The 55,416-nt window shown below is 70.9% G+C and carries 51 protein-coding genes, 1 tRNA gene and 7 pseudogenes (1 of these 59 only partly in view); 36 read left to right on the top strand and 23 right to left on the bottom strand.

All coding sequences use genetic code 11. The features are described from left to right. The 8 genes and pseudogenes from ACFV1W_RS21245 to ACFV1W_RS21210 all read left to right on the top strand — a co-directional run. Nucleotides 1–583: the 3' portion of an FAD/NAD(P)-binding protein gene (locus ACFV1W_RS21245; protein WP_380418717.1), read on the top strand. Its footprint begins 224 nt before the window's first position; the window shows 583 of its 807 coding nt (coding positions 225–807); its start codon lies off the left edge, out of view; it ends in the stop codon at nt 581–583. A gap of 1 nt (nt 584) precedes the next feature. Further along, on the top strand, nt 585–1,499 hold the full coding sequence (locus tag ACFV1W_RS21240; protein ID WP_380418716.1) for an oxidoreductase: 915 nt from the start codon (nt 585–587) through the stop codon (nt 1,497–1,499). Continuing rightward, nucleotides 1,496–2,857, top strand: coding sequence for a Ni/Fe hydrogenase subunit alpha (locus tag ACFV1W_RS21235; protein WP_380418714.1), 1,362 nt, complete (start codon nt 1,496–1,498; stop codon nt 2,855–2,857). The genes ACFV1W_RS21240 and ACFV1W_RS21235 overlap by 4 nt, the downstream gene beginning before the upstream one ends. Next, nucleotides 2,854–3,354 (top strand): hydrogenase maturation protease, encoded by a 501-nt coding sequence (locus ACFV1W_RS21230; RefSeq protein WP_380418712.1) that lies wholly within the window; start codon nt 2,854–2,856, stop codon nt 3,352–3,354. The genes ACFV1W_RS21235 and ACFV1W_RS21230 overlap by 4 nt, the downstream gene beginning before the upstream one ends. Nucleotides 3,355–3,446: 92 nt before the next feature. Continuing rightward, nucleotides 3,447–3,758, top strand: a pseudogene (locus ACFV1W_RS21225) (cytochrome c oxidase assembly protein); the annotation flags it as partial. A gap of 183 nt (nt 3,759–3,941) precedes the next feature. Then, nucleotides 3,942–4,688 (top strand): phosphotransferase family protein, encoded by a 747-nt coding sequence (locus ACFV1W_RS21220; RefSeq protein ID WP_380418710.1) that lies wholly within the window; start codon nt 3,942–3,944, stop codon nt 4,686–4,688. Nucleotides 4,689–5,027: 339 nt separating this feature from the next. After that, a pseudogene (locus ACFV1W_RS21215) lies at nt 5,028–5,245 on the top strand (IS5/IS1182 family transposase); the annotation flags it as partial. 117 nt (nt 5,246–5,362) lie between these two features. Next, on the top strand, nt 5,363–6,829 hold the full coding sequence (locus tag ACFV1W_RS21210; RefSeq protein ID WP_380418708.1) for a serine/threonine-protein kinase: 1,467 nt from the start codon (nt 5,363–5,365) through the stop codon (nt 6,827–6,829). Nucleotides 6,830–7,013: 184 nt separating this feature from the next. On the opposite strand, the gene ACFV1W_RS21205 is transcribed toward ACFV1W_RS21210, so the two are convergent. From ACFV1W_RS21205 to ACFV1W_RS21195, 3 genes are all read right to left on the bottom strand, one after another. After that, a complete protein-coding gene (locus ACFV1W_RS21205) occupies nt 7,014–7,172 on the bottom strand; it encodes a hypothetical protein (RefSeq protein WP_380418706.1) in 159 nt (52 codons plus the stop codon). Between the two features lie 76 nt (nt 7,173–7,248). Beyond that, nucleotides 7,249–7,794, bottom strand: coding sequence for a hypothetical protein (locus tag ACFV1W_RS21200; RefSeq protein WP_380418704.1), 546 nt, complete (start codon nt 7,792–7,794; stop codon nt 7,249–7,251). Nucleotides 7,795–8,204: 410 nt separating this feature from the next. After that, nucleotides 8,205–8,675, bottom strand: a complete 471-nt coding sequence (locus ACFV1W_RS21195; protein WP_380418702.1) for an ArsI/CadI family heavy metal resistance metalloenzyme — start codon at nt 8,673–8,675, stop codon at nt 8,205–8,207. A gap of 90 nt (nt 8,676–8,765) precedes the next feature. Between ACFV1W_RS21195 and ACFV1W_RS21190 the strand changes: the two genes are divergently transcribed. The 3 genes from ACFV1W_RS21190 to ACFV1W_RS21180 are packed head-to-tail and all read left to right on the top strand — an operon-like array spanning nt 8,766 to nt 10,349. Then, nucleotides 8,766–9,140, top strand: coding sequence for an ArsR/SmtB family transcription factor (locus tag ACFV1W_RS21190; protein ID WP_380418700.1), 375 nt, complete (start codon nt 8,766–8,768; stop codon nt 9,138–9,140). Next, nucleotides 9,137–9,883, top strand: a complete 747-nt coding sequence (locus ACFV1W_RS21185; protein ID WP_380418698.1) for an aquaporin — start codon at nt 9,137–9,139, stop codon at nt 9,881–9,883. The genes ACFV1W_RS21190 and ACFV1W_RS21185 overlap by 4 nt, the downstream gene beginning before the upstream one ends. A gap of 46 nt (nt 9,884–9,929) precedes the next feature. Next, nucleotides 9,930–10,349 carry an arsenate reductase ArsC gene (locus ACFV1W_RS21180; RefSeq protein WP_380418696.1) on the top strand — a complete coding sequence of 140 codons (420 nt, stop codon included), beginning with the start codon at nt 9,930–9,932 and terminating at the stop codon, nt 10,347–10,349. Between the two features lie 96 nt (nt 10,350–10,445). Here ACFV1W_RS21180 and ACFV1W_RS21175 read toward each other — a convergent pair whose 3' ends face one another. Further along, nucleotides 10,446–10,754 (bottom strand): hypothetical protein, encoded by a 309-nt coding sequence (locus tag ACFV1W_RS21175; protein ID WP_380418694.1) that lies wholly within the window; start codon nt 10,752–10,754, stop codon nt 10,446–10,448. 548 nt (nt 10,755–11,302) lie between these two features. On the opposite strand from ACFV1W_RS21175, the pseudogene ACFV1W_RS21170 reads away from it, so the two are divergent. Further along, nucleotides 11,303–11,453 (top strand): annotated as a pseudogene (locus ACFV1W_RS21170) (IS5/IS1182 family transposase); the annotation flags it as partial. 503 nt (nt 11,454–11,956) lie between these two features. On the opposite strand, the gene ACFV1W_RS21165 reads toward ACFV1W_RS21170, so the two are convergent. Both ACFV1W_RS21165 and ACFV1W_RS21160 read right to left on the bottom strand, forming a co-directional pair. Continuing rightward, a complete protein-coding gene (locus tag ACFV1W_RS21165) occupies nt 11,957–12,166 on the bottom strand; it encodes a hypothetical protein (RefSeq protein ID WP_380418692.1) in 210 nt (69 codons plus the stop codon). Nucleotides 12,167–12,711: 545 nt separating this feature from the next. Beyond that, nucleotides 12,712–13,344: a hypothetical protein gene (locus ACFV1W_RS21160; RefSeq protein WP_380418690.1), complete on the bottom strand. Its 633-nt coding sequence runs from the start codon at nt 13,342–13,344 to the stop codon at nt 12,712–12,714. A gap of 194 nt (nt 13,345–13,538) precedes the next feature. On the opposite strand from ACFV1W_RS21160, the gene ACFV1W_RS21155 reads away from it, so the two are divergent. Further along, nucleotides 13,539–13,700, top strand: a complete 162-nt coding sequence (locus tag ACFV1W_RS21155) for a hypothetical protein (RefSeq protein WP_380418688.1) — start codon at nt 13,539–13,541, stop codon at nt 13,698–13,700. 442 nt (nt 13,701–14,142) lie between these two features. Next, on the top strand, nt 14,143–15,657 hold the full coding sequence (locus ACFV1W_RS21150; protein ID WP_380418686.1) for a DUF1254 domain-containing protein: 1,515 nt from the start codon (nt 14,143–14,145) through the stop codon (nt 15,655–15,657). 360 nt (nt 15,658–16,017) lie between these two features. Here ACFV1W_RS21150 and ACFV1W_RS21145 read toward each other — a convergent pair whose 3' ends face one another. Then, nucleotides 16,018–16,491 carry a DIP1984 family protein gene (locus tag ACFV1W_RS21145; protein ID WP_380418684.1) on the bottom strand — a complete coding sequence of 158 codons (474 nt, stop codon included), beginning with the start codon at nt 16,489–16,491 and terminating at the stop codon, nt 16,018–16,020. 132 nt (nt 16,492–16,623) lie between these two features. On the opposite strand from ACFV1W_RS21145, the gene ACFV1W_RS21140 reads away from it, so the two are divergent. Then, nucleotides 16,624–17,076: a hypothetical protein gene (locus tag ACFV1W_RS21140; RefSeq protein ID WP_380418682.1), complete on the top strand. Its 453-nt coding sequence runs from the start codon at nt 16,624–16,626 to the stop codon at nt 17,074–17,076. Between the two features lie 547 nt (nt 17,077–17,623). On the opposite strand, the gene ACFV1W_RS21135 is transcribed toward ACFV1W_RS21140, so the two are convergent. Further along, nucleotides 17,624–19,075 (bottom strand): amidase, encoded by a 1,452-nt coding sequence (locus ACFV1W_RS21135; RefSeq protein WP_380418680.1) that lies wholly within the window; start codon nt 19,073–19,075, stop codon nt 17,624–17,626. A 124-nt stretch (nt 19,076–19,199) separates the two neighbouring features. On the opposite strand from ACFV1W_RS21135, the gene ACFV1W_RS21130 reads away from it, so the two are divergent. Both ACFV1W_RS21130 and ACFV1W_RS21125 read left to right on the top strand, forming a co-directional pair. Beyond that, nucleotides 19,200–19,802 (top strand): TetR/AcrR family transcriptional regulator, encoded by a 603-nt coding sequence (locus ACFV1W_RS21130; RefSeq protein ID WP_380418749.1) that lies wholly within the window; start codon nt 19,200–19,202, stop codon nt 19,800–19,802. Nucleotides 19,803–20,228: 426 nt separating this feature from the next. Further along, a complete protein-coding gene (locus ACFV1W_RS21125; protein WP_380418678.1) occupies nt 20,229–20,771 on the top strand; it encodes a hypothetical protein in 543 nt (180 codons plus the stop codon). A gap of 796 nt (nt 20,772–21,567) precedes the next feature. Here the strand turns inward: ACFV1W_RS21125 and ACFV1W_RS21120 are convergent. Together ACFV1W_RS21120 and ACFV1W_RS21115 are read right to left on the bottom strand one after the other, a co-directional pair. After that, nucleotides 21,568–22,611 carry a hypothetical protein gene (locus ACFV1W_RS21120; RefSeq protein ID WP_380418676.1) on the bottom strand — a complete coding sequence of 348 codons (1,044 nt, stop codon included), beginning with the start codon at nt 22,609–22,611 and terminating at the stop codon, nt 21,568–21,570. Between the two features lie 507 nt (nt 22,612–23,118). Beyond that, complete coding sequence (locus ACFV1W_RS21115; RefSeq protein WP_380418674.1) at nt 23,119–23,544, bottom strand: organic hydroperoxide resistance protein; 426 nt, start codon at nt 23,542–23,544, stop codon at nt 23,119–23,121. 205 nt (nt 23,545–23,749) lie between these two features. Here ACFV1W_RS21115 and ACFV1W_RS21110 point away from each other — a divergent pair, with 205 nt between their 5' ends. Together ACFV1W_RS21110 and ACFV1W_RS21105 are read left to right on the top strand one after the other, a co-directional pair. Beyond that, the gene (locus ACFV1W_RS21110) at nt 23,750–24,310 is read left to right on the top strand and encodes a hypothetical protein (RefSeq protein ID WP_380418673.1); all 561 of its coding nucleotides are present in this window, start codon (nt 23,750–23,752) and stop codon (nt 24,308–24,310) included. 47 nt (nt 24,311–24,357) lie between these two features. After that, a complete protein-coding gene (locus tag ACFV1W_RS21105; protein ID WP_380418671.1) occupies nt 24,358–27,162 on the top strand; it encodes an AAA family ATPase in 2,805 nt (934 codons plus the stop codon). A 9-nt stretch (nt 27,163–27,171) separates the two neighbouring features. On the opposite strand, the gene ACFV1W_RS21100 is transcribed toward ACFV1W_RS21105, so the two are convergent. Continuing rightward, nucleotides 27,172–27,987: an alpha/beta hydrolase gene (locus ACFV1W_RS21100; RefSeq protein ID WP_380418669.1), complete on the bottom strand. Its 816-nt coding sequence runs from the start codon at nt 27,985–27,987 to the stop codon at nt 27,172–27,174. Nucleotides 27,988–28,218: 231 nt separating this feature from the next. On the opposite strand from ACFV1W_RS21100, the gene ACFV1W_RS21095 reads away from it, so the two are divergent. Beyond that, the gene (locus ACFV1W_RS21095; RefSeq protein WP_380418667.1) at nt 28,219–29,286 is read left to right on the top strand and encodes an alpha/beta fold hydrolase; all 1,068 of its coding nucleotides are present in this window, start codon (nt 28,219–28,221) and stop codon (nt 29,284–29,286) included. Between the two features lie 87 nt (nt 29,287–29,373). Here ACFV1W_RS21095 and ACFV1W_RS21090 read toward each other — a convergent pair whose 3' ends face one another. Then, nucleotides 29,374–32,091 carry an AAA family ATPase gene (locus ACFV1W_RS21090; protein WP_380418665.1) on the bottom strand — a complete coding sequence of 906 codons (2,718 nt, stop codon included), beginning with the start codon at nt 32,089–32,091 and terminating at the stop codon, nt 29,374–29,376. A gap of 80 nt (nt 32,092–32,171) precedes the next feature. On the opposite strand from ACFV1W_RS21090, the pseudogene ACFV1W_RS21085 reads away from it, so the two are divergent. The 4 genes and pseudogenes from ACFV1W_RS21085 to ACFV1W_RS21070 all read left to right on the top strand — a co-directional run. Then, nucleotides 32,172–32,672, top strand: a pseudogene (locus ACFV1W_RS21085) (ATP-binding cassette domain-containing protein); the annotation flags it as partial. 477 nt (nt 32,673–33,149) lie between these two features. Next, nucleotides 33,150–33,989 (top strand): oxidoreductase, encoded by an 840-nt coding sequence (locus ACFV1W_RS21080; protein WP_380418663.1) that lies wholly within the window; start codon nt 33,150–33,152, stop codon nt 33,987–33,989. Between the two features lie 121 nt (nt 33,990–34,110). Further along, nucleotides 34,111–35,286: a hypothetical protein gene (locus tag ACFV1W_RS21075; protein WP_380418661.1), complete on the top strand. Its 1,176-nt coding sequence runs from the start codon at nt 34,111–34,113 to the stop codon at nt 35,284–35,286. Nucleotides 35,287–35,297: 11 nt separating this feature from the next. After that, entirely contained in the window at nt 35,298–36,545 is a 1,248-nt protein-coding gene (locus ACFV1W_RS21070) for an ATP-grasp domain-containing protein (RefSeq protein ID WP_380418659.1), read from the top strand. On the opposite strand, the pseudogene ACFV1W_RS21065 reads toward ACFV1W_RS21070, so the two are convergent. Beyond that, nucleotides 36,497–36,934: pseudogene (locus ACFV1W_RS21065) on the bottom strand (DUF6296 family protein); the annotation flags it as partial. The gene ACFV1W_RS21070 and the pseudogene ACFV1W_RS21065 sit on opposite strands and share 49 nt — an antisense overlap. 56 nt (nt 36,935–36,990) lie before the next feature. Then, entirely contained in the window at nt 36,991–38,229 is a 1,239-nt protein-coding gene (locus ACFV1W_RS21060; protein WP_380418657.1) for a hypothetical protein, read from the bottom strand. Nucleotides 38,230–38,560: 331 nt separating this feature from the next. On the opposite strand from ACFV1W_RS21060, the gene ACFV1W_RS21055 reads away from it, so the two are divergent. Continuing rightward, the gene (locus ACFV1W_RS21055; RefSeq protein WP_380418655.1) at nt 38,561–39,247 is read left to right on the top strand and encodes an ABC transporter ATP-binding protein; all 687 of its coding nucleotides are present in this window, start codon (nt 38,561–38,563) and stop codon (nt 39,245–39,247) included. Nucleotides 39,248–39,515: 268 nt separating this feature from the next. Here the strand turns inward: ACFV1W_RS21055 and ACFV1W_RS21050 are convergent, their stop codons facing one another. Continuing rightward, a complete protein-coding gene (locus ACFV1W_RS21050; protein WP_380418653.1) occupies nt 39,516–40,334 on the bottom strand; it encodes a MurR/RpiR family transcriptional regulator in 819 nt (272 codons plus the stop codon). Nucleotides 40,335–40,996: 662 nt separating this feature from the next. Between ACFV1W_RS21050 and ACFV1W_RS21045 the strand changes: the two genes are divergently transcribed. After that, on the top strand, nt 40,997–41,536 hold the full coding sequence (locus ACFV1W_RS21045; RefSeq protein ID WP_380418651.1) for a GNAT family N-acetyltransferase: 540 nt from the start codon (nt 40,997–40,999) through the stop codon (nt 41,534–41,536). A 22-nt stretch (nt 41,537–41,558) separates the two neighbouring features. Here ACFV1W_RS21045 and ACFV1W_RS21040 read toward each other — a convergent pair. Then, nucleotides 41,559–41,717: pseudogene (locus tag ACFV1W_RS21040) on the bottom strand (IS630 family transposase); the annotation flags it as partial. Nucleotides 41,718–41,985: 268 nt separating this feature from the next. Here ACFV1W_RS21040 and ACFV1W_RS21035 point away from each other — a divergent pair. The 5 genes from ACFV1W_RS21035 (at nt 41,986) to ACFV1W_RS21015 (ending at nt 44,492) form a co-directional block, all read left to right on the top strand. Beyond that, nucleotides 41,986–42,468 (top strand): hypothetical protein, encoded by a 483-nt coding sequence (locus ACFV1W_RS21035; RefSeq protein WP_380418649.1) that lies wholly within the window; start codon nt 41,986–41,988, stop codon nt 42,466–42,468. Next, the gene (locus ACFV1W_RS21030; RefSeq protein ID WP_380418647.1) at nt 42,465–42,836 is read left to right on the top strand and encodes a peptidase inhibitor family I36 protein; all 372 of its coding nucleotides are present in this window, start codon (nt 42,465–42,467) and stop codon (nt 42,834–42,836) included. Before ACFV1W_RS21035 ends, ACFV1W_RS21030 begins: the two co-directional genes overlap by 4 nt. A 195-nt stretch (nt 42,837–43,031) precedes the next feature. Then, complete coding sequence (locus ACFV1W_RS21025; RefSeq protein WP_380418645.1) at nt 43,032–43,193, top strand: hypothetical protein; 162 nt, start codon at nt 43,032–43,034, stop codon at nt 43,191–43,193. Between the two features lie 364 nt (nt 43,194–43,557). Further along, nucleotides 43,558–43,676: transfer RNA gene (locus tag ACFV1W_RS21020), tRNA-Arg, on the top strand. A gap of 162 nt (nt 43,677–43,838) precedes the next feature. Beyond that, entirely contained in the window at nt 43,839–44,492 is a 654-nt protein-coding gene (locus tag ACFV1W_RS21015) for an FtsX-like permease family protein (RefSeq protein WP_380418643.1), read from the top strand. Nucleotides 44,493–44,850: 358 nt separating this feature from the next. On the opposite strand, the gene ACFV1W_RS21010 is transcribed toward ACFV1W_RS21015, so the two are convergent. Next, nucleotides 44,851–46,113: a beta-ketoacyl-[acyl-carrier-protein] synthase family protein gene (locus ACFV1W_RS21010; protein ID WP_380418641.1), complete on the bottom strand. Its 1,263-nt coding sequence runs from the start codon at nt 46,111–46,113 to the stop codon at nt 44,851–44,853. Between the two features lie 65 nt (nt 46,114–46,178). Between ACFV1W_RS21010 and ACFV1W_RS21005 the strand changes: the two genes are divergently transcribed. Continuing rightward, nucleotides 46,179–46,823, top strand: a complete 645-nt coding sequence (locus ACFV1W_RS21005) for a TetR/AcrR family transcriptional regulator C-terminal domain-containing protein (protein WP_380418639.1) — start codon at nt 46,179–46,181, stop codon at nt 46,821–46,823. A gap of 655 nt (nt 46,824–47,478) precedes the next feature. On the opposite strand, the gene ACFV1W_RS21000 is transcribed toward ACFV1W_RS21005, so the two are convergent. Then, a complete protein-coding gene (locus ACFV1W_RS21000; protein WP_380418637.1) occupies nt 47,479–47,802 on the bottom strand; it encodes a hypothetical protein in 324 nt (107 codons plus the stop codon). A gap of 493 nt (nt 47,803–48,295) precedes the next feature. Next, nucleotides 48,296–48,655: a hypothetical protein gene (locus tag ACFV1W_RS20995; RefSeq protein ID WP_380418635.1), complete on the bottom strand. Its 360-nt coding sequence runs from the start codon at nt 48,653–48,655 to the stop codon at nt 48,296–48,298. A gap of 224 nt (nt 48,656–48,879) precedes the next feature. On the opposite strand from ACFV1W_RS20995, the gene ACFV1W_RS20990 reads away from it, so the two are divergent. Next, on the top strand, nt 48,880–49,302 hold the full coding sequence (locus ACFV1W_RS20990; protein WP_380418633.1) for a hypothetical protein: 423 nt from the start codon (nt 48,880–48,882) through the stop codon (nt 49,300–49,302). Nucleotides 49,303–49,449: 147 nt separating this feature from the next. Next, on the top strand, nt 49,450–50,007 hold the full coding sequence (locus ACFV1W_RS20985; RefSeq protein ID WP_380418631.1) for an endonuclease domain-containing protein: 558 nt from the start codon (nt 49,450–49,452) through the stop codon (nt 50,005–50,007). Between the two features lie 248 nt (nt 50,008–50,255). Here ACFV1W_RS20985 and ACFV1W_RS20980 read toward each other — a convergent pair whose 3' ends face one another. The 4 genes and pseudogenes from ACFV1W_RS20980 to ACFV1W_RS20965 all read right to left on the bottom strand — a co-directional run bounded on the left by ACFV1W_RS20980 (nt 50,256) and on the right by ACFV1W_RS20965 (nt 52,670). Beyond that, nucleotides 50,256–50,630, bottom strand: a complete 375-nt coding sequence (locus tag ACFV1W_RS20980) for a hypothetical protein (protein ID WP_380418629.1) — start codon at nt 50,628–50,630, stop codon at nt 50,256–50,258. Nucleotides 50,631–50,800: 170 nt separating this feature from the next. Further along, complete coding sequence (locus ACFV1W_RS20975) at nt 50,801–51,376, bottom strand: hypothetical protein (protein ID WP_380418627.1); 576 nt, start codon at nt 51,374–51,376, stop codon at nt 50,801–50,803. A 775-nt stretch (nt 51,377–52,151) separates the two neighbouring features. Further along, nucleotides 52,152–52,427: pseudogene (locus tag ACFV1W_RS20970) on the bottom strand (GNAT family N-acetyltransferase); the annotation flags it as partial. 81 nt (nt 52,428–52,508) lie between these two features. After that, nucleotides 52,509–52,670: a hypothetical protein gene (locus ACFV1W_RS20965; RefSeq protein ID WP_167346444.1), complete on the bottom strand. Its 162-nt coding sequence runs from the start codon at nt 52,668–52,670 to the stop codon at nt 52,509–52,511. Between the two features lie 285 nt (nt 52,671–52,955). On the opposite strand from ACFV1W_RS20965, the gene ACFV1W_RS20960 reads away from it, so the two are divergent. Together ACFV1W_RS20960 and ACFV1W_RS20955 are read left to right on the top strand one after the other, a co-directional pair. Next, entirely contained in the window at nt 52,956–53,369 is a 414-nt protein-coding gene (locus ACFV1W_RS20960) for an SgcJ/EcaC family oxidoreductase (protein WP_380418625.1), read from the top strand. 362 nt (nt 53,370–53,731) lie between these two features. Then, nucleotides 53,732–54,856 (top strand): IS4 family transposase, encoded by a 1,125-nt coding sequence (locus ACFV1W_RS20955; protein ID WP_380418623.1) that lies wholly within the window; start codon nt 53,732–53,734, stop codon nt 54,854–54,856. The last annotated feature ends 560 nt before the right edge of the window (nt 54,857–55,416 follow it).

Genomic DNA, 55,416 nt, shown 5'->3' with positions numbered 1-55,416 from the left:
CGCGCTGTGCCGGCTCCGGCCCGGTGACGCCGTGGGCCTGCGGGGCCCGTACGGCACCGGCTGGGACCTGGACGCGGCGGCCGACTCCGACCTGCTGGTGGTGGCCGGCGGCCTCGGCCTCGCCCCGCTGCGGCCGGTCGTGCACCAGGCGCTCGACCGCCCCGGCCGCTTCGGCTCACTGGCCGTGCTGGTCGGCGCCCGCAGCCCAGGCGAGCTGCTGTACCGCACGGAACTGCCGCAGTGGCGGACCTCCGCCCAGACCGAGGCGACCGTCGACCAGCCCGACTCGACCTGGCGGGGCACGGTCGGCGTCGTCACCGCCCTGCTGGACCGCATCGACCTGCGCCCCGACCGGACCCGCGCGTTGGTCTGCGGCCCCGAGGCGATGATCCGTCACACCGCGCGAGCACTGCTCGGCCGAGGACTGCCGGCGCACCGCCTCCAGGTATCGCTGGAGCGGAACATGCGCTGCGGCACCGGCCACTGTGGCCACTGCCAGCTCGGCCCGCTGCTGCTCTGCCTGGACGGCCCGGTGATCGGCTACGACCGCGCCGAGCCCCTGCTCGCCGTCAGGGAGTTGTGACATGGACGCCGACACCCGGCCCACCCTGGCGGTGTGGAAGTTCGCCTCCTGCGATGGCTGCCAGCTGACCCTGCTGGACTGCGAGGACGAACTGCTGGGCCTGGCCGACCAGGTGCGGATCTCGCACTTCCTGGAAATGTCCGGTGCGGAGGACGGGCGTGAGCCGGCCACCCTGGACGGGGTCGGGCCGTACGACCTCTCCCTGGTGGAGGGGTCGGTCACCACCGAGGAGGACGTGCGGCGGATCCACCACGTCCGGCGGATCTCCCGCCGCCTGGTGACCATCGGCGCCTGCGCGACCGCCGGCGGCGTCCAGGCGCTGCGCAACTTCGCGGACGTCGAGCAGTTCCGGGCCACCGTCTACGCCAGCCCGCAGTACATCGCCACCCTGGCCACCTCCACCCCGATCTCGGCCCACGTGCCGGTCGACTTCGAGCTGCGCGGCTGCCCGATCGACCGGCGCCAACTACTCGAGGTGATCACCGCGTTCCTGGCCGGACGGAAGCCGAACATCCCGGACCACAGCGTGTGCTTCGAGTGCAAGCGGCGCGGCAACACCTGCGTCACCGTCGCCCACGGGACTCCCTGCCTCGGGCCGGTCACCCATGCCGGATGCGGTGCCCTCTGCCCGACGTACGGCCGCGGCTGCTACGGCTGCTTCGGCCCGGTCGCCAACCCCAACCTGGCGGCGATGGTGCGCCAGCTGCGACAGGACGGCATGACCGGCCGGGACATCGTGAGGATCTTCCGCACCTTCAACGCGGCCTCTCCCGAGTACGCGCCGGTAGCCGAACTCGCCACCCAGGAGCCCCCAGAAGACCCAGAACACCCCGGAGACACCTCAGTGAACGAGCGAACCACCAGAAGGTGCGCGTTCGGCGAAGCCCCCGGCGAGCGCGGCGAGGAGGGCGCATGAGCCATCGCGGACCGCGCGTCCTGCGACTGGACGCGCTCGCCAGGGTGGAGGGTGAAGGCGCGCTGCGCCTGACCGTGAACGACGGTACGGTCGCCGAGGCACGGCTGAAGATCTACGAGCCGCCGCGCTTCTTCGAAGCGTTCCTGGTCGGCCGCGGGCACGACGAACCCCCGGACATCACCGCCCGGATCTGCGGAATCTGCCCGGTCGCCTACCAGATGACCGCCTGCCAGGCGATCGAACGGGCCTGCGGGGTCACCATCGACGACCAACTGGCCGAGCTGCGCCGCCTGCTCTACTACGGCGAGTGGATCGAGAGCCAGTCCCTGCACATCCACCTCCTGCACGCCCCCGACTTCTTCGGATGCCCCAGCGCGGTCGAACTCGCCCGCGAGCAGCGGGAAGCCGTGGAGCGCGGCCTGCGGATCAAGCAGGCCGGCAACGCCGTCATGGAGCAGCTCGGCGGCCGGGCCATCCATCCGGTCAACGTCCGCATCGGCGGCTTCCACCGGGTGCCGGCCAGAGCCGAGCTCGCCCCGCTGGCCGAGCGGCTGCGCCGGATCCAGGAGGACGCCGTGGAGACCGTGCGCTGGGTGGCCGGCTTCGACTTCCCCGAAGCATCGTGCGACTACGACCTGCTGGCGATGCAGGACCCGGGCCGGTACGCCATCGACTCCGGCACCCCGGCCGCCATGGCCGCACCCGACTCCCCGGGTTCGGACCGAGCCGGACCGGTACGGCGCTTCGCGGTCGACGAGTTCGAGCAGCACGTGGTGGAACGCCAGGTCCCGCACTCCACCGCCCTGCAGTCCGAACTGGACGGCCGCCGCTACCTCACCGGGTCGCTGGCCCGGTACGCGATCAGCGGGCGCTGGCTGCACCCTCTGGCCGCCGAGGCCGCCCGAGCGGCGGGACTGGGCGACCCGGCCGCCGGTGCGGTCGTCCGCAACCCGTTCCGCAGCATCGTCGTCCGCGCCGTCGAGGTGGCGCACGCGGTGGCCGAGGGGCTGCGGATCATCGATGACTACGAGCCGCCGCCTCGCCCGTACGTCGAGCTGCCGCCACGCCCGGCGGCCGGCTGCGCCGCCACCGAGGCACCGCGCGGGCTGCTCTACCACCGCTACGCGATGGACGCGGACGGCGCGCTCACCCAGGCCCGGATCGTGCCGCCCACCGCCCAGAACCAGGCAGCCATCGAGGAGGACCTGCGCCGCGTGGTGCAGACCCGGCTGGACCGCCCGGGCGCGGCGGCGACCGACGAGGAGCTGACCGCGCTGTGCGAGCGGGCCATCCGCAACCACGACCCGTGCATCTCCTGCTCCGCCCACTTCCTCGACCTCACGGTGGAGCGGGCATGACCGGCCGGGTGGTGGTGATCGGCGTGGGCAACCCGTTCCGCCGGGACGACGGCGTCGGCCCGGCCGTCATCGAGGCAGTGCGCACCCAGGTGCCCGCAGACACGCTGCTGACCGTCAGCGACGGCGAGCCCGTCCGGATGCTCGACCTGTGGCACCGTCACGACGAAGTCGTGGTGGTCGAGGCGGTGCATGCGCACCCCGGACAGCCTGGTCGACTGCTCACCTTGCGCGCCGACCAGGCCGAGCGGGCCACGGTCGGCTCGGCCAGCACCCACGCGCTCGGCCTCGGCGAGACCTTCGCCCTCGCCGCCGCGCTCGACCGGATGCCCCGCGCCCTCGTGGTGCACGCAGTCGAGGGAGCAGACTTCACCCTGGGGGTCGGGCTCAGCCCCGCGGTCCGGACCGCACTGCCCGAGCTGACCCGCCGGGTGGCCGGCACCATCCGCAAGGCGCATCGCACCCTCGGCCGTGCGGGCGGGGACACAGCCGACGGGTGACCGCACAAGCCGCCCTGACGACCTCGTCGACACCGTCGACGGGACGGCTCCGGGGCGCCGTACCTCACGTGATGCCTACGCCGCCGTCCTGGGCCGTGCCGGTCCCGATCCCGCCCCGGCCCGGCGTGCCCACCCGCCTCCTGTACCCGGGAACGGCGATTGCCGCACACGCCCTGATCGCCCAGGCCGTGTACGGCGGGTTCTACGTCGACATCCACGCCCCCATCGACCAGGTCCGGCAAGGCGCGGAGATCATGTACTACGGCGGCGACATCGCCGAGCTCCTGCTCGCCGCCGCCCTGGTGACCATCTGGCGGCCGCAGCGCCGTCGCGCGACCCCCACACTGCCCGGCCACCCGGAGCCGTCCGCTGCCCCGGTCGGACCTCATCACCTGCCGTCGTAGAGCTGTCCCAACCCGACCGGTCGGTGCCGCGCCATCGACCGTCATAACAAAAATGGTGGGCTTGACCTGGTCAGAGGATGGTGTCGTGCCCGAGGTCGCCGGGTAGCGGGACGCGGGCAGCCGCGTAATCGCATGCGATAAACCCGGCGACGTCGGCGAACTTCTCCGGGATACTGGTCGCCCATGGATGAGGTCAAAGTCGTCGTCGCCCATTCCGAGCGCGCGACTCTGCGCGTCGGCGACGTGTTCCTGAAGGTGGACGCCGATCAGGCGCGCATCGACGTCGAGGTCGAGGCTATGTCCCTCGCGCCGGTCCCGACCCCGGAGGTCCTGTGGCGCAAGGCGCCCGTCCTCGCGATCGCCGCACTTGCGGGGACGGTGCTCGGCCGTCTCGGTGAGCCGTCAACCGCGTCGCCGGCGGCGTGGGCCGCGGCGGGCGCCGCCATCCGGAAGCTGCACGAAGCACCGTTGCCGCCCTGGGCCGGTCGGCGCCGCCGGAGTCCCGACGAGTTGGTGGCGGAACTCGACGGCGAGTGCGACTTGCTGGTGACGAACGGCGTCCTGCCCGCCGACCTGGTCACCCGCAACCGCCAGGTCGCCGAGGCCGCGCTCCGGCCGTGGATTCCGGCGTTCACGCACGGCGACCTGCAGATCGATCACGTCTTCGTCGACGGCGACGAGGTCACGGGCATCATCGACTGGTCCGAGGCGGGCCGGGGTGATGCCCTGTTCGACCTCGCCACCTTGACGCTCGGACACGAGGAGCACCTCGACGACGTCATCGCCGGTTATGGCACCGATGTCGACCTCGACGTGATCCACGCCTGGTGGTCGTTGCGAAGCCTGCTGGGGGTTCGCTGGCTGGTCGAGCACGGCTTCGACCCCTTCGCGCCGGGCTGTGAGGTCGACGTGCTGAGATCGCGGATGTGAGGCTGTAGGGGCCGGACTGGCCACGTATGCGTTCTGTGAGACGAACCTACCGGCTGCCGAGGGTCGGTGAGAACGACTCCTGACTCCGGGGCTTCGAGGTGATTGGTCTGTTTGTGTGGCTGACTGAGGCCCGTCTGGGCGGTATGCCGCTTGTATGCGCCATGCGCCATGCGCTATGCGGATGGGGCGGGCTGACGCCGAAGGCACCCGGCAGCGCGCGCGAGAGCCAGCGTGAGCTGGCCGCGGCTGCCAGGCTGACGTAGAACAAGGTCTCGCACCGTCGGTCCGGCGGCTCGGCCCTGGTCCCTTGACGAGGTCGATGCCCTGGCCGGCCACACCGACGTAGAGACCGTCCGCCGCGACCCCGCTACCAGGGGATTCGTTGTCCAGTCTCGCCGCTGGGTCATAGCACGCAGCTTCCACTGGCTGATGAACCACCGCCGCCTGGCCCGCGGCACGAAGCCCCACCAGCCCGATCCGAAGCCGTGGTCCACGTCGCGGTGATCAACCTCATGACCCGCCGCCTGACCGGCGAAGCCACCCCGACACGGCGCGGAACCCGAGCCCCGGAGCCAGGGACGAGACGCCCAGCAAAACCGCATCGGCCCCCCGGAGCCGGATCGCCCGGATGTGCCCGTACCCTGGGGGCCTCGCGATGATCAGGGGTGGGAGCGGTGGAGATCGGCACGATGATCGCCGGCCGGTACCGGGTGGACCGGTTCCTCGGGGAGGGCGGCATGGGCGCGGTCTGGGCCGCCGACGACACGCTGCTGCACCGGCCGGTGGCGGTGAAGCTGCTGCACGATGACGGCTCGTCGGCCCGGGCGCGCTTCCTGGCGGAGGCTCGGGCCGCGGCCGGGCTGCAGCACCCGGGCATCGTGGTCGTGCACGACTTCGGCGAGCACGACCAAGTGCCGTACCTGGTCATGGAGCTGCTCGCCGGTGGGACGCTGCAGGAGGAACTCCGCACCGGGCCCGGACCGGTGGGCTGGGTCGCCGAGGTCGGCGCCCGGATCGCCGACGCGCTGGTGGTGGCGCACCAGGCCGGCATCGTGCACCGGGACATCAAGCCGAGCAACCTGTTCCTGACCGCCGACGGCACGGTGAAGATCCTCGACTTCGGCCTGGTGCGGGCGGGTTCGGCCGGTGCCGGGGGCGGCTCGGAGAGCACCAGGGCAGTCGGCACACCCGGCTACCTGGCGCCGGAGCAGCTCTACGGCACGTCGGTGGACGCCAGGGCCGACCTGTACGGGCTCGGCGCCACGCTGTACGCCCTGCTGACCGGCCACTCGCCGTACCACGGCATGCCGTTCAGCGTGCTGGTACACGCGCTGGTCCACCGCGACCCGGACCCGTTGCAGCCGCTGCGGCCCGATCTGCCGGCGGAGTTCGAGGAGCTGGTGCTGAAGCTGCTCGCCCGGCTGCCGGACGAGCGGCCCGCCAGCGCGGCCGAGGTCGCGGATCAACTGCACGGTCTCGCCGAGCGGTTGACCGGAACGGCGCCGCCGCGCGGGGTGGCGGCCCTGGCCGCCGTCCGGGTGCCGGCCACCGCGCGGCCGGCCCGGGTGTGGGTGCGGTCGGCCAGCGCGGCGAAGCGGAGGCAGTGGCGGCCGGTCACCAGGGTGGCCGCGGTGGTGCTCGGGGTCACGGTGCTGGCCGGCCTGGGCACCACGGCGGCCGATCTCTGGCCGTCCGGCTCGTCCGGGGACCTCCTCCCGCTGCCGGGCAATCCCACGCCCCCGCCGTCCGCACCGCCGGCGCCGGCCCGGCTGGCCGTCGGCGACTGCGTCGACTACACCACCGCGCCCGCCAAGGCCGAGGTGCCGCTGGAGGACCATCTCGGCTGGACCAAGGTCGGCTGCGACCAGCCGCACCAGGCCCAGGTACGGCTGGTGGGGGAGCTGGCCGACGCCAGCCACATCAGCTGGCGCTCGGCGGCGGCGGTCGGCGACATCCCGTGCGGCTCCTCGGTCGGGCTGTTCCAGCTGCACGCGCCGGCCCCGATCGGCTCCGTCGTGCTCGGCCCCACCGAGGAGGACTGGTTCGCCCACCATGACCGCTACACCTACTGCACGGTCCACCGGATGGACGGCCAACCGCTCGACTTCGACGCCCGTCCCGCTCCGAGCTCCTCCAGCTAGCCCCGTAGCCCCGATGCCGGTGACTCAGGGGCCGCCGATCATTGATTCGCCGCCCACCGCTCACTCCACCGCCGCCGGCTACCCGCCGACCACCGCACCGCGGCAACGGAGCGGCCCGTCACGCAGAGACCTGCGGGCACGGCTGCGGGACTTCTTCGGGCTACGCCCGTGACGCCGGTGCCGGTCAGCCCTTGTCCGGCTCGCCGAGCGTCCACCCGCTGACCGCCGCGACCGGACCGCGCCAGGTCGGCAGGGTGGGGGTGGCCCGGCCGGACCGGTAGGTGACGTCGCGCAGCCGGAGGAAGCGGCGGTCCGGCGCGCGACGGCGCCGGCCCTGGTTCACGCCTGCCCGTGGACCCGGCGGCGCGATGCCGGGGCCACGGGCAGACGCGGCGCCGAGATCCGCCGCGAACCGTTCGCTACAGCAGTCCGACCAGGAACCGCACCGCCAGCACGCATCCGAGCAACAGGAACCCGCCCACGAGCCCCAGTCCCACGCGCAACGCGAGGCCGGCCAGACGGTCATCGACGGTCCGAGGGGCCCTGTCCCACGACTCATCCCGGAAGGGTTCCGGAGCGGGAAGCGGGCCTGCGAGATCCAGACGCATGTGGTCCTCGGAGCAGTACGTGCGGTAGAGCGCCTGGGCGCCGCGGCGGTCGATCTCCAGGGCCACCCAACTCTCGGGCAAGTCGAGGCCCCTGCCGTATGCGGTCCTGGCCTCCCATCTGCCGCAGAAGTCACAAGACTCCAGGTCCTGACATTCTGTGGGCTCGTCCGGCTCGCTCGCCGCTCCGTCGGCGGTCGCGGCCGGTGTCACTGCCGAGGTGGGCTTCGCGCCGTCGGTCGCGCGGGTGTCCGTCCGGACGTTCTCGGACTGCCGCAGCTCGGACAGGACGTACAGGACGAAGGCGACGCAGAGGACGCCTACGGCGGCGCCCGCGTACTGAGGCCGGTTGTCCTTCACGAGCCCGAAAACTCCTCCGGAGATGAGGAGTAGGAGCCAGGTCACGCTCCGGAAGCCGCGGAATTGGAAGTGGTGCACTCGGCGATCCTGCCAGGCCTCTGCAGGCCGCACACCATTCGCTTCCCGATGTCCTGCTCAACCTTCGATGGCTCGAACCATCGGTCGTCAACCTTCAGCGGCAAACGGTCAAGATCCGCTGTCACAGCACACGCCGCACCGGCAGCGCGCCGGGGGATACCGAGCGCCCGCCCCGGGGGCTGATGACGCTGCCCGGCGTGCACCGGGAGGCCCGCCGATGGCTGCTGGTGGAAGTCCGCCTCGGAGACCGGTGGCAGCCAGCCATGTTCCCTGTCAAGTTCAGCGTGTTGAGTTTTCGCTTGCTCGGGCGAGGCCATCGGTCGTGGTGAGGATCAGCCGCAGGCGCATCCGGCGGCAGCGGGGGCGGGTTCGGTGGTCTGGTCGGTGCTGGTGCAGCAGGTGCTCCGGGCGGCGTCGGCGCTCTTGCCCAGGTTGTCGGCGTCGGCCTTGACGACGTAGACCTCCCAGGGCTCCTGGCCGGGGCCGTGGACCCAGACCTTGTCCTGGAGGGCGTAGCAGCAGGAGGTGTCGTTCTCCTCGAACGTCGCGAGGCCGGCGTCCTTGAGGCGGGTGGTGGCGGCGGTGACCTGCTCGATGCTCTCGACCTCGACGCCGAGGTGGTCGAGACGCGTGTCCTCGCCGGCCTGGCCCTCGATGAGCACGAGCTTGAGCGGGGGCTCGGCGATGGCGAAGTTCGCGTGGCCGGGTCGGCGCTTGGCGGGCTCGGCGCCGAACAGCTTGGAGTAGAAGGCGATGGAGCCTTCGAGGTCGGCGACGCGCAGGGCGAGCTGAATGCGGGACATGGCGGTTCTCCCGAGGGCCGGGGTCTTGGTTCGACAGCTGTCAATATGGTCGACGTTGCCACTCGCATCGATGACTGTCAACATAGACGTATGTCGAATCTGGAACTTGAGGTGCTCGGCCAGGACGAGGCGGCCGCGTGCTGCTCGCCGATGGTCCGCGAGCCCCTGGGCGAAGACGCCGCCGTCGACCTGGCGAAGATGTTCAAGGCCCTCTCGGACCCGGTGCGGCTGCGGCTGCTGTCCCTGATCGCCTCGCATGAGGGCGGCGAGGCCTGCGTCTGCGACCTGACCGGTCCGTTCGACGTGTCGCAGCCGACGATCTCCCACCATCTCAAGGTGCTGCGCGAGGCCGGATTGGTCGGTTCCGAGCGCCGCGGGACCTGGGTCTATTACTGGGTGCTGCCCGCCGCGCTGGCCAGGCTCTCCGCCCTGCTCCAGGCGCCGGCCGCCGGAGGGGCAAGATGACCGAGATGGCGCCGCTGGGCCGCCGGGCGGCCGTGGAGTTCGTCGGGACCGGCGCGCTGGTCGCCGTCGTGGTCGGCTCCGGCATCCAGGCCACCAAGCTCTCCCAGGACGTCGGCGTCCAGCTGCTGGCCAACTCGCTCGCGACCGCGTTCGGCCTTGGCGTGCTGATCCTGCTGCTCGGCCCGGTCTCCGGTGCTCACTTCAACCCGGCCGTAACCCTGGCCGCCTGGTGGGCCGGCCGGCGCGGCGGTGAGGGGCCCGGGCTGCGGGAGGTCGCGGCCTATGTTCCGGCCCAGATCGCCGGGGCGATCGGCGGGGCGGTGCTCGCGGACGCGATGTTCGCCGAGCCGCTCGTGGCCTGGTCGATGCATGACCGCTGGGCGCCGCACCTGTGGCTGGGCGAGGTCGTCGCGACCGCCGGCCTGATCCTGCTGATCTTCGGCCTGGCCCGGGTAGGCCGCGCGCACTTCGCCCCGGCTGCGGTCGCCTCCTTCATCGGCGCCGCTTACTGGTTCACGTCCTCGACCAGCTTCGCGAACCCGGCGGTGACGATCGGCCGGGCGTTCACCGACACCTTCGCCGGTATCGCCCCCGCCTCGGTGCTGCCGTTCATCGCCGCCCAGCTCGTCGGCCTGGCCGTCGGCGTCGTGCTGGTCGCGGTGCTGTTCGGCCGCCCGACCCCGGCGGCCGAGGACGTCGTCGTCCCGCATGGCGACCACCACCCGGCAGAAGCCGCCCGCTGACTTGCCGTCTCCTCCTGCCCGTCCCCAAGATCAAGGACCCACTTTGGTGAGCACTCCTGCTGTCCCGTCCGTGCTGTTCGTCTGCGTGCATAACGCCGGCCGGTCCCAGATGGCCGCCGCCTTCCTGACCCGCCTCGGCGGCGACCGGGTCCAGGTCCGCTCCGCCGGCTCGGCCCCGGCCGAGACCGTGAACCCGGCGGTGGTCGAAGCGCTGGCCGAGGTCGGGATCGACATCTCTGCCGAGACCCCGAAGGTCCTGACGGTCCAGGCGGTCCAGGCCTCCGACGTGGTGATCACCATGGGCTGCGGCGACGCCTGCCCGTTCTTCCCCGGCAAGACCTATCTCGACTGGAAGCTGGAGGACCCGGCCGGCCAGGGCGTCGACGCCGTGCGTCCGATCCGCGACCAGATCGAGCAGCGCATCCGCGGTCTGCTCGCCGACCTCGGCGTCCCGGCCCAGGCATGAGACCTCCACCTGGTTGCCGTGGCTGCCTACATATCGAAGGTCGCGTCGCCGCCGTCGATGCCGAGCTGATAGATCGCCGCTCGGGCGAGGCCAATGTCAGCCAACCGACGGGTAGTTGAGATACCGGTTGGCATGGTGTTCTGGCAGCTCGACCGCCTGCCAGATCCACCGCCGGATCGTGGCTCGTCCGCCCTGCCCGCCGTCGGCGTGCCGGGCCACGGCGAGGAGGGTGTTGCCCGGGCCGACTTCGAGGAGCACCAGGTGCGGCTCCCCGAGCCAGGGTTGCTCCGGGCAGGACCAACGGGACAGCGGGGCGCTGGTCTGGGCGGGCAGTTGGCGGGCCAGTAGTTCGGCGAACCGGCCCCGCCACTTGCGCACCGTGTCCAGACGCACAACGGCGGCCACCCGCACCTCCGCTCGCTCGACCCCACCACCACCGCCACGACCGACCTCACCCCGCTACGCACGGCACCGAACCTGCACGGCCTGGATCTCTCTCTCGGAGGCCGCCGCCCACGAGTTCCCGTTCGCCTTCCCTGGCACGCCGCCCTCGCGTTACCAACACCGGGAAGAAGTCCGCGCTGGGCTACCGAGCGGCCTGGGGGCGAAAGCCCGGTCAGCCGCCGACCGATCTGCGGCTCCGGTCGCCGGCCGGACGCCGCCTCGCGACCGCGCCGACCGGCCCGGACTGGTACGGCCAGGGCTGGGACGACGCCGTCCACCACCTGCACGACATGGTGCGATGAGATCACTTCGAGGTAGCGAGTCGATGGGATGCCACGTGTGTCGCAGCGGGCCGTGCGGCTACGAGAAGCCGGCATCGGCGTCGCCCAGGCCGTAGAAGGCGGCGACCCGGCCGGCGAGCGAGGAGATCGTCTCTCCGGTGAACAGAGACACACGGAAGATCCCGGGCGACATGGCCCCGGGCTCGCGGAGAACAGCAGAACCCGAAGGTCTTCGCCCACGCGCAGGCCGGGGGTGTCGTGCTGCGGCTGGATGCCACCGAGGTCCAGGTCCGCCGCCCGACCCCGCACCGCGGTGGGGGCGGCGGCCCTCGTCTCCGGCAAGAGGAAGCAGAACACCGTCAAGGCCACCGTCGTTGCCGACGGACACCTGAGGCCACCGGGCCCTATCGGCACCGCACACCGTGACATAGGTTGAAGAAAGGAAGAGGAGAAAAAAAGACCTAGGAGGGGCGGAAATTGAAATGTCCATTGAAGGATCCAGGCTTAACCAGATAAAGCGAGCGGGTGGGCTCACCGCAGCCGCCGTAGTGGCGATCACCACGCTTCTCGGCGGTGCCGGCACGGCCCTGGCGAGGCCCGCTCTTTCCCGGTGGGAGCCGTAACGGTAGCGATCCCGTCACAGAGCGGGGATCAGGGCGGTTACGGCTACACGGCAGGGTTCACTGCCGGCGAACGATCCTGCGCCGCGGGTGGAGTAGTCCCGAAAAACCCGCCTGGGAGCGAATCAGGGCTTCCGTCCGAACTTGCCGATGCGATAAAGAATGCGCCACCCAATAGCCAGGAGCGGAAGGATGCGGATGAGAGGGCGAAGGCCTATCAGGTGAACTTCGGGCAGGGGTGGACTGCCGCCGTAGCCGACTGTCAGAAGTCGGCGGGACCTTCGCAGGGCACTACTTCAGTTGCGCCGTCGCAGTCGTCGACACCGTCGCAGTCGTCGCAGTCGTCGACACCGTCGACCACGCCATCGGAGCCGTCAACGCCGTCCCAGCCGTCCCAGCCGTCAATGCCATCGCAGCCGTCGACACCGTCACAACCGTCGGCACCATCGACCACGACGACGCCTCCGAACACGCCCGGCAACACCTGCCTGCAGTCAATCAACTGCCAGCCCGGGCCGGCAACATATTGACAACCAGTCCAGCCGCAGGGCCTGCTGGCCGTCGCGGGACGTCGTTCGCGGCCTATCTGCGCGGGTGGCGCCCTGGTTGACGACGGATCACGCTGTCGCACGCAGGCCCTGCGGCCAAGCGCGGAGGAACACCACCACGCCTGACACACGGGGCCGGTGGCCGCCGCGCGGGCCGCTCGTGTTCGGCGTGCGGTTCTCACCGGGTCCGGCGTAGGCGTTTACACCCAGGCCGACAGCTGCTCTGTTACGGCCGGTCGCGCGGAGCCGAGTACCGGCAGGTGACGGCTCTTGCCATCCGTCGCCTGCTTCAGTCCGCAGCCCGTTCGGCGCCGCCCTCCCGCCGGTTCCACGCCCCTCGGCTGGCGCGCCGACACCGCCGTAGCGGCGCCGACGCTGAAGTCACCGTTCTCCGTGTGAGCTGCGCCCGCGCCGCCCGGGGGACGCGCGGCGGCGTGGTGACGGACGGCGGGCGCCGACGGGCGGTGGCTCAGGCGGTGTCGAGGGCGGCGTCGGCGTGTTGGCCGGCGGCGGTCTGCTCGATGCGCCGGGCGAGCATGGTGGCCATCTTCTGCAGTTGCGGCACGTCCGACGGCCCGGTGACCAGCACACCGGCGAAGACGGTGCCGACCCGCATGAGGATGAGGTTCCCGGTGCTGCTGCCGAAGGTGCCGGTGTAGGCGGTGGTCTCGTTGCCGACGGTTGTCACGGACAGTGCGGAGGCCTTCTTGCCGGCCTTCTGCGCGGCCGTCGCGAGGTAGGCGGACGCCTGGGTGCCGGTGGCGAAGGTGGTGATCTTGAAGGAGGCCTTGGCGGAGCCGGCCTCGAAGTCGACGTTGCCGTCGAGCTTGCAGCCCTGGCACTCCTCGTCGCTGCCGTCCTCCTCGTCGACCTCCTTGCGGTGGGACTTCCAGCCCGGCATGGTCGCCGGGTCCGGGAGGGTCTGCTTGACCGTGTCCTCGTCGCCGAGCACGGTCGCGAAGTCCACCCATTTCTGCGCCACCGTGCCGTTCAGTGCTCCGGTGACCGCGCTGGAGCCGCAGCCGCTCAGCGCACCCCCCAGCAGGATCGATGCGACGCCTATGCCCAGCGCCTTCGTGGCGGCACCGGTGTGCGTGGCCATGTGGAACTCCCCGTTCGTGTCGGTCGCCGGCCCGGCCGCCGCGACTGCGCGAGGCGCCGACCACCGGCCAGCCTTTCAAGATCAATAGATGTTACGTCAGATCAGCCGCCCGGTACCGGGTCACGGCCACACCGGGCCCCGGCGACCTCGCTGCCGACGCCGACGGCGGGGGGCGGCTGTCCGCGCTGTGTTCGATGGACGACGAGACGATCTACGGCCCCACCGTCTACACCTGGACCCTGGGGCAGGGGATCGAGCACGGCTGCCTCGCCGACTACCGCGTCCTGGTCACGGTCGTCACGGACGAGGATCTGCGATGCTGCGTTGCAGGGCCAGCAGACCGTCCGGGCGGCTGAGGTGGCCGGAGCCGAGTGCCGGGTGCCGTTCCGGTGACCGGGGTCGGGTGTGGTCCGATCGTTCGTCGTGGGCGCGCATGACTGGGCGGTCTCCCTGGAGGTGGCTGGACGTCGGCCCAAAAGTCGGTGTGCGAACAGACGTCGGGAAGAGGCGAGCGGACAGTGGGTGGGGCAGGGTGGGCGCCTGCTTCGGCAGTCCGTGTTGCCCCGGCGCCGGGCCGGCCACCGAGCCGGGTTGCGCCGGCTTCTCGCGCGGCCTCATCGCAGCGTTGACCCTGCCTCCTCAGCGACACCCCGGGCGGGGAGAGTGCTGATCCCGGCGGCCCCGCCCTTTCCGGCTGCGTCGACAGAACCGAGGGGGGAGGATGGTCGCGAGGACGGACTCATGCGGACGCGTCATGGACCAGTCGAAAGCCTCCATGTCGAGCGGAGTGGTGTCGATATGGCCGAATCATCGCGGGGCCCTGCCTGGCGGCGGATCTCCAAGGACGTGGGCGGCGCAGCCGTCACGGTGGCGCGGGCGGCCGGGCGTGCGGCGCTGCACCCACGGTCGACGATCGATCGCGCACGCCACCTGCCCGAAACCGTGCCCCTGCTCGGTCAGGCGGTGAAGCCGATCCTGACCGGGCGGGTGGACGACTGGCGCGGCGAGTACGCCTACACGCTCGGTGAGCAGGCGTTCATCTACGGCTTCCCGTACATCTACAACGCCCAGCTGCGCCACGACTGGGTGACACAGCCACGGAACCCGTCGACGATCCCCTATGCGCCTGTCAACCACTTCTGGCACGCCGAGCAACTCATCGACGCGACGTACCGCGACGGGGGCTGCCCCAGCAACGACACTCTGTACTCGGCGGCCTGGGTGAACCTGGGGGAGGAGCCGGTCATCCTCTCCCATCCGGACATGGGCGATCGGTACTTCACCTTCGAGCTGGTCGGAATCACGTCCGACAACTTCGACTACGTCGGTCAACGCACCACCGGCTCCGGCGGGGGCAGCTTCGCACTCGTCGGCCCGCACTGGGAGGGAGACCTTCCCTCCGGAATACGGCGGCTGAAGCCGGCTCCCAGCCCCTGGATCCTCGTCCTGGGCCGCACCCTCGTCAACGGCCCGCACGACGTGCCACGGGTACGGGAATGCCAGGAACAGTACCGCCTCACCCCGCTCAGCCTGTTCGGCGAACCGGACGCGGCCGTTCCCGAAAGCCGGGACGTGCTGACCCCGATCCCGGCGGCGGAGGATCCCCTGGGCCCGTGGAAGACCCTGAACGCGATGCTCGCCGAGAATCCTCCACCGGCCCACCACGACGTCCTGCTCCAGCAGTTCGCCCAGATCGGCATCGGCCCCGACCTCGACGTCGAAGCGCAGCCCGACTCGGTCAAACAGAGCCTGATCCGGGCCGCCGCCATCGGCGTGCCCCTGCTCAGGCGGCAGATCCTCAGCGGTGACTGGGCCCGCCACGTCAACGGCTGGCGCTACCCGCCCTCGCAGATGGGACGCTTCGGCGACGACTTCCTCAAACGCGCCGCCGACCAGGCGCTGGTCGGCATTGCCGCCAACGATCCCGCCGAGGCGGTCTACTTGTTCAACTTCGAGGACGCCGACGGCAACGAGCTGGCCTGCGACGGCCAGTACCGCCTGCGTTTCGCCGTCGACGCACTGCCGCCGGTCGACGCCTTCTGGTCGCTGACTGCCTACCGGGAGGACATGAACCTCATCCCCAACCCGGCCGACCGTTACTCGATCGGCGACCGCACCACCGGCCTGCGGCGGGACGCGGACGGCGGGCTGACCATCCGGCTCCAGAGCGAGCCGCCCCAGCAGGACGGGGAAGGCAACTGGCTGCCCACCGCGAAGGACGGCACCTGGTTCGTCGTTCTCCGCATGTACCGGCCCCGCCCCGAGGTGATCGACGCGACGTGGGAGTGCCCTCCGCTGACCCGCGTCACCTGACGCCTTCACATCGGTCCAGGCACCGCCGGCCTCGGCACTCGCAGGGGGAGAGGTATCGGCGCTGTGCCGTTCCCCACATAGCCGTACGTGTCGACTGTGGACAGGTGCGGGCGCCGTGACAGTGCGCACGGCCCCCGCACCGGGTGTGGGCGCCCCGTTCCCGCCCTCGTCGTCCGGATCTGCACATGGTGGTGAGCTGTGCAGTGTGCTCTGTCACCTGTACGCGATGCTGAGCTGCATTGTTGGTGGGGAATCGAACCCCTGCGTTGCTCTTCACGCGCCAGGGCCGGATAGACCGCCGGCCGCGGTGTGTGCACGCCTCCATGACGACTACCTGCTTCCCACACCCAGCTTGTGGGGTCAGTCCTCGATCAGGTCGATCTCCCAGTTGGTGCGCTGGATCAAGGTGTCCACCTCGCGGATCTCCTTGGCCAGGACGTCCGCCTGAGCGCGGAGCTCGGCGACCGGCAGCGCGGAGAGGATCCTGAGTTCGGACCGCAACTGCCGAACGGCTCCGCGCTGGTCGCGTCCGGAGGCGGCGTCAGCGGCCGCGGTGGTCACCGAGTGGCGCAGCCGCAGGACGTCCCGGCGGGCGAGGGCGTCGGTAAGAGTGCCGCCGCCCTCGACGAGCACGGTGGAGTTGGTCCGGTTGATCTGACGGATCAGTCTCTCCAGCTCATCCAGCACCTCCCCGGCCTGGGCCAGGACCTCCGCCGCGTTCTCGGCCGGCTCCTCGCCCTCCTGGTAGCGGGCACTGCCGACAACGCGCGCCCGCAACTGCTCCACCTGCCGCACCGCCGCCGCGCGCTGCGCGAGCGCTTCAGCCAGTTTCACCGCGTCATCCACCTCTACCTGCCACTGATCGTCCGGCAAGTATGCATGTCAGTGGCTGACGGTGCGCTTCGCGGGGTGGGGCCGGCCGGACTCACCCGGCGAGCGCCGAGGTCCCCCGCCTCCTTCCTCGTCATGGAGCACCTCCAAGGCCGCACCCTTGCCGCCGAACTCGCCAACACCTCGGGCCGTTCCGCCCCGCGCACGGCCGGCACACTGGTCACCGACGTCCTGCGCGGGCTGGAGCACCTGCACGCCGGCGGACTCGCGCACGGTGGCGTCCGGCCGTCGAACGTCCTCCTCACCGATGACCTCGACCGGCCTGTCGTCCTCCTGGACGCCGGGCTCCCCGGCCTGCCGGGACCCGCCGCGGATGACAGCTTCTTCGCCGCCCCGGAGCGGCCGGCCGACGCGCGTTCCGACCTCTACGGCGCCGGGCGGGTCCTGGTGGCCATGCTGAACCACGACGACGACGGACGCCTCGCACCTCTGCCGTACCTGGCCGTGATGCAGCGGCTCACGGCCCGCGACCCGGCCGAGCGCCCCCAGGACGCCACCGCGTGCATCGCGTTGCCCGGGACGCCATGACCGACGGCAGCACGCTGCGCCCCGAGGTGTCGTCCCGGACCCCCGAGCAACTGGAGGCGCTACGGCGCCGCGAGGAGGAGCAGCAGGCCGACAGAGCGCGGCAGGACACCCGGATGTTCCTCCCCGCCGCTGCCTCCGACGCCGCCGGATCCCCCTCCACGATGACGGGCGACCGGTCAGCGGTGCCGGCCCGATCGCGAAGCATCGGCCGGCCGGTCCGGTTCCGCACGGCCCCAGCGCTGCCCGGTTGCGGTTCAGCCCAGGGCGCGGGCGAGCCGCGCCGCGTCGCGCCGTCAGGCGGGCTCGGGGGGTGGCGGCCACCGGAGGCGGACCCTTCCGTCGCGGGCGCGGGCGGCGTCCGCGCTGCACCAGGGCCTCCAGCTCCGGCGCGCTGAGGTCAGGCCGGCACGCAGGTCGTCGTCGCCCCATTGGCGTCGGTCAGCGCCAGCACGGTGACGCCGGTGACATCAGGTCCGATCCGCCAGCTGTACGTGCGCGGTGGGCCGGGATCCACGAACCGGGCACCGTCGTTAGAGGCAGGCTGAGCTCAGGTGGTCTGCTGCGCGCCCGCCCAGACAGCGGGGGTCCGCGGCGCCCAGGGGGCGGCCTGCTCCAATTGCCCGGCGAGCCGGAAGAGCAGGTCCTCGCGGCCGTACCCCGCGGCGAACTGGATGCCGATGGGGAGTCGGCTCGCGGGGTCGCTCTCCACCGGGACGGACATCGCCGGGGTGCCGGCCACGTTGAACGCGGCGGTGAACGGTGAGCGGTGGAGGACCTGCCGGATCCAGCCGAGGCCGTCTTCGCCCTCGGCCCCCGCGGCGTACGTGCCCAGAGGAACCGGCAGTTCGGGCAGGGTTGGCGTCAGCAGCAGGTCGTGGCCGGTGAAGTACCGGCCGATCGCGCGCGCGACGCTGTTGCGCATCGCCAGCGCGTGGACGAACTCGACCCCGCCGACCCGCCTTCCGTAGGCGTAACTTGCCAGCGTCTCGGGTTCCAGGGTGGTGGAGTCTGCGGGCCGTCCGAAGGCTGCGGCGAAGCCGTCGATCCAGGTCGCCAGGTTGGTGCTCCAGAGGCGGGCGTTGGCCAGGACGAACTCCTCCCAGTCGACGCCGAGTTCGATGCTGACCTCGGTCACGCGGTGTCCCAGTGACTCGGCGAGTCGGGCGGCGCGCAGCGTGGCGTCGAGGACGGCGCCGTCGACGGCCCGGCCACCCCAGGGCTGCGTGACGAGCCCGATCCGCAGACTGCCGGGGGAGCGGGTGACCTCCTGCGCGTAGGGCCGCTCCGGCTGCGGGGCCGTGTAGGGGTCGCCGACCTCGGGGCCGTGGACGAGGTCCAGCAGCGCGGCGCTGTCGCGCACCGAGCGGCTGAGGACGCCGTGGACGGCGAGCCCGTTGAAGACCTCGTCCGCGTCGGGGCCCATGGATGTCCGGCCGCGGGTCGGCTTCAGTCCGAACAGGCCGTTGGCGGCTGCGGGGACGCGGAGGGAGCCCGCCGCGTCCGTGGCGTGCGCGAGCGGGACGATGCCCGCGGCGACGGCGGCTCCGGAGCCCCCACTGGAGCCGCCGGGGCTGCGGGCCGGGTCCCAGGGGTTGCGGGTGGCGCCGTACAGGACGCCTTCGGTGGTGGTGCTGTACGCGAACTCCGGGGTTGCCGTGCGTCCGAGCGTCACCAGTCCGGCGCGGCGGAAGCGGGCCATGAGCGAGGAGTCGGCCCCGGCGACGTTCCCCGCGGCGAGCCGGCTGCCCAGCTCGGTGCGCTTGCCGGCCATCGCGACGGCGAGGTCCTTGATCAGGAAGGGCACCCCGGCCAGCGGCGTGCTGCCGGGCGTCGGTGCGTCCTCGGCGGGCCAGGTCTCCACGACGGCGTTGAGCTGCGGATTCACCGCGTCGGACGCCAGCTGGGCGGTCGCGGCGAGTTCCGCAGTGGTCACCTCGCCGCGGGCCACCAGCTCGGCCAGGCCGATGCCGTCGTAGGTCGCGTACTCGGAGAGCTTCATCTTCGTCCGTTCCGTTCCGCTCGGGAGGCTCGACATCCGACTCGCTATACCGATCGGTATCTGATGAGACCGATCGGTATCGCAAAGGACTGGTCGGTACCGTAGCATTGCCGCCGTGGACGCCGTGGACAGAGTCAGCAGGCAGAGCCGGGTGGCCAAACTGCCGCCCCGGGAGCGGATCCTCGACGCGGCGGAGGAACTCTTCTCACGCGAGGGGATCAAGGCGGTCGGCGTCCAGGCGATCGCCGACCAGGCCGCGACCACCAAGATGGCGCTGTACCGGCACTTCGCGACCAAGGACGCGCTGGTCGAGGAGTGGCTGCGGATCGTCGCCGCGGACTACACCGCCGTGTTCGACCGGCTGGCGCAGCAGCACCCCGACGAGCCTCGGGAGCAGATCCTGGGCATGGCCCGGTTCATCGCCGACGGGCTGCCGGGGCTCTCCCACCGGGGCTGCCCGTTCATCAACTCCCTCGCGGAGCTGCCCGACCGCAATCACCCGGCGCGGCGGCTGATCGAGGACCACAAGGCCGGCCAGCTGCGCCGTCTTACCGACCTGTGCACCCGGGCCGGGCTGCCCGACCCGGACGAGGCTGCCGCGGAGCTCACCTTCCTGCTTGAGGGAGCCCAGGTGAGCGCCCAGAACGGCAGCGTCGGGCACGCGGGGGAGCGGCTGATGCGCATTGTCCGCTCCCTCCTGCTGCGGGACGGAGCGGATGCGGCGTAGCGGGTGGTGCGGGTCGACGCAGGATGGCGTTGAGCGTGATCGCGGACGTCGCCACCGCGTCGGGATCGGTGATGGTGCCCCAGGCCCCGCCGATGGTCAGGGTCCCACCGGAGTCAGCGGTGTACCTGGCCACCAGGCTGCCGTCGAAGCTTTCGTGGCCGGTCGGGTGCGGGCCCGTCGGGCGGTCGGCGCGGACATTGGCGGGGATCTCGCCCCGGTAGCCGCCGGGAAGAGACTCCGGAGCGGTCAACCGCAATGAGCGTCTTCACAACGCGCACACCCACCACGGCCTTCATGGTCACATTCCTCGGCGCGGCCTTCGCCGCACCGGCGCCGTGACGCCGACAGGTGTCGGGTTCTCAGCTGACATCACTCCGTCGCCCCGTCAACGGGCCGCCCCCACGGACCCGGCGGACACTCGACATTGTGTCCGCCGACCTGCTGACCGCCGACGAGTACGCCCTCGTTGACGCCGTCACGGCCATGGCCACCACGACCGGCTGCCCGGCTGCCCGCGTCGTGCTCGCCCAGGGCCGCCTGTTCACTCCCGCGCCCTGGCCGCGCTCCGGCGCCCCGCGCCGCGGCGCACCCGGACGCTGCCACCGCAACGCACTTCGCGTCGCCCGGATCCTGCCGGGCGCCTACGCGGAGGGGTACGCGCTCACCGCCGAGGGGACGGCGCGGGCGCACGCGTGGTGCGCGAGAGCCGACGGCACCGTGCTGGATCCCGCGTGGTCCGAGGGGGAGGCCCGGGCCTACCTGGGGGTGCCCATGGCCGCGGAGTTCGTCCTCGCCTTCCAGCAGCGCACCCTCACCAAGACGAGGTTCCGCGGGGTCCTCGACGAGGACGTGCAGGCCCGTGACGCCGGGCGCATCTTCCAGGCCGGCGTGCCGCTCTACGGCAGGCTCGATGTCGGACGGCCGCACCCGCTCGACGAACCGCCGTCGTCCTTGTCGTATAGCTGGTGACGAGCTGAGTCCCGGCCTGGGGCTGTCCGGGGCCGCCCATGAGGCGGTCCGCGGAGGTGGCTTCTTTCACGTGAAGTCTCAGCGTTCGATCAGCGGCTTGGACAGCAGTTGGCGATCTTGAGTGCTGCAGATGCTCACGAGAAATGGCGTCGCCATGGTGCGGTGCCGCGGGAGTGCGGTAGAAGCGGTCCGCCTCTTGATCACCGGTCGTTGGACTCCGGGGTAAGGATGCTCCCGGGACGGGAAGGCCAAGTCATGGACGACGACCCTCGGGCCGGCTGGCCGGAACGGTGGGCCGGCACGGACTGCGACGTGCGGACGGCCGTGGGCGCGATCCCGCCGGAGGTCAAGGACGGGTCCAGGTGTGACGAGGTCCCCTGTCGGCGGTTCCAGCACTTCTACGGCCCGGGCGAGGAGATCCCCGGCCTGCTCGCCACGCTCGCGTCCGGGGACGCCGAAGCCGTTGACAGGGCCCTGCGGGAGCTCTGGACGGATCTTCACCACCAGGGCGGCACGACCGCGGGGGGAGCACCGGCGGTGCCTTTCCTGCTCCGGATCGCGACGACCGGGCACCCCGGGCTCCGCGCGCAAACGCTTGTCCGAAGCGCGGGCTTATCCCGTGCTCGGTGTCCAATCGCAGGGTGAAACTCCACCCGTCCGGGCGATGCCTCCTGGCCGCCTGTCGGTGTCCGGCTGGCTGCCCGTGCGTGGACGACCACGCCGTCCCCTCGGGCCCGGTGGACCTGAGGGGACGGCGCAGTGGGCCCCAGGGGGAAGGGGCGGGCGAAGGGCTGGATCAGCCGTAGTAGTTGTGGATGTAGTAGATGACGTTGTTCCGGAAGTAGTGGCCCCCGACGTCGTAGAAGTTGCCGCCCCGGATGGTCACGCCCACGCCGTCGGGCTCGGAGTCGAGGCGCGGGGCCGACGGGCTGGCGACGTTGTTGCCGCGGGGCACGCCCTGCGGGGCTGTCGCCTCAGCGGCGTACGTCAGGGTCTCACAGGTCAGCACCTGGCCGGAGTTGGCGTCGCGCCAGCCGACCGCCATCAGGTTCTCATGGCCGTTGTAGGCGATCGACGGGGCGGCGTTGGTGTTGGTGTTCCTGATCTGCTGCCAGTTGTTGTCCCACTGCCAGTACCGGTAGTACAGGCCCTGGCGGTAGATCCGGTTGTCGGTGCCGCGGTGGAGCACGGTCAGCCGGCTGTCGGGCGAGGCCGCGGCGGCGGCCGCGGATTCCGTCCGGGCGCCGCCCGGCACCTCGGACCACGGGCTGAAGTTCCGGTTGATGCCCATGGTGGCCTGGTAGATGCGCTCGTTGGCTCCCACGGCGACGATGAACAGCAGGTCCGGCGAGGCTGCGATGGCCGGGCTCAGGTTGTTACGGACGGCCGAACCTGAGCCGCCGATGTTCTGGGTGCGGAACTGGATGGGCGGACTCCAGTACCAGCGGCGGTGGTTGGGCTCGTTTGGATTGGCCAGGGTCTGGGCCCAGAGGTCGCCGTTCTGCCCGGTCTGGAAGAGCCAGAGCTCACCGCGGAACACGGTGATCGCGGGCGCGGCGTAGGTGACCCCGCCGATGCGGTTGAACGGGCCGCCGTCGACGTTGAACCAGAGGGCGTTGTCCTGGCCGCGGATGGCCTCGACGTTGCTGCCCCGGTAGTACGCCATCGCCGGGGAGTCGGGGGTGCTGGCGTTGTGGTCCGCCTCCTGCCAGGGCGTTACCGCGCCGGCCGGGGCCGTGCCCGCGAAGACGGCGGCGAACGCGGTGAGGAGGACGGCGACCAGGGTGGCGAGCCTGGCCGTGGCGCGGCGGTGCGAAGCGGTGTGGGGTGGCGAGGTCATGTCTGCTGCCCTTCCGGTCCGTGAGCCCCGGTGTGGCGGTCGCTCCGGAGTGATGACGTGGTGTGATTCGGGTCCGGCGACGCGCCACGCGCAGGGCACGGGCTGGCCCGGAGCGGGCGGCGCGGAGCCCTCACGGGAGAGCTTGGCAGCAGCAGTGACCGCGGCACATCGGTCATCTGACTCAACCGTCGGTCCCGATGGACCGTTGATCGTCCGGCACCCCCGCAACCGTGCCGCCCACCGCCCCGCCCCGGCGCCACGGTCGAGCAGTCGACCTCCACCCTTCACGGCCGGCACCGCGCGCCGCACGACCTTCGTGACGGTGCCGTGATCAGCCCCGCTACCCCGGCGCCGAGCATGCCCAGCACCGTTCTGCGGGCCACGGGGGCGCCGTCCGGTGTGCTCTCGGGTTCTGTTTCCGGCATCTCCGTTCCGTCCTCCGCATGCGTCCCCGGCCAGCCCGCTCGTGCGCGGGCCAGCCGGGGCACGCCCGGATGTCGCGGGTCCTCAGACGGCCGCGGCCTTGATGGTGACGGGGATGTTGCCCCGGGCTGCCTTGGAGTAGGGGCAGATCCGGTGGGCGGCCTCGGCGAGTTCCTCGGCGGTGCGCTGGTCGACACCGCCGAGGCGCGGTGCCAGCGTGGCCAGGAGTGAGAACTCGCCGTCGTCGCCGTGGAGGAGGGTGACCTCGGCGGTGATCGAGGTGCTGGTCAGCCTGATCTTGCGCTGGGCGGCGGCGTGGCGGAGGGCGCCGAGGAAGCAGGCGGCCCAGCCCGCGGCGAAGAGCTGTTCCGGGTTGGTCGCGTCGCCGGCTCCGCCCAGTTCCTTGGGGATGGACAGGCGGTGTTCGAGCAGACCGTCGGCGGAGCGGGCGGTGCCGCCGTTGCGGCCCTCGCCGGTGACTTCGACCGTGGCGGTGTAGTTGACGGCCATAGCGGGTCTTCCTCTCGTGGATGTCCTGAACGGCTGTCCTCAGGCTCCCCTGCAGCGGCGCCCCGTCGACCCCGTGCCGGACACTGGTCGCCCCCGGGCCCGGGTACTGGCCAGGGTTCGGCACTGGCTCGACAGGCTCGCGGTCCCGGGATCGTGAGCGGTGGACGCCGACCGGCTTCCGTTGCGGCGAATGGAGCTGACGGGGATGGAATTCAGGATCGGGTCCGTCGTCGTCCCGGTTTCGGACGTGGACCGGGCCAAGGACTTCTCCACGCGGAGCGGGTTCCGCGAGGACGTCGACTTCTCCGGCCCCGGCGGCTTCCGGATCGTGCACCTGACCCCGCCCGGTTCGGCCGCGTCGCTCACCATCGGCAGCGGCGTGACCGACGCGGCGCCGGGATCCGGGCGTGGTGTGCACCTGATCGTGGACGTCGTCGTCGCGGACCGCGCCGAGTTGGCGGCCGCCGGGGTCGAGGTCAGCGAGGTCTTCCACGACGCCGGCGGGGTCTTCCACCACGCCGGCACCGTCGAACGGGTCGCCGGCCCGCACCCGGCGCGGCAGGCCCGGTCCTCGCCGTGCCCACCTCGGCGGCGGTCCGCACGCCGACCAGCGCCGGACTCCTTGCCGGCCTGCCGGAACCACAGGTGGACGGGCTCCGCGACGACGATGCCCGGGCCTTGCTCGACTCGGTGTTGCCCGGTCCGGTGCACCCCCGTGTGCGAGACGCGATCGTCGCCGAAGCACGCGGCGAAGCGCTGGCGCTGAGGGAGCTGCCGCGCGGTGAGAGCGACATCAGGAAGGGGTAGGGGGACATGACCGGGTTCCAGCGATGGGGCGTCACCACGACGATGGTGGGCCGCGAGGACGAGCAGGCGGAGCTCGTGGCGTTCGTGAAGTCCGCCACGGGCCAGGCTCTCGTCCTGCGGGGGGAGACGGGGGTCGGCAAGAGCTCGTTGTTGAGCCGCGCCGCCGCGCTGGCGGAGCAGGAGGGCCACGTCGTCATCCGGGCCGCCGGCGTCGAGGCGGAGTCCGAGCTGCCCTATGCCGGGCTGCACCAGTTCCTCCATCCGCTGCTCTCCGATGTCGCGCGGCTGGACGACGGGACCCGGGCAGTGTTCGGCGCCGTGTTCGGCGGAATGCGGGGCGACCCGCCGTCGGTCATGACGCTCGGCATCGCCGTTCTCAGCCTGCTGTCGCTCTCCGCCGAACAGCGGCCGCTGTTTCTGGTCCTCGACGACGGGCAATGGCTGGACGACTCCAGTGCCGACGTCTGTGGCTTCGTGGGCCGGCGCCTGGCCGGCGGCCCGGTGAAGCTGCTGGTCGCGGTCCGCACCGATCTCCCGTCGCGCTTCGACACCGCCGCACTGCCCGAACTGCCGATCACCGCCCTCGTCGACGAGGACGCGGCACGCCTGCTGGACCACCGGTACCCGGAGCTGAGCCGACGGGCCCGTCGAATCGTCCTGGAGCAGGCCCAGGGCAACCCGCTGGCCTTGGTGGAGCTGCCTGCCCACTTCGCCGGCCGGTCGCGCGACCTTCCGGCCGAAGACCTGATCGGTCAGCACGGTCTGCCGTTGCCCCGGCGGCTGCAACGGCTGTTCGGCACCCGCATCGCAGCCCTCGACGAGCGGGTGCGGACCGAGCTGCTGATGGGCGCGCTCGACGGCGCCGGGCCCCCGAGCGGCACCGACGCCGTCCCCGGCACCCGTTACCGCATGCGCGACGCCGACGCGGCAGTGGCCGCCGGGTTGCTGGACATCGAGGTGGTCACCGGGGATTTCGTCTTCCGGCACCCGCTCGTGAGGTCCGCCGTCGTGCGGACGGCGACTCCCAACCAGCGCCGCGCCGCGCACCTGGCACTGGCGCAGGTTCATCGGGAGAACCTCGAACGCCGGGCGACGCACCTGGCGGCGGCGACGGTCGATCCGGACGAGGAGGTCGCCGACATCCTGGAGGCGGCGGCCGAGTCGGCGACCCGGCGCGGCGGCGCGCTGTCGGCCGTGGCCTGGCTGACCCGGGCCGCCGAGCTCAGCGAGAACCACACCGACCGGTCCCGGCGACTGACCGACGCGGCCTTCGTCGCCGGTCACGCCGCCCGCCTCGGCCAGGCGCACCGGCTGGTCCAGGCGAACCTCGCAGCCGGTTCGACGGAGTCGCCGGCTTCGGTGCTGGCCGCGGCCTACCGGGCGCTCTACCAGGACGGGGACGTCCGCACCACCCACCGACAGGTCTCTGCGGCGATCGAGACGCTGCGGGACGGCGGGACCGCCACCGCGTCAGCCGACGGCAAGGCCCAGCCCGAGGAGGTCCTCACCCGGCTGGTGAACCTTCTCCTGGCGATCAGCCAGTTCAGCGGGGACCGCGCGGCCTGGGAGAGCACGCACGAACTCCTCGCCTCCATGGGCGACCTCGTCACCGGACATTCTCGTCTCTACAGCGGCACCTGGAGCGATGTGACCAGGCACGGAGCAGGCTGGGCTGGGCCGGTGAGACAGGCCGCCGCCAACCTGCCGGATCTGGAGCCCTGGGACGTCACGCGGTTGGGCGCGGCCGCGTACCACCTCGATGTACTGAGCCACTACCGCCCCCACCTGCAGCGCGTCGTGGACCGCGAGCTGGAGACCGGAGCCGTGGCCACCGGCATGGTCATGCTGCACCAGATCATGCTCGACCAGATGGCGGTCGGCGAATGGGCGCAGGCTGAGGACACCGGACAGCGCGGCCTGGACCTGGCGACCGAGCACGGCCACCACCTGTTCGCCGCCCAGAGCCGAGCGTACCTGGCCCAGCTCGCGGCGCTGCGCGGACAGGTCGGGCGGGCGCGGGACCTGCAGGCCGAGGTGGACGCCTGGGCCCGTCCGCGCGGACTGGGGTTCCTGACCCAGGTCGCCGATTCCGCCGGTGCGACCGCCGCGCTGAGCTCCGGCGACTACGAGGCCGCGTACCTCTACGCCATCGGCATCACACAGCCGGGCACGTTCCGGCCCTACGCGTACCAGGCATCGCGCACCCTGCTCGATCTCGTCGAGGCCGCCCAGCACACCGGACGCGTCGAGCAGGCCCGGGCGCACGCCCTCGCCGCCCGCGACGCCGGCCTGCCGTCCGTGTCGCCCCGCCTGGGGCTGATCACCTACGGCGCGCTGGCGATGACCGCCGAGAACGAGCGGGAGGCCGCCGAGATGTTCACGCGTGCCGAAGCCCACCCGGACGGCGCCCGCTTCCCGTTCGAGCTGGCCCGGATACGGCTGGCGCACGGCATCCGGGTGCGCCACGTCCAGGGCCCGGCGGCGGCGCGGCAGTACCTCGTCCCGGCGGCCGAGGCGTTCGAGCAGCTGGGCGCGGCCGGCTGGACCGAACGGGCCCGGGCCGAACTGCGCGCCACCGGGACCCCGCCCCGCGTCTCGACGCTGAACCTGGCCTCGCTGACCTGGCAGGAACGCCGCATCGCCGACCTGGCCGCGAGCGGCCTGACGAACAAGGAGATCGGCGAGCGGATGCGCCTGTCGCCCCGCACCGTCAGCTCGCACCTGTACCGCATCTTCCCCAAGCTGGGCATCACGGCCCGGGCGGCGCTGCGCGACGCGCTGAGCCGGACTGACGCGGCTACGCAGGTCTGATGCCCGTGTTCAGTTCTGTGCGGTCACGGCCTCGATGCCGTTGGCGGCCAGCCAGGCGAGGACGTGGTCGGCGACCGAGCGCCAGCCGCTGTCGAACACCATGGAGTGCCCTCGATCGGCGAACTGCTTCAGATCGGTCACGACGGAGGAGTCGCCGTAGAGCTTGTAGACCGAGCGGGTCACGGCGTCCGGGACCATCCGGTCCTCCTGGCCGGACACGAGCAGGAGCGGTCCGCGCGCCGAATTCGCCGTGTTCACGACGGTGTCGGCCGGCCCGGCGGCGGTGCGATCGAGTCCGAGGTCCGCGAGCAGCCGGAGGGGGGCCGGGACGGCGTACCGGTCGAAGAGCTTCGCGGCCTCCTCCTCACCGACCGCGTTGGCGACGACGTGTCGGAACCGGGTGCGCGGCAGCGGCTCGAAGCACGGGTGCCGGGTCGAGTCGGCCGGCAGCGGCGACCACGGCCGGGGCCGACCGTGGTCCAGCGGCACACCGCCGGCCGGCAGCGGCGCGAGGGCGACGGCGGCGCGGCCGAGGTCGGCTCCGAGGAGGTGCTGGGCGATGAGGCCGCCGGCCGAATGCCCGATGAGGACCGGCGGGTTGTCGAAGGAACGCACGATCTTCTCGTAGTGGGCCGTGAGCGCGGCGAGCCCGAGGTCGCGCAGCGGGCCGGGATCACGGCGGACCTGCTCGGCGGTGGGGGCCTCACCGGGCCAGCCCGGGACGCACACCGCGTAACCGTGCGAGGTGAACCGTTCGGCCCAGCCCTCCCAGGAGGAAATGTGGAACCACGCACCGTGGATGAGGACGACGGGGGTTTGCTTCACGGCCAGACCTTCCGATTGCACACACGACGATCCGCCGGCATCGCGGCGCTCCTTCGAGGATCACCAAGCGGAAGCACGGTGGAATCAGTCGAATGACTGAACGTGGCGGCCCGGCAGGTCCTTCGTGCGTCCGCGAGCGCCTTCGCGCGTCTCGACGTCATGTGACTGATGTGTCGTGCCGGTGGCCGAAGAACAGTGGAGACATCAACGAGTCCCCAGGAAGGAACAGACATGATCAACAGGCGTACCTTCACCAAGGCAGTCGGTCTCGGCATGGGCGCCACGGCCGTGTCGCTCGGCGCGGCATCGAACTCGCCCGCCGCCTTCGCCGCCGGTTCCGACCGGCCCGGCCGCCCGGCCCCGGTCGTCCCGGCCATCGCCCCGGGCACGCACACCACGTTCACCGACCTGAAGCGGGTCCAGGCCGGCGTGCTCGACATCGGCTACGCCGAGGCCGGGCCCGAGCACGGCCCCGTGGTCATCTGCCTGCACGGCTGGCCCTACGACATCCACAGCTTCGTCGACGTGGTGCCACTGCTGGCGGACGCCGGCTACCGGGTGATCGTGCCGTACCTGCGGGGCCACGGCACCACGAACTTCCTGTCTCCCACGACCGTCCGCACCGGTCAGCAGGCCGCGATCGCCCTCGACATCATCGCCCTGATGGACGCCCTGAAGATCCACAAGGCGGTGCTGGCCGGCTTCGACTGGGGCTCGCGGGCCGCCGGCACCATCGCGGCGCTGTGGCCCGAGCGGGTCAAGGCCCTGGTGGCGGTGAGCGGTTACCTCATCGTCAACATCCCTTCGCAGCAGAACCCGCTGCCGCCGAAGGCCGAGCACACCTGGTGGTACCAGTACTACTTCGCCACCGACCGGGGCCGCGTCGCCATGGAGACCAAGCAGTACCGGCACGACCTGTGCCGGCTGGTGTGGGACGAGGTCTCCCCGACCTGGAAGTTCGACGACGCCACCTTCGAGCGCACCGCCGCGGCGTTCGAGAACCCCGACTACGCCGCCATCGTGATCCACAACTACCGCTGGCGCCTCGGCCTGGCCGACGGCGAGCGTTGCTACGACCGCTACGAGCAGCTGCTCGCGGCCCGGCCGGCCGTCACGGTGCCGACCATCGCCCTGGACCCCGCGCTCGACCCGTTCCTGCCCACGACCGACGGCACCGGGTACCGGAAGTTCTTCACCGGCCGGTACGAGCACCGAGTGCTCCCCGGCATCGGCCACAACGCGCCGCAGGAGGCGCCGACGGCGTTCGCCCAGGCCGTGGTGGACGCCGACCACCTGTGAGTGTTCACCGAACTCCGCATCAGCTCTCGGCGGGAGTCGCGCACCGTGCTGCCGTAGTCGTCCCGCCGATCCGCCGGACAACGGCGATCACCGCTCGGACAATGCACCGTCGATCTCGCGACGGGAGGAGATCCCCAGCTTGGCGAAGACCTTGCGCAGGTGCCACTCGACCGTGCGAGGGCTGAGGAACAACTGCGCGCCGATCTCCGCGTTCGCGTGCCCGGCGGCCGCGAGGCGGGCGATCTGCGCCTCCTGCGGGGTCAGGACCGGTGCGCCGACGGTCCGCCTGCGGACAGTCTCACCGGTGGCGAGCAGCTCTCGCCGGGCCCGCTCCGCGAACGCCTCCATACCCGTGTCCGCGGCCGCCTCGTACGCCGCCCGCAGCTCGGTACGGGCCTGCGCGCGCCGGTTCTGGCGGCGCAGCCACTCCCCGAACAGCAGCCGGGCCCGGACCTCGAACACGCCGAGCCCGCCCCGGCCGAAATGGTCGACGGCCTCGCGGTAGCGGTCCTCGGCCTGCTCGGATGCTCCGGTCAGAGCGTCGGCGACGGCCTGCGCACCCAGGGCCCAGGGCGTGCCGGCCAGGGCCCAGTCGGCCAGCCGCTCGCGCGCTCGGGCAGCCACCGCCGGGTGGCCGGCCCGGGTCGCGGCCTCGACCAGCTCGCTGCTCGCCCAGAAATGCACGTTGAGGTCCTGGTACTCCATGCTCCGGAGCGCCGCTTCCATGGCGAGCGGATAGTTGCCCAGGCCGTTGTGGAGCACGGCCCGCACACACGCCGCCATGCCGGTGAGCCGTCCCAGGGCGGGCTGCTCACCGTCCCGTTCCATCGCCTCGATCAGCTCCAGGGCCGGTCGCTCCCGTCCCCGATACGCGCCGATCAGGGCCGTCATGCGCGGAACCACGCCGGTGGCCTTCTCAACGGCTGCGGCCTCGGCCAGCAGGTCCCCGGCTTCGGAGAAACGCCCTGCATAGCCCAGCGCGGCCGCCCGGTAGGGCAGCACCATCGAGAGGATCGACAGCGTTCCCGTCGTCCGGGCGAAGCGGGCCGCCCGATCGGTGACGTCCAGCCAGGCCTGGAGATCGCCCAGCTCCGCGGCGGCGTTCGCGGCAGCCCACAGGACGGACGGGTCCTCCTCGTCGGTGAGGGAGCGCAGCGCCCGCGCCAGCAGCGGGAAGGCGGCGGCCGGCCCGTCCGTGGTCCACACGACCAGGGCACGAAGGAAGACTCCCGCCGGCTCGTCGCCGGGTATCAGGTCGCGAGCGGCGTCGGCGACTCGCCGCAGTCCGCCTTCGTCGTGCCGGCCGGCACGAATGGCCGCGCCGAACGCGTCGAGGTAGGTCTTCCGTGCGACGGCCGGGTCGAGGTCCCTGAGCCGGAGCGCCGCGTCGAGCAGCGGCTGCACCGCGCCCGGCCCCGAGTCGGTCATGGACGACACCTTGGCCCGCAGCCGGCTGGCGTTGGCCTGCTGCAGCCGGTCCAGCGGCCCCAGCTCGGCGGCGGCGAGCAGGTCGGGCACCCGAGCCGGCACGCCCGCGGCGAGGTGGGTGTCCGCGGCCGCCAGCGCGCGCCGCGCCCGCTCCTTCGGGTCGGGGGTGAGCGCGGCGGCACGTTCCAGGAAGGAGGCGGCGGCGGCCCGGCCGCCGCGCGCCAGGGCCCGGTCGGCGGAGCGCTCCAGCGCGGCGGCGACCTCCTCGTCCGGCCCGACCGCGGCGTGAGCCTGGTGCCAGGCCCGCCGGTCGGGGGCGCGCAGGGCGTCAATGGCCTCGGCCAGGACGCGGTGCGCCGCGCGCAGCGTGGCGGCATCCGCGCCACGCCAGACGGCCGAACGCACCAGCGGGTGCCGGAACCGCACCGAGGCTCCCAAGGTGATCAGGCCTGCGGCCTCAGCCACTGCCGCGGCCTCCAGCCCGATGCCCAGCAGACGCAGAGCATCCCACAACAGCGGCCCGTCACCGACCGGTTCGACCGCCGCGACCAGCAACAGGGCCCGGGCATCGGCCGGCAACGCATCGACGCGCCGACGGAATCCGTCCTCGACCCGGGTCGCCACCGGGCCGGCGCCGGGCCCTCCGAAGCCGAACGCCAATTCCACCGGTGACAGACCCCGGGGCAACTCCAGCAGGGCGAGCGGATTCCCACCGGTCTCGGCGACGATCCGGTCCCGCACGCGAGCGTCGACCGGCCCCGGCAGAACGCTGTCGAGCAGCACCCGGGCGTCGACGTCGGCCAGCCCGCGCAGGGGAAGTTCCGGAAGGCCGGAAAGGCCCTCATCCTCCATCTTCCCGTCGGTGATCCGCTCGGCGAACACCAACGCCACCGACTCGGCGTCCAGCCGACGTCCGACGAACGCCAGGATCCGCCGGGACATCAGGTCCAGCCATTGCACGTCGTCGACCAGGCATACCAGCGGGGTCCGGGCCGCCGCCTCGGCGAAGAGACCGAGGATCGCCATCCCGACCAGCAGCATCTCGGGCGGGTTCCCCGCGCTCAGGCCGAACGCGACACGCAGCGCGTCCTGCTGCACCGACGGGAGTCGATCCAGCTGCGACAACAGCGGAGCGCACAGCCGTTGCAAGGCCGAATACGCGAACTCCGACTCGGCTTCGACACCGACCGCGCGTACGACCTGCATCTGCGCCGCCTGCCCGGCCAGGTGGTCGAGCAGCGCCGACTTGCCCACGCCGGCCTCACCTCGCAGAACCACCACCCGACTGTGCCCTTCGCGCACCTCGCGCAGCAGGCGGTCCAGCGCCTCCAACTCCCGGTTCCGCCCGAGCAGCCGGTGTTTCGCGTGTGGTGGCATGTCACCTCCGGGGACGAGTTCCTCCCGGAGGAGCTTCACCCATCCTACGAACATGAGGCCTGCTGAGCCGCACGGTTTCCGCGCCCCCTGGCCACCACGTCTCCTCGATGGACGGCCTCGTCGGCCTGCCCGCTAAAATCACGCCCACGACCGGCTCGGTGACGGTCACCGGCCGGCTCGGCCACCTCCGCCAGAGCCTGCCCCTGAGCTCCGACCTCACCGTCGCCGAGGTGCTCGACGTCGCCGGGATCATCCGGGCCATCGACGCCGTCGAGCCCGGAGACGTCGACGAGCGGCACTTCACCACCATCGGCGACGACTGGGACATCGAGGATCGCACCCGCGCCCAGCTCGACCGTCCCGGCTTGACCAACCCCACCCTGGACGGCGGCCTGCACACGCTCAGCGGCGGTCAGATCGTCTCCCTCGGCCTCGCCGCCCAACTACTCAAGCGCCCCGACGTGCTGCTGCTCGACGAGCCGACCGACAACCTCGACCTGGTCAGCGCCGGCCAGTTGGAGAGCGCCCTGAGCTCCTACCGGGGCGCCTTCCTGGTGGTCAGTCACGACGAGCGCTTCCTCGCCGAGATCGGGGTGAACCGCTGGCTCCGGCTGGCCGACGGCACGCTGCAGGAGACCGCGGCCCCCGAGGTGTGAACCGCCGATGTGTGAACCGGCCCGCGCCCGAGGCTCCGTTGGCTCGCCTCACCGGCCGAGTCCTTCGTCACCGGAACCATCCTCAGCGTCGACGGCGGCTACAGGGCCCAGTAGAGGTCCTACGGCGCCGCAGACCCGTTCCCGACAAGGCGGGTCGAGCGACGGATCCAGCTGCCAGGCCCGTCGGTCGGGGCTGGCTTCGACGCCGGCGGCGGGTACGACCTGCAACCGCCCCGCTTGCCCGGCCAGATGGTCGAGCAGCGCCGGCCGAGCGGCACGGGTTCGGCCCCCCTGGCCCGGCCGCCATCGCCGACTCAAAGTCATATGACTGATGCGAGACCGATGCACCGCACATGACAGTGGTGACCGATGGGTCTCACGACAGAGCACAAGGGGCTTGACATGACTCGCACGTGGTTGATCACCGGCGCGTCCCGGGGCTTCGGGCGGTGCCTGGCCGGAGCGGTTCTGGAGAGCGGGGACCAGGTCCTGGCGACGGCTCGGCGGCCGGAGCAACTGGCGGACCTGGTCTCCCGCTACGGGGCGCGGGTCCGCACCACGGCCTTGGACGTGACCGATGCGGCTGCGGCCCGTGCCGCGGTGGACGGCGCGGTCGCGGCGTTCGGGCGGCTCGACGTGGTGGTGAACAACGCCGGATACGCCAACAGCGGCCCGATCGAGGAGATGACGGACAAGGACTTCCGCGAGCAGTTCGAGGCGAACTTCTTCGGGGTCGTCAACGTCACCCGGGCCGCATTGCCGGTGCTGCGCGAGCAGCGGTCGGGAGTGTTCGTGCAGTTCTCGTCCCTGGGTGGCCGGGTCGGCGGCACCCCGGGCATGGGTGCTTACCAGAGCGCGAAGTTCGCCGTCGAGGGCTTCTCCGAGGTACTGGCCGGCGAGGTCGCAACGTTCGGGGTGAAGGTGGTCATCGTCGAGCCCGGAGCCTTCCGGACGGACTGGCAGGGCTCGTCCATGGAGCTGCACCCGGTGGGGCCCGACTACGAGGAGACCGTCGGCGCCATGAACCGGTACCGGCGGGAGAACAACGGCACGCAGCCCGGCGACCCGGCCCGCGCCGCCCGAGTGATCATCGACGTCATCGGCCACGACGACCCGCCACGCCGGCTGCTGCTCGGCGCCCAGGCCGTGACCGCCGCCCTGGCCGCCGGTGCGGCGCGAGCGGAGGAGACCCGGAAGTGGGCCGGGGCGAGCGCCGCCGCCGACTTCCCGGCGGAGCAGTGAGCCACCGGTGCCCGCGCGGCCTCGGCGCCGCCGGTACGGGCCCCGGCAGGCAGCCGGGCCTCCGAGCCACACCAACCCCAGTGCCACTACGGCCGGTCGCGGCGACCGGCAAGGAGCAGACGTGAACAGCAGCCAGCTTTTCGAGGGTGTCGCACACCCCCGGCCGCACACCTCTCCCGCACCCGGTCGCTCGGGCTCGCCGCTGCGTGAATACGTCCTGCGCAGCCTCCCCTCCGCCCTCAGCGACCTTTCGGCAGAGCATCTGACGTACCAACAGCTCGCCGACTCCCAGGAGCAGATGCTCCGGATGGTGACTCCGCAGTGCCTCGCCGAGGACGACGAGCGGACCGCGCGCCTCCTCCAGCTCGATCTGCTCTTCCTGCTCAGCGGTTACGCGCCCGCGGGGCCGCAGGCCGCGCCCCGCGCCTTGGCCGAGCTGATATCCGCCCAGTGCGCCAGGTTCCCCACGCTGGATCCCCATCTGAGCTATGAACTCCTGATCGACGTCAACTGCGAGGAGTACCGGCGCAGCGGGGACATCCGGGTGTTCTCCGCAGGCCGGGACGCCGCTTTCGAACGGGACTTCTACCTCGGCCACCACGTCTCCGAACCGTGGGCCAAATCGGCCGCCTACGGCCTGCGCTCGCTGGTCCTGCCGGCGGCCGCCGCCCGACCGGCCGCGGTCCTGGACGACGTCGTCGAACACCTTGCGGAGTTCACGCGGCACATGGCCAGGTACCGCAGGCTGTCGCAGGAGGCGTTCAACCGGTTCCGCCCCTACCACATGGGCCATCCCGGCGGCCCGCGCGGCGCGAGCGGTGCGTTCATGCCCAGTGTCCACCTCCTCGAACTGGCGCTGCTGCCGCCGTCGAAGGGATACGGCATCTTCCTGGACCAGTCGATGTCCTACTTCCCCTCGTGGTCCCGGCCCGTCATCGCGCGGTGGCGCGGCGACTCCATCCGCGGGGCGAACGTGTCCCAGCGGCTGCGGGACGGACGGCTGGTGCTCGACCGCGCGGGCCGCGACCGGTTGGTCAGGGTGATCGACAAGTTCGTGGACTTCCGGATGGCGCACCTGGGCGTCACCCGGCACGCGCTCCCCGAGGCGTTCCGGGAGCGGACCGGGCTGACCCGTCGCGACATCCGCGAGCAGGGCGGCGAACACGACGTCCTGGACGGCCGGGACCCCGGCACGTCGGGGTTCAGCGTCCGGCACGTGCTCACCAATGCGGTGTACCGGCTCCTCGCGCTCCGCGCCGATCTCACCCGCCCCGGCTCCGCCCCGGTCAACCAGTAGGCAGGCAACCGATGTCAGCATTCCGTGTCGCGGTCGTCGACGCGTTCGGCACGTCCTTCGGGTTCACCGGCGCGTTCGACGCGGTGGGCGGCGAGGTGATCCAGGTCCGGAGCACGCCCGTCCCTCCGGTAGGAGTCGATCCGGTGGACGACCGGGCCTTCGGTCATGCGCTGGTCCACGACGGCGAGTTGGACGTCCTGACCGCACAGCTCTCAGAGCTGGGGCCGGTCGCGGTCCTGGCCGGCCGCGAGACCGGGGTGGAGCTCGCCGACGCCCTCTCCGAGCGGCTGGGACTGGCCTCCAACGGCACGGCCCTGAGCAGCGCGCGGCGCGACAAGTACGTGCAGATCGAAACGATCAAGGCTCAGGGCGTCCCCGGCATGCGGCAGCTGCGAACCGGTGACGAAGCCGCACTGCTGGCCTGGCACGAGAAAGTCGGCGGCACCGTGGTCGTCAAGCCCCTGCGCGGCTACTGGGGTGACGGCGTGTCGTTCTGCGACCTGCCGCAGGACTCGGCCGCCGCGCTGCGCAGGCTGCTCGGCCGCCGTGCGGTGCTGGGCGAGCCGATCACCGAGGTCGTCGCCCAGGAGTACCTGGTGGGCGCCGAGTACATCGTGAACACGGTCAGTTGCGCGGGTGTGCACCAGCTGACCGACGCATGGCGCACCGAGCGGATCGAGGCCAACGGGGTGCGGGACCTGGTGACCGCCCAGGTGCTGCTGCGCTCCGACGAACAGCCGGTCGGCGAGCTCTTCGACTACGGCCGCCGGGTGCTGGACGCCCTCGGCATCCGGTACGGCGCGGCGCACCTGGAGATCAAGCTGACCCCGGACGGCCCACGGCTGGTCGAGGTGGGCGCCCGCGTTTCGGGGCTGCCCTACTACACGGCCGAGGCCGTGGGCGAGGGCCAGCTGGAGTGGAGCGTCGACGCCTACGTCCGGCCCGAGCGGTTCCGCGCCCGGGCGGGCCGGCCCTACCGGCGGCGGCACGCGTTCGCCTGGGCGGCACTGGTCGCTCCGGCTTCGGGACGGCTGCGGGGCTACCGCGCGCTGGACCGGCTCAAGCAGCTGGCGAGCTTCCACTCCCTCACCGTGCAGGTGAGGCCGGGCGACGCGATCACCGCGACGACCTACGATCGCGAATACCCGGCTACCCTGACGCTCAGCCACCCGGTGGATGCCGTCCTGCAGCGCGACCTCAACACGGTGCGCTACCTGGACGGCCCCGGGATGTACGAGATCACCCCGGCGGCCGAGTGACGGGTTCGCCGTCCCAGATCGCCATCACCCCGACGGCCGGCCCGAAGGCCCGGTGTCCGCCCGGCAACGCCCGACCACGACCACCGGGAGACGGCCGCGGTGCTGTCCGAGCGGCCCGGTCCGGTGGCGCGGACACCGTCGCGGCGCGTCGTCACCGGATTCGGTCGTGGTTGGCCGTCCCGGCTCCTCCGAGGCGAGTTCCTGGCAGGCCCGGCCACGCGGGCCCGGTGTGTTGTCGGGTGGCCTCTTGGCCAGGGCAGGGGCTGGGCGTGCAGGCAGGTGTGCTGGCCGGGGCCCGCAGGGGTGGCGAGCGGGCGGGCGATGTCGTCCGCGATGTCGACGCGGAAGATGCCGGCGGCGTCGGCGAACACCGGCCGGCCGTCTCGGGTGGTCTCGCTCGTCGATCAGGCCGACACGTCGCCGCCGCTGTCACGCACCAGGTCGTTTAGGCGCAGCCGGGCACGGTGCTGGGGTTACCGCAGTTGTTGGGCTGGTTGAAGACGACGGGACTGACGTTCAGTGTCACCGTGCCGCTGGCCCTGAAGATGCCGCCAGCATCCGCGCCCGTTCCCAGCGCCTGGTTCCTGGTCACCGGGCTACGGGTGAGAGTCGTGTTGCCGGAGGCCGTGTTGACGATGCCGCCACCGCGGGAGTTCGTACCGTTGGTGGTGTTGCCGAGGACCGGGCTGTCGGTGAGCCGCACCGTGCCGGTCAAGTTGTAGATGCCGCCGCCCTGCGCATTGCTACCAGTGGCGGTGTTGCCGGTGACCGTGCTTGTCTGCAGCGTGAGGGTGCCGGCTTGTGCGATGCCGCCGCCCAGCGCATTGCTACCGGTGACGTCGTTGCCGGAGACTACGCTGCTGGATAGCGTCACCGTCGTGCCGACCGCGGCGGCGATCCCGCCGGCCAGGGTTCTTGCGTGGTTGCCGGTGATCGTGCTTGTGCTGACGGCCGCCGTGCCGGAGCCTCCGAACGGGCTGACGAACAGGGCCCCGCCGGCCGCCGCGGTGTTGTTGCGGAGCACGCTCCCCTTGACGGTCAACGTGCCATTGTCGTTGTCGACGGCCCCGCCAAAGGTGTCGGCGGTGTTGGTGGCGAGGATGGTGTTGTTCAGCATCAGTTCGGGCCCGCCGCCGCTGAGCCAGATGGCACCGCCCCGACCGTTGCCGAGGCTGCTGGACGCGTGACCGTTGCTCAGGGTCAGGCTGTTGAGAGTGAGGTTCCCATTGGAGCCGCTGACTTGGAAGAAGCGGAAATTGGCCGCGCTTGCCGCTCGGGTGATGGTGTCGCCGCTTCCGTTGATCGTAACGGTGCTCGTGATGACCGGCAGTCCGTTGTCGTCGTTCGGCGGTGTGGCGTCAGTGAGGGTGTAGGTGCAACCCGGCCTGAGGTTGACCGTGCCGCCCACCGTCGCGACGGCACCGATCGCGGCTTGCAGGTCGCTCTCGCTGCAGCTGGCCACGTTCACGATCGGCCCCTGGGTGGTGGCGCGATCGGTTCTTCTGGCCTCGGCGGAGGGCATGCCGGGCACCGGGTTGATGGGCCCCGTAGCCGACTGCGAAACGCCGAGTACGTCCGGGTCCGAGGCGGCCGCTTGTGCGGTAGCGGGTGGCGTAATGACGCCAAAAGCGACGAGGGTGAGTCCCATGTGAATGGGGGCTCTGCGAGAGATGCTCAGTCGCATCGGGGCTCCTTCGGGTGGATCGCGAGTGTCGTTCCAGTGAGTGATACCGGAACACAGAAATGATCCATGTCGTGTCAGCCGACGAAATGAACCGGGACGCTCTGATGTCACCCGGTTGGGGGCGTGCTCTGAGGTATTGCGCAGGGCGGCGGTTTGACCGACGCGGAGAGAGAGCGCGGGAGCGGGTCCGGCGACGGGCCGTGGAACGCTTCGAGACGTGGACAGGAACACGGACGTCGCGGCGGCGCTGCGGGTGAGCGTGCACTCGGTGGAGCGCCGGCGCCGGCAGTGACGCGGGGGGCGAGGATCTCCACCAGAGCCGGTCGCTGCGGTGACGGAAGACCTGCGGCAGAAGGTGAGGCGGCTGGTGGAGCAGGGCTCGCTGGAGGTCGACGGGTCCGGGAGCCGGTTCGGCGTGGTGCTCCAGGACTCCCACGACCACGCCCAGCTCACCGTCAGCGAGGTCCTGAACCACTTCGCCTCCTTCTACGCGGACGCCCGCGACCCGGACGAACTCGCCGCCGCTGTGGGCCTGGCCGAGAAGCGGAACAGCCGTGCCGCCCACCTGTCCGGCGGGCAGCGGCGTCGGCTGGACGTGGCGCTCGGCCTGGTCGGCCGTCCCGAGCTGCTGTTCCTGGACGAGCCCACGACCGGCTTCGACCCCGTAGTCCGGTCCCGGCTCTGGGAGTTGATCGAGCGGCTGCGGACGGAGGGGACCACCGTCGTCCTCACCACGCACTACCTGGACGAGGTCGAACGGCTGGCGGACCGGGTAGGCGTGCTCTGCAAGGGCCAGATCATCGACGTGGACACCCCCGCCCACCTGGGCGGACGACACGTGGCCAAGGCGGTCGTGGGCTGGCGGGACACCGAGGGACAGCACTGGACCGAGACCTCGGATGCCACCCGGACCGTGATCGAGCTGGCCGGCCACTACTCCGGTCACATCCCGAACCTGACGGTCAGCCAGACTTCACTGGAGGACACCTACCTGCAGATGATCGGAGAGAGCGCGTGACCGCCACCACGTCCATGCCAGTCGAGCGTCACCGACATCGTCCCGGCCGTCGGCCGCGCGCTGCGCCGGGGCAAGGCGTCCTGGGTCATCACCCGCGTCGGCCGAGTGGTCGCCGGGCCCCGGGGCTGCGACAGCGGGGATGGCTCCCCGGCCGGCATACGCAGCTCGGCCCAGGTGCCCGGCCGGAGGACCGTCGTCCTCCGGCCGGGCACCCGCATGGTTCTCCGGCCCGGCCGCCGCCGGGTACCGAGGCCGCCGGCGGTCCCGGTCACGCGTCGCGTCGCAGGGCGGCCGCGAGGGCGTCGAGTTCGGTGAGCCGTGCCGCGGTGTCGAGGCGGGAGGCGGTCGCGACGAGGAGGAGCTCGGTCACGGCGATCTGGTGGGTGAGGGGGGCGATCGGTCCCGCGGCTTCGTGGGGCAGGGGGATGAGGACCTGGGCGTGGTCGGCCAGGGGTGACCTCCAGGCGTCGGTGACGAGCAGCAGGCGCGCGCCGTGTTCGCGGGCCGTGCGGACGTAGGCGGAGGTGGGAGCCGAGTAGCGCTTGAAGTCGTAGGCGACGACGAGGTCTTGGGGCGTGATGTCGAGCAGGGACCGGGCCCGTTCGTGTTCGGGCGCGGGCACCAGCCGCACGTGCGGGCGCAGCGCGCCCAACTGGCGAACCAGGTAGTCGGCGGCCAGTTCGCTGAGCGGGCCGCCCAGCGCCCAGACCGAGCGGGCCGCCGCGAGGGCGTCGGCCGCCGAGTCCAGCAGGGGGGTGTTCACGGCCGCGAGCGCGCCGGCCAGGCCGTCCTGCAGTTCGCGTGCGGCGCTGCCGGGGTCGGGCGTCTGCGCGGCGAACGCGCGCAGCCTCGACCGGTCCTGGGCGTCGGCGCGGACGCCGGCCTGGAAGTCGGTGAAGGAGTCGAAGCCGAGCCGGTCGATCAGGCGGGAGGCGGTCGGCGGGCTCACCCGGGCGCGGTCGGCGAGCGTGCGCAGGGATTCCAGCGCGGCGAACGGATAGTCGTCCAGGATCACCCGGGCGACCGCGCGCTCACCCCGCGGAAGCCCGGAGTAGGCGGCTTCGAGTCGGGACACCACGGATTCCACGACTCGAATGTTACATCAAAACGTCATTGACAGGGTTGATGTAACGAACGTTACGTTCTTGCCATGCTCCTCCCGCGCCTGACCGCCCGCGGCACGGGCCTGACCGCCGACGCACTCGCCAAAGCGCGGGCGCTCCGCCGCACGCCCCTCGGGCGCGCACCGTGCCGGTGCGGGGCAAGCCCGACAAGGAGGGGGCTTCGTCACGGCGGAGGTCACCCCGCAGTCCGCCGGTTACCGCGAGACCGCGTACTGGCAACCCGACCTCGGCCGACCTACCTGCCCGGCGCCGAGCAGGCCCGGCCCGGCCGGTCGTGCGTCGCAGGTTCTGACGGCCCGCCCGGGCCCCAGGGCGTGCTACCGCTGCGCGCGGCCCAGCCGGAGGTCACCGAGCTGGGCTGCGTCGGTCTGTCGACAGTGCGCCCGCTGTCCACCACCGGCCTCGGCCAGGGTGGCGCCATGACGACGAAGAAGACCGCAGCGCCCTGAGGCAGCACCAGGACTCGGGACATCGCGGTAGCGCACCCGTGCTGTGACCGCGAAGGTTCGCCGGGTCAGTGGCCGCCTCGCTGCCCTGGGGGCGTGTTGAGTCCCGTCTGCTGGGCGGTAGCAGCCCCGAGGAAAGCGGATTGCCTTGGGACCGCGGCCCACGTTGGCTTGGCAACATGACTGAATTGCGTACCGATCGCCTCATCCTCCGTCGATGGCAGGACTCTGACCTTGAACCGTGGGCGGCGATGAATGCCGACCCCGAGGTCCGGCAGCACTTGGGTGACCTGCTGACCCGTGAACAGAGCGATGCCTCCGTGGCACGGTTCCAGACCGAGTTCGACGAGCGAGGCTACGGGTGGTGGGCGATCGAAGTACTGGCCACGGGCGAGTTCATCGGCTTCGCCGGCCTGGACCGGGTGGATGACGGCATGCCGTTCACGGGGGTGGAGATCGGTTGGAGGCTCGCTCGTTCAGCCTGGGGCCAGGGCTACGCTACCGAGGCCGCCGTGGCGGGTCTGGCCTTCGGCCTTGAGGCCCTTGGACTCCCCGAAATCCTGGCCGTAACGACAGCCACCAACCTCCGCTCCCAGGCGGTCATGCGCCGGATCGGCATGACCCGGGACCCCGCTGACGACTTCGACGACCCAGCCGCGCCCGAGGGGCCACTGCGTCGGAATGTGCTGTACCGGATCGCCCGGGGTACGAACGTGTGACGCTCCGCGCTCGGTCGCCTGATCACGCGGCGAGGGCGGGTCTGCCGGCCCAGCGGAGGCCCTTCTCGCTGCGGACGCGGGCGCGTTCCCGGCGCTGGGCGGCCAGCACGTCGGGGTGGCGGGCGTTGGTGTTGCGCCGGCGCAGGTAGCGGTGCAGTTCGCGGGTCCGGACCGTATGTGAGCCTTCCCCCGGAACACGTCAACTCTGGGGAGGGCACTGACCACCGGAGGAGGAAATGACCACCCGTTCAGGGCACGGCAACCTTGGTTGCACCGACTGGCCGATCAGTCGCACGAGACGATGTCGCCGTGCGTGAGACCAGCAGCTGGGCAACCAGGATCGTTAGGGCGATGGAGTGAAGGGCACTGCCCCGGGACGGAAGCCGAGCCGATCGGTACCGCGCTCCGGGCCGCGGGCCGCAGCACGGCCAGCCTGCGCGCTTCTCGCCGTGACTGCGGTGCTTGCTGGTTGCAGCCCTGCGCCAGCCCGTCCGAGCACAGAGGAGATCATCGCCGCGGCGACCGCAGAGCTGACTGACTCCTGCCTACGACACCAGGGGCTTACCGCTCCCCGGCCGGGGCAGTCGCTGTCGGCCGGCGACCAGCAGCGGGTCACGGACGCGCTGTTCGGCACCGGGCCGGCGCAGCTGTCCCTGACCCTGCCGACCGGCTACGTCGTCCAGGCCCACACCGACGGATGTCTGGCCGAGGCACAGCGCTGGCTGTACGGCGACCAAGCCGCCTGGTTTCGCACTTCGGTGGTCGTCAACAACCTCCAGCCGGAGGCCGACCATACGCACCGCACGCTCGCGCAGGTCCGTGCCCAACACCGGGCGGAGCTTGCCGACTGGCAGCGGCTGCAGACTCACGCCCTGACCGAAGCCACCGCCCTACTCAGCAACGAACCGACCCCAGGAGATCCACACCGATGAGGCGCTTCACCATCCTTCTCACCACCACCGTGCTGTCCTTCGGTGCGGCCATCGGCACGGCCAGCCCGGCCTCGGCCGTTCCCTGTGGGCGTGGGAACTTTTGCGTGTGGACGGAGGCGAACTTCACGGGCCTGAAGATCGAGCACAGCGGTGACGACCACTGGTGGGAGGGCGACATGTTCAAGCACGACTCCTCCTGGGCCAACCACGGCATTTCGGGCCCTGGCGTCAAGGACCACGTGAAGGTGTACGAGGGGCGGGAACTGACCGGCCGCGTCACCATCTGCCTCGCCCCCGGGCAGGAGGTCGCCTACAACAAGAGCGCGAACGACCAGGGCGGCTCTCACACCTGGACCATGAACTGTTGAAAGTCCGATCGTCATGATTCGGTGATGGGCTGACGCGGCTGCCGACCCAAGGCGACAGCCGCTGCCGTCCCCGCCTACGACGCGGCGCCGGCGGCGAGCTGGTCAGCGGTGAGATCGGCTCGGACAGCTGGTAGCGGGACCAACCGGTCAAGGGCCGGCACCCCATGACGGAAGGGGGAGTGGTCATTCGCAGGGATGGTCGGCGCTCACGGTGAGGCCGCCGTCCGGCTGCGGCTGGGCGCGCAGGTGGCCGCCGACGGACTGGGCGCGTTCGCGCATGCCGATGATGCCGTCGCCGGGGTGGTGCAGGCGGGGCCGTCGTTGGTGACGGTGATCCGGAGCCTGCTGCCGGTGTAAGCGAGGCGGACGTCTGCTTGCCCGGTGGCGGCGTGTTCGGTGACGTTCTGTATCGACTGGGCCGGTGGGCGTTCCGGCGCCGCCCGCACCGGCCTGGGCGACGACCCCGCGTTCCGCCCCGGTAGGTGGCTGCGCAAGCAGGCGGGGCCCGCACCGACGGAAAGCTGACCGAGCAGCAGACCGCCCTCATGAACGCCCTGCAGACCGCCTGAACCCGGCCGGGAGCGGGGGCGGCGACCGCACGTGGGCACCACCGCAGGTACGCCCGCGGCTACCACCGTAGGCACTGGATAAAGGCTCGCTGCGCAGAGGGCGCTCCTCTATCGTGAGCCGGAGCGGGAGGGCGCGCATTCTCGCAGGCTGCGGTGCCGTGGCAGAGCGGCCCATTGCGATCGCCGTGGGCGAGGTCCCGCTCACGGCGACTGACGGAGACGGGGCGGGCCTGCCCCCATCTGTCCGCGGGTTCAAATCCCGTCGGCACCGCAGCCGACCTGCGAGCTTGTCCAGCGCACGCCCTGCGGCGCCGTTCCGGGTCCACAGAAGTTGAGCCGGAGCCGGGATCCGACAGCCGTTGTTCAACACTTCGGAAGGCACCCGAACCGGACCACGTTCGATGTCCGTGGAACGAACAGCACCCGGCCGCCGGTGGCGGCTGCGGGTGTCTGCGCCGCACGGTCGTCGCCCGGCGGCTTCGGGATCGACGCGCGGACGCTGGAGAAACTGGCGGCCGTGCCCGGGGGCCGGGCCACCCCGTTCACCTCGATGAACATCCGGAGCGGCACCGCGAAGGGGGACCGGATCGACTCGTTAGTGAACCAGGCGCTGGCCGGCTCCGGCGCACCCGTCGTGACCTACGACGCCTGTCTGAAGGCCCAGCGCGCGCACGCCGCAGAACAGACGGACAACGCCGCGGTGATCATCCTGGGGATCGCGCTGGCCTACGCGCTGATCGCGGTCGCCAACACCCTGATCACGGCGATGGCCGGGCGGCGGCGGGAGTTCGCCCTGCTCGGGCTGGCCGGTGCGGTGCGCAGGCAGATCGGGATGGTGGCCGCGGCCGAGTCGGCCATCGCGGTGGTCGTCGGCACTGTGCTCGCCGCCGTGGCGACCGGCCTCGCCGCGGTGACCCAGCACGTCTCGCTGAGCAGGCTCGTGACCGGCGCACCGACGGTGATCCCGTGGACCCAGATCGCGGGAACCATCGCGCTCTGCGCCCTCGTCACCGTGGTCACCGCGTCACAAGCGACCGGACGGGCAACCCGCCAGCGGGCGATCGAAGCCGCAGGCATCCGCGAATAGGACATGGTCGGCCGGCACCACGTGCGAACCGCTGGCTCGGTCCCAGATCTCGCCAGCGGCTGTCGCCAGCCGCTGGCGCTGTCGAAGCCGGTGAACAGGAGGCCTGGGAACAGGGTCGGTGACCGCCCGGCGGCGGAACACCGCGCTGCTGCCGTGCTGGACGGGCCGGCTCCTCGCCGGCGGCGGTCCGGCGGCACCGCGGCCAAGTGAGGTCTCCCGCGCAGCTCGCGGCTGCAGCGGCCGGGGGGTGCCGGTCGGAGGTCGGTCGGCGGCAGGCTTCTCGGCCCTGTTCTCCCGAAGCCATTTCGCCGTGCCGCCGTGCCGCCGTCTCGCCGGTTCTACGGTGCGTTCGCGTCGGTCATGGCGTCATCGAGGCCGTACGGGACGCGTGGTTCCGCGTGCAGGTGACGATGAGCGAAACGTTCTGCCCGCCGAAGCCGAAGGAGTTGCTGAGCACGGCCTCCTGGGGGACGTCTCGTCGCTCTGCGACGACATCGAGATCGATGTCGGGACCGACGCCGGCCTCGGTGAGGTTGCGGGTCGGTGGGATGACACCGTGCTCCACACTGAGGACGGCGATGAGTGCTTCGATCGCGCCGGCTGCGCCGAAGAGATGACCGAGCGCGGCCTTGGGGGCTGTCACGGTGGCGTGGCCGAAGACCTCCCTGATCGCGCGAGCCTCGGCGACGTCGCCGACCGGAGTTCCCGTGGCGTGGGCATTGATGTGGCTGATCCGCTCGGGAGCCAAACCGGCTTGCGCGAGGGCCTTGCGCATGGCGGAGATCTGACCGGAGCCGTCGGGAGCGGGCGCCGTGATGTGGTGGGCGTCGGCGGCGATGCCGGCGCCCGCGAGCACCGCGTGGACGCGCGCGCCTCGGGCGCTGGCATGCTCGGCGCTTTCGAGCACCATGACAGCGGCGCCTTCGCTGAGGACGAATCCGCTGCGGTCCGCGGCGAACGGCCGTGACGCTGAGGCGGGTTCGGCGGTGTGCCTCGACAGTGCCTGCGCCTGGGCGAAGCTGGCGACGGTGATCGGGGTGGTCGCGGCCTCGGCCCCGCCCGCGATGACCACGTCCGCCTCGCCGGCACGGATGAGCCTGGCCCCCAAAGCGATCGCCTCGGCACCGGAGGAGCACGCCGAGACGGGCGTGTAGGCCCCGGCCCGTGCGCCGTATTCGATGCTGATCAGCGCTGCCGCCGCATTGGGCATGAGCATCGGGACCGTGCGTGGCGAGACGCGCCGGGTCCCGGCCGCTTCCAGCACGTCGTCCTCCTTCAGCAGCGTCCCTATCCCGCCGATGCCCGTGCCGATCGCCGAGGCGAGCCGGTCAGGGTCCACCTCTGGGGCGCCGGCGTCGGCCCAGGCTTCGGCCGCCGCGATGAGGGCCGCCTGCTGCGAGCGGTCGAGCCGCCTGGCCTGTACCGGCAGCAGCAACTCGGCGGGGTCGATCGCCATCGTCCCCGCGACGGTGTCGGGAAGACGGACGTCCTCGTGGCCGCGCAGAACGTCCCCGCGGATGCCCGACTCGCCGGCAAGCAGGGCCTCCCAGGTGGACGCCACGTCTGCTCCGAGTGGTGTGATCGCGCCGAGTCCGGTCACGACGACTTCAGTCCGATGCATGCCCCTCAACCTTTCTTGTATGCGATACAAGCGAACGCCCCTGTTGTATCACATACAATTTCGCTGTGGAGAAGAAGCGAACCGAAGATCGATCAACGTCGGCTCGGTCGCGTGACCGCGGTCGCGCGACGAGGCGTCGGCTGATCGAGGCAACTGCACGGCTCTGCAAGGAACGGCCCGGCGCTGAAGTGAGCGTCGCGGAGATCGCGAACGCGGCAGGCGTCTTCCCCAATCAGGTCACCTACCACTTCGGCTCCAAGGACTCACTCCTCGTGCACGCCGCCTTTCTCGGCTTGCTGCACGACGCCCGACGGATTGAACGCATCGGTCGCCAAGCCCCCGATGCGGCGACATTTCGGCGCAACATCGCCCGCGCCGTACTGGCCATGCCCTCGCTCCCGTCAGTCACGCGAGCGCTTGCCGCCGGGATCTCCAAGCCCGAACTCGCCTCCGTGGTCGACCAGCACCTCCAGTTGCTGTTCCGGCAATCCGAGCGCTTCATGAGCCAGCTCGTCGACAGTCGCGGCTGGAGGACCGGTCGACCGCTCAACGTGGAAGCCAGGACGTTCTGGAGCACCGCGCTCGGCGCAGTACTGCTCGTCCGCGCCGGGGCACATGGCACCGCCGACGACCTCGACCTCGCCGGAGCACTGACCATCCACGACGAAACCGATCCCGGCTGCGTAGCCAGTACCAGGCGCTCGACGTAGGAGTCCTTGCTCTCGCGGTGGAACGGAGCGACGGTCCGGGGCAGGGGCCGCAGCCGCGACGGGGGCAGGGCCGCCGTCGTGCCGCGTCGTCCTCGGCGCCGTCCGCTCCCGGAGTGGGCGGCTCGGACCGGGTGTTGTGGTCGACGGGGATGCTGTCCAGCAGGCGGCGCGTCACCTGCTCGCTGGCTGCCGTCGGCGATCGCGCTGATCGCTGCCGCGCGAAGCAGGTGGAGTGCTTGAGGCGGCGGCGGGACGAGCGTCCTTCGGCCGTAGCTGATGGTCCGTCACTAGACCTCGACCAACGTGAGGGCCCTATGGTCAGCGGCCATGGCATCACTTGGCACCACGAAGTCCGTTGTCTCCTCCTCCTCTCGGTCAGCTCTTCCCCGGTCGTATCTGTTCTGGCTCGCGGGGACCCGGGCTCTCATCCGAGGCCTCCTGCGCCCACCTGTGCGCAGCCGCACCCGTCCCGGCCTCCTCCGGGCGTACCGACCGCCACCGGCTCAACCGTGGCGCGTCGCCCGGCTCACCCTCGAAGGACTCAAGACGAGGGACATGTTCAGGTGCCTCAAGCGCTTCGTCGCGTGCGAGGTCTACCACCACCTGACCAGCGCATTCGGCGGCACACCCGGGCCTTCCCCTACGGCTTGACGATCTATAGAGGCTTCAGAGTGAAGCTAGGACAGGATCGGTCCTTTGCTGCAGACGCAATTGTTTCGTACGAGTACCCATCTCGACAGAGCGCCTGCACAATGGTCTCGACCTCGACGGCGGTCCCGAGGACGCCGCTGGATTTCGATTCCTTGAATTTTGCAAGTGCCTCGCCGGGGGTGTAGCCGAACATCTCCCTGAGGTGTCGAAGCGCTGCAGCAATACCGTCTCGACCTCCGGTCAGCCGTATGCCGAACCCTCCAAACTTCTCCAGAAGGCCTCGCCTGAGATCGTCCGGCCCTGGCCCGGGCCCGTATTCATCGCTCACCAGGCCGCAATTCTGGCATTCCCATTCGATAAACCAGCCGATTTCCTCATGGCTGAGTCGCTGGCCTCGCCAGCCGGTCGTCGCATGTCCGCACCTGGTGCAGATCTGTCGATAGTCGAGGGCATATGCAGTCACATTTCACCCCTTCCTGAATCTAGTGACGAACCCGGGCTTCGGTAACTGCGGCAGGGACTGACTCATGGGGGTATCTTCTCCCGAGGGGCCGGCGGCCCGGCAACACCCGCAGGCCAGTGAGACGAGAGACTCCTGTCGGACGAGATCTTCCCGACATCGCCCAATCAGTAGCCAGTCGATTAACCCAAGCCTCTCGGTGCCAACGGAGAGGCGCACGGCTCGCATGTCTGATCGTCGCGCTCTTTGCCTGACTACACCCCGCATGTGCGAAGAAAAGTGACGGCCTGGGGAGGATTGCACCGCAAAGCGTGCGGCCAGAATCACCGGCCGCACGCTTCGCGCATGTGCATTCCATAAGTCAGGAGGAAGCGTTCTCGCGTTCGTCGTCCAGCCCTGCGGGTCGGACGCGGAGTCTTCTGCAAACGACGAAACCGGTGGTCTTCCCGTCGGACACGGTGAGGTTCGTGTAGCCGAGACTGTACCTTTGCGGAAGATCCAAGAAGTCATCGACCTCGACCGGATCGCCTGAATTTGTGATGTGCAGCTCGCGGTAACTAGAGCGAACCTTCATTCCGAGAACATCGTCAAAGATAACGTCCACGGGGTCCGTGCGGGGCTCCGGCGCGCTTCGCATGACTAGCTTGCGGTGCGATACCTGATAGGACTGCACGTAGAACCGGCGCCCAAAATGAATGGGCTCAAATTCTTCCTGGCTCATTTTCTCTCAATCCCGCTCGACTACTTGAAGGGATCACTTGCGGGCGCCGTCCCGTCGTAGGCGTGAACGTTACTGACAGCCAGGTTGTAGGCGGCCTGGAGCGTTGTCCAGTGGCGAACGCCGGTGATGCGGACGGTCGGGCCGTCGGAGGTGCGAAGGGTACGGCGGGGGCGAGGCGGGTATTCCCCGCGGGGGAGCGTGGAGTCCGGTGAACGGGGGGCGGGATGGACGCGGGAGGTTCCGGCCGACGAATCGGCCCGCAGGAGGTCTGGACAGGACTGGCCTCGATCGTGCTGCTGGTCGGCGGGCTGGCGGTGTTAGCCCTGTGCTCGCCGCCCGGCGAGTACAGCTGTGACAACTCCAACTACCCGACCACCGGGTGCACGCGCATCCGGCACGAGCCGGCCCCGACGGGCTCGACCGTCCGGTGCCCGACCGACTGGTGGGAGTACCGCAGCCTCGGCCGGGAGGCCGCAGCGGGCTGCGCGATGACCCGGCCGAGTCCGCTGCCGTGCCCGACCACGCCGGACACCTACTGGGTGGCGAAGGGCGAGGACGCGCTTCCGCCGGGCTGCTCCTACCCGCGGACGGCGGTGACGTCGCCGTCCGCGTCGCCGCCGTCGCGCTCGTCGCCCGGCTCGCCGTGACCTGCCGGCCAGGCCTTGGCACAGGCTGTAACGCGGTCAAGGACGCTGCCGGCGCCGTCCTCCAGGAACCCGGCGCGGGCGCCGGCAGCGACTGCCGTCACGGTGGCGCCCGCCGGCCGAAGGGCGCTGGAGGTGGCATGGATACGGATGTCGTTGGAGGCCAAGGCGGCGTTCCCGGCGGAGCACCCGCGGTGCGGGTTGTGCGCGAGGCCGTCGGTGCAGGTCGGCCACGACCACTTCCCGTACGAGGTGCGCGGCGCGCTGGGCCGGCAGTGCAACTCCCGGCTCGGCTCGCTGGAGGCGGCGCTGCGCCTGCCCGCGGGCAGGCCCCTGCCCCGGGTCGGGCCGACCGCAGAACACCAGCTCGAACAGGCCGCGCTGGGCAACGGGCTCGTGGAGCTTGCCTACCTGCATCGGCTTCCCGACCTGCTGGTGCGCCACCGCTCCGCCTCAGCCTCTGCTGCACGCAGCAGAGGCCGCCTACCGTGCGACGTGGCGCAACGCGACGGGCACCGAGGTCCAAGACGATCTCACCGACGCATGTGCTCGCTGGCTGCTACGAGGCGACGCCCTGGTTCAGCGGGCCTACCGCGGAACCGCCGACCACTTGGCCAGGATCCCGAACCGGGACTGGAAGTGGGGCACGGCAACGGCTCGGCAGCGACTCGTCCACCGTCTCGGTATCATCAGCCGGATGACCGCTGACGGCAGTGAGCTCAGGAGTCTGGGGCAACTTGCCGCGGCCATCCGGCAGGGCATGCTCACCCGATGGCCCGCGCTTGAACCGCTGCCCCTGCAACGGCCGTAGGGGAGCGCTTCACCCCGCAACCGGTCGGCGATGACCTCAGGCCACAGGTCTTGACAATTTCTCGCGTTGGACCCCAGTTCTCGGAGATGCCGGCAACAGCCGAACGTGCTCACCAGTACCGAGGCCGTCGATGACGCCCTTGGCATCACCACCGGGCTGTGCCGGGCAGGGAAGGGCTCCTTGGGGGCCGGGTGGCCGCCTGCGGTGGAGCTGAGACCGCATCCTGAGCCGGGCACTGCCAGTCGGCCGCGTCGATCGTATGGCCTGCCAAATCGGCGAGGTGGAAGCACTGGCCGTTGGCCCACACAGTCACCGAATCCGGCCGATGCACGACCTGGAATGGCTCATCCCCACGCTGCGTCCCCGACCAGGAACTATCCGCCGCCGGTGAGTGGGTGACAACGACGCAGGTCTGCTGCCGCTGGATCTGGTAGGTGTCCGCCCAGGGCTCCAGGGTCAGCTCCAGCGGTACTTCACCGTCGTTCGTGACCAGCAACCGCGCGGTTCCCCCGGCGAACATCCAGCACTTCTCCTTACCTCTGTGGGCAATCTTTCAGGGCGAGCACCGTCCACAGCTGCACCTGGCCTGATCCTCGCACGCGAGATCAGGTTCGCCAGCGCCGTCCCCTTTCAGAGGCACCGCAGACCCCCCAAATGAGATGACTTCCAACTCCCGGCCGGGGACGCGCCCTACACGACGTACGCAGCCTCCGGCTCCGCGCCCGGGCAGCAGACGGTGTCCTCGTCGGCGATCTCCTTGAGGCAGCCCCCGCAGAGCCACGCGGTCTCGGGCTCCACGGGCCCGGTCGCGGAGACGTGGTTGTCACGCACCGTCAGCTGCCAGGTGTCCCAGGACTCCTCGCCCTGAGCGTCGATCACGCCGTCGAGCACGTGGTCGAAGGTGAAGGTCTCGAACCCGGGCTTGCCTTGGGCGTGGGCGGCGGGCTTCAGGAAGTGGTCGACCAGGTAGGCCATCCACTCGGGCGAGTCGTAGAACTTCTCCTGCCCGTTCCATGCGATCGCGGCCCCGTCCTCCGTGGGCTCCCACTTGCACCACAGGCCCGGCTGGCCCGCCGGGGGCGTGTTGTAGTCGCGGATGTCCGCATCGTGGCCCTGTCCCGCGAAGCCGGTGCCGTCGACGTAGTAGGGGCCGTTGTCACGGTCCATGCGCCGGGTGTCGGCGAACTTCCGCAGGTAGGCGATCTCCTGCTCGTTGAGCGGCGGCTCGACGGCGATCCGACCGGTGAATGTCGTGGTGTAGCCCATGCTCGGCATCGTAGCCACGCCGTCCGACACGTCGGACCGCCCGGCCAGGCCGGGGCCGTCGGCGCGACCTTGGTGAACCTTCTCGGCCACAGCACTGGTTGGAGGTCCGCCGAACGTCTCCGCCGGTCAAGGTCATTGCCGATGACCGTGACCGGTTGCTCCAGAAGGAGGCTGGACTGGTCGACCATCCCGGCAGCCGAGGCCTCGGCCGGCACGGACCCGAGCCCCGCCCTTCGGCCGTCGTGCCCGGCGCCGTCACCGTCCAGCCCCGATGCGTGACCTCCCACGCCACCACGACCAGCGGTCAGGCAGCGTGCAGGACGCGCTTGCGTAGGGCGACCTCGTCGACGCCCAGAACGCGCGGCACCGCGTGCACCCGATCCGGCAGAGCGCGAAACGCGTTTTCGCTTGTCGCCGACAGTGGGCGCCCAGGAGGGCGCCGCGTCCTTCGCGGAGGACCGAGTCGGGCGGGGGCGCTCCGTCGGGCGGGAACGTTCTTGACGCGGTAGTGGAACCATGGGGGTGTGGTGACCTTGCGATAAGGATCCCCGGGTCACGCTTGTTGGAACTGTCCCGTCTCAGATGATCTGGCCTGCGGGCGGGGCCGTGACCTGCGGCGACCAGGCCAATTGAGACACCAGGCGGCCGAGAATCTCAGGCGACCTGGTCTCGGAAAGTTGGATGCCGAGCGCCGTCTCAGTTGATCTAGGGCGTGTATCGAAAGCACGGGCAGGTCGGGCGGGGTGATGTCCCGGTCCGGCCCGTCCGCTCTCTGCTAAAGGTCGAGCTGATACTGGTGTGTCGTGTGCGTGGGTGTGTAGCCGAGACTGTCGTGGACCCGTCGCATGTGCGCGTTGCTGTCAGCGGTGTCGGTCAGGAGGTCACCGAGGTCCGGATAGTCCCTGTGGGCCTGTCGGATCGACTCGGCCTTCATCCATCGGCCGAGGCCGTGACCTCGGTGCTCGGGCAGCAGCACCCCCGTGCCGTAGTGCTGGCCGTCACCTGTGCCGTTGCCGGGGATGACGAGTTCGGTGAAGGCGGCGATCGAGCCGCAGAGTTGAGCTCGGCCGCCTCTTGACTGACCCCTGAACTGACGGCGAAACGCCGCGGCTTGCCGGGGCGTTTCCTCAGTTCAGCGCAAGCCGTCTGTGTCGTCGTGCTCTTCGCCGACTGGGAGTGGCCGACGGTCCTCCACCGGGTCATCGCTGTAGATGACCGCGGAGACCGCGCTGTCGTAGGCATCGTCGAGGCCGTTACCGCTTGCGCCGAGTATGTTCTCCCAATCAATTCCCATACCTACGAGCCTACCCGTAGCGTTCGAGGAACCGAGCGATGTGGGCGTTGAGCTCGTCCGCCTGGGCAAAGATCGCAGCTTCCTCTCCTGGAAGGTGGGCGGCGCGGCCAGCCTCGTCATCGGGCTAGGACTTGTCCGGCCGATCAAATAGTGTCTCGTACCCGGCTCGTTGCCCTGGGCTCAAATTCCCCGGGCAGCTTGTGCCGGAATCGCGCCAAATGTCCGGTCAGCCTCACATCGCCATGTGATCACACGCTTGACCTCAAGCGCGCTTGAGGTGTGACGATGATCCACATGACCACGGAATCCACATCCCACGCGGCAGACGTCGAAGCGATCAACCAGCTCGTCGCGACCGTCGAGCACTCCCAGCAGAACAAGGACCCCGAAGAGTTCCTCAGCCTCTTCCACCCGGACGCGATCTGGACGACGGCTCACGGCAAGGTCCTCATCGGCCTCGACGCGATCTCGGAGTTCACCCGCAAGGTCCTCCCCGCGGCAAGCTGGGACGGCAAGGTCACCTACGAGGTGGTCCACGCGCTCTTCATCCGCCCCGACGTCGCGGCAGTCAAGGTCCGTCAGCGTTACCTGGCCCCGGGCGAGGAGAGCGAGGGCGCCCCGCTGTACGTGATCTCGAAGCAAGCCGACGGCCGCTGGCTGCTGACCGCCTGCCAGAACACGGGGGTCGTCGCCGACTAGGGTCTGCTGCGAAAGTGGATCAAGGTTGTAGATGATCCCCGGTTGCGGAACTTAGCGATCTGACGAACGACCAGCAGGCCCGGCTTCTTGCCCGTCGGCAACAGCGCCTCAAGCCGGTCCCACTGGTCATTCGTCAGATCGCTACGTCCCACGGCCCGGTCATCCACAACCTTGATCCACTTTCGCAACAGGCCCTAGTCTCAACGCCGTGTAGATAGCGCCTCGGGCGGCTTCGTCAAGTGGACTGAAATGGGACGGAGCTCCCTGCTAGAACGGGGATCTGCCGTCGCGGGTGGTGGTGTATCTGTTGCTGGCCCGGGTGCCTGTTCCCCGGGCTGGGCTGGCGGCAGGTGTGGCAACGGATGACCGCCGGCCTGGACGGCCTGCCGGTCGCGGACCCGACCGGCGGTGCTCTGGCGCAGGCCCGCAAGCGCGTGGGCGCCGAGCCGCTACGCTGGCTGTTCGACCTGCTACGCGGCCCGGCCGCCGGAATCCGGACCACCGGGGCGTGGTGGCGGGGGCTTATGGTCTGCGCGATCGACGGCACGACGATCGCGGTGCCCGACAGCCCGGCGAACCTGACCGAGTACACCAAACACCGCTGCAACAACGGCGGTGCGGGGTATCCGGCGCTGCGGCTGCTGGTGCTGGTGTCCTGCGGCACCCGCACCGTCCTGGACGCGGTGTTCGGACCAACAGCCGACGGCGAGACCACCTACGCACCACGCCTGCTCCGCAGCCTGCGCGAGGGCATGATCGTGCTGCTGGACCGCAACTTCGCCGCGCAGACCCTGGTGACCACCATCGCCGCGACCGGCGCGCAGGTGCTGGTTCGGGTGAAGAGCGGCCGCCACCTGCCCGTCCTTCGGCGCAACCGTGACGGCTCCTACCTGTCCAGGCTCGGGACCGTCGCGGTTCGGGTCATCGACTGCGAGATCACCATCGCCACGGCCGCCGGCCACCGCACCGGCCTCTACCGACTGGTGACCACCCTGACCGACCACCAGTCCCACCCCGCCGCCGAGTTGGTCCGGCTCTACCACGAGCGGTGGGAGCTCGAGACCGCCTATCCGGAGATCAAGTCCACGATCCTGGGCAGCCGCGTCCTGCGAGCCCGCACCCCGGACGGCCTCGACCAGGAGATCCACGCGCTGCTGGTCGCCTACCAGGTCCTACGCCTGGCCATGGCCGACGCCACCGGCACGCGCCCGGAGACCGACCCGGACCGGGCCAGCTTCACCATCGCCCTGAACACTGCCCGCGACCTGGTCATCCAGGCCGCGGGCGTCATCGCGGGCACCGTGATCGACCTCGTCGGCACCATCGGCCGACGAGTCCTGGCCGACCTCATGCCCAACCGGCGCATCCGCACCCGGCTTCGCGTCGTCAAACGCGCGATCTCCAAGTACAACGCCAAAGGCACCGTCGACCGGACCAGCTACACGGCCACCATCAGCATCGACATCCTGACCACACCAGACCCGTAACGGACCCTCGCAGCCGCTATCTACACGGCATTGGATCTAGTCCGGTGACGCCGTTTCGAACGTCATGCGAATGACCGGCGCCGAGGTACGGGGAAGACGAGGGCGACTACTACTGCTTTCAAGCGGCTCATGTGGAGCCCGAGGAAGCTTGGATCTTAGAGTTGAGCGAGGCCCGTACAGCACCCGCAACCTGGGCGGGGACACCCCCATCAGGACGCCGTCATGCCCGGCATCGTCGCGCTCACCGTTGTCGCCCACGACCCGGACGTAGAGAAGCCACCCTATGTGTATTGAGGCGATTCGTCACTCGGGTGACCGAGGAGTTGGATAGCCAGGGCGTTCGAGCGGCCGGTTAGGGGGCGGAGACGAAGCCCCGCCGCTTTCGTAGGCGACGAACGAACGTGGCAGCAGCACCATCGGGCCCAGGCCCCGTGAGACGACAAGCGCATCGAGCCAGCTCATCTGAGTGGACGTTAAGTCCTGTTTCTCTTGTTTCGTGATCGCTCGTACGTGTGAACGTTGGCCGTACTGGCGTGCTGGCCGGGGTTCGGGTGATGTTC

It is taken from the genome of Kitasatospora sp. NPDC059648 (assembly GCF_042734825.1).
In the GTDB taxonomy this organism is placed as follows: Bacteria; Actinomycetota; Actinomycetes; order Streptomycetales; family Streptomycetaceae; genus Kitasatospora.
Note: the sequence above shows the minus strand (reverse complement) of the source record. Positions and strands in the feature narration are given on the sequence as shown.

Bases quoted from the DNA above. Each gene is read 5' to 3' on its own strand.
- ACFV1W_RS21240 (WP_380418716.1), top strand. From the start codon at position 585: ATGGACGCCGACACCCGGCCCACCCTGGCGGTGTGGAAGTTCGCCTCC.
- ACFV1W_RS21235 (WP_380418714.1), top strand. From the start codon at position 1,496: ATGAGCCATCGCGGACCGCGCGTCCTGCGACTGGACGCGCTCGCCAGG.
- ACFV1W_RS21230 (WP_380418712.1), top strand. From the start codon at position 2,854: ATGACCGGCCGGGTGGTGGTGATCGGCGTGGGCAACCCGTTCCGCCGG.
- ACFV1W_RS21220 (WP_380418710.1), top strand. From the start codon at position 3,942: ATGGATGAGGTCAAAGTCGTCGTCGCCCATTCCGAGCGCGCGACTCTG.
- ACFV1W_RS21195 (WP_380418702.1), bottom strand. From the start codon at position 8,675: ATGTCCCGCATTCAGCTCGCCCTGCGCGTCGCCGACCTCGAAGGCTCC.
- ACFV1W_RS21190 (WP_380418700.1), top strand. From the start codon at position 8,766: ATGTCGAATCTGGAACTTGAGGTGCTCGGCCAGGACGAGGCGGCCGCG.
- ACFV1W_RS21185 (WP_380418698.1), top strand. From the start codon at position 9,137: ATGACCGAGATGGCGCCGCTGGGCCGCCGGGCGGCCGTGGAGTTCGTC.
- ACFV1W_RS21160 (WP_380418690.1), bottom strand. From the start codon at position 13,344: ATGGCCACGCACACCGGTGCCGCCACGAAGGCGCTGGGCATAGGCGTC.
- ACFV1W_RS21155 (WP_380418688.1), top strand. From the start codon at position 13,539: ATGGACGACGAGACGATCTACGGCCCCACCGTCTACACCTGGACCCTG.
- ACFV1W_RS21150 (WP_380418686.1), top strand. From the start codon at position 14,143: ATGGCCGAATCATCGCGGGGCCCTGCCTGGCGGCGGATCTCCAAGGAC.
- ACFV1W_RS21140 (WP_380418682.1), top strand. From the start codon at position 16,624: ATGGAGCACCTCCAAGGCCGCACCCTTGCCGCCGAACTCGCCAACACC.
- ACFV1W_RS21135 (WP_380418680.1), bottom strand. From the start codon at position 19,075: ATGAAGCTCTCCGAGTACGCGACCTACGACGGCATCGGCCTGGCCGAG.
- ACFV1W_RS21120 (WP_380418676.1), bottom strand. From the start codon at position 22,611: ATGACCTCGCCACCCCACACCGCTTCGCACCGCCGCGCCACGGCCAGG.
- ACFV1W_RS21115 (WP_380418674.1), bottom strand. From the start codon at position 23,544: ATGGCCGTCAACTACACCGCCACGGTCGAAGTCACCGGCGAGGGCCGC.
- ACFV1W_RS21110 (WP_380418673.1), top strand. From the start codon at position 23,750: ATGGAATTCAGGATCGGGTCCGTCGTCGTCCCGGTTTCGGACGTGGAC.
- ACFV1W_RS21105 (WP_380418671.1), top strand. From the start codon at position 24,358: ATGACCGGGTTCCAGCGATGGGGCGTCACCACGACGATGGTGGGCCGC.
- ACFV1W_RS21095 (WP_380418667.1), top strand. From the start codon at position 28,219: ATGATCAACAGGCGTACCTTCACCAAGGCAGTCGGTCTCGGCATGGGC.
- ACFV1W_RS21090 (WP_380418665.1), bottom strand. From the start codon at position 32,091: ATGCCACCACACGCGAAACACCGGCTGCTCGGGCGGAACCGGGAGTTG.
- ACFV1W_RS21080 (WP_380418663.1), top strand. From the start codon at position 33,150: ATGACTCGCACGTGGTTGATCACCGGCGCGTCCCGGGGCTTCGGGCGG.
- ACFV1W_RS21070 (WP_380418659.1), top strand. From the start codon at position 35,298: ATGTCAGCATTCCGTGTCGCGGTCGTCGACGCGTTCGGCACGTCCTTC.
- ACFV1W_RS21060 (WP_380418657.1), bottom strand. From the start codon at position 38,229: ATGCGACTGAGCATCTCTCGCAGAGCCCCCATTCACATGGGACTCACC.
- ACFV1W_RS21045 (WP_380418651.1), top strand. From the start codon at position 40,997: ATGACTGAATTGCGTACCGATCGCCTCATCCTCCGTCGATGGCAGGAC.
- ACFV1W_RS21030 (WP_380418647.1), top strand. From the start codon at position 42,465: ATGAGGCGCTTCACCATCCTTCTCACCACCACCGTGCTGTCCTTCGGT.
- ACFV1W_RS21025 (WP_380418645.1), top strand. From the start codon at position 43,032: ATGGTCGGCGCTCACGGTGAGGCCGCCGTCCGGCTGCGGCTGGGCGCG.
- ACFV1W_RS21010 (WP_380418641.1), bottom strand. From the start codon at position 46,113: ATGCATCGGACTGAAGTCGTCGTGACCGGACTCGGCGCGATCACACCA.
- ACFV1W_RS20995 (WP_380418635.1), bottom strand. From the start codon at position 48,655: ATGAGCCAGGAAGAATTTGAGCCCATTCATTTTGGGCGCCGGTTCTAC.
- ACFV1W_RS20990 (WP_380418633.1), top strand. From the start codon at position 48,880: ATGGACGCGGGAGGTTCCGGCCGACGAATCGGCCCGCAGGAGGTCTGG.
- ACFV1W_RS20985 (WP_380418631.1), top strand. From the start codon at position 49,450: ATGTCGTTGGAGGCCAAGGCGGCGTTCCCGGCGGAGCACCCGCGGTGC.
- ACFV1W_RS20980 (WP_380418629.1), bottom strand. From the start codon at position 50,630: ATGTTCGCCGGGGGAACCGCGCGGTTGCTGGTCACGAACGACGGTGAA.
- ACFV1W_RS20975 (WP_380418627.1), bottom strand. From the start codon at position 51,376: ATGGGCTACACCACGACATTCACCGGTCGGATCGCCGTCGAGCCGCCG.
- ACFV1W_RS20965 (WP_167346444.1), bottom strand. From the start codon at position 52,670: ATGGGAATTGATTGGGAGAACATACTCGGCGCAAGCGGTAACGGCCTC.
- ACFV1W_RS20960 (WP_380418625.1), top strand. From the start codon at position 52,956: ATGATCCACATGACCACGGAATCCACATCCCACGCGGCAGACGTCGAA.
- ACFV1W_RS20955 (WP_380418623.1), top strand. From the start codon at position 53,732: ATGACCGCCGGCCTGGACGGCCTGCCGGTCGCGGACCCGACCGGCGGT.